Origin of the sequence: Nonomuraea zeae, from assembly GCF_005889725.1 — a bacterium.
Lineage (GTDB): Bacteria > Actinomycetota > Actinomycetes > Streptosporangiales > Streptosporangiaceae > Nonomuraea > Nonomuraea zeae.
The window spans coordinates 1-41,032 of the sequence record NZ_VCKX01000089.1 but is presented as its reverse complement, the minus strand read 5'-3'; the positions used below and the strand labels follow the sequence as shown (position 1 = coordinate 41,032).

39 protein-coding genes and 1 riboswitch are annotated in these 41,032 nt (G+C 71.7%); of the genes, 24 read left to right on the top strand and 15 right to left on the bottom strand.

What is annotated here, in order from left to right; all coding sequences use genetic code 11:
* Nucleotides 1–529: DUF6716 putative glycosyltransferase (locus ETD85_RS27105; RefSeq protein ID WP_338087178.1), on the bottom strand; the 529-nt coding region annotated here is incomplete at its 3' end.
* Nucleotides 526–1,470, bottom strand: a complete 945-nt coding sequence (locus ETD85_RS27100) for a hypothetical protein (RefSeq protein ID WP_138692593.1) — start codon at nucleotides 1,468–1,470, stop codon at nucleotides 526–528. The genes ETD85_RS27100 and ETD85_RS27105, both read right to left, overlap by 4 nt.
* 95 nt (nucleotides 1,471–1,565) lie before the next feature.
* On the opposite strand from ETD85_RS27100, the gene ETD85_RS27095 reads away from it, so the two are divergent.
* The 3 genes from ETD85_RS27095 (at nucleotide 1,566) to ETD85_RS27085 (ending at nucleotide 4,338) form a co-directional block, all read left to right on the top strand.
* Nucleotides 1,566–2,387 carry an aldo/keto reductase gene (locus ETD85_RS27095; protein WP_170246856.1) on the top strand — a complete coding sequence of 274 codons (822 nt, stop codon included), beginning with the start codon at nucleotides 1,566–1,568 and terminating at the stop codon, nucleotides 2,385–2,387.
* A gap of 19 nt (nucleotides 2,388–2,406) precedes the next feature.
* Nucleotides 2,407–3,360 (top strand): Gfo/Idh/MocA family protein, encoded by a 954-nt coding sequence (locus tag ETD85_RS27090; protein WP_170246855.1) that lies wholly within the window; start codon nucleotides 2,407–2,409, stop codon nucleotides 3,358–3,360.
* A 118-nt stretch (nucleotides 3,361–3,478) separates the two neighbouring features.
* A riboswitch (cyclic di-AMP (ydaO/yuaA leader) is annotated at nucleotides 3,479–3,615 on the top strand.
* A 12-nt stretch (nucleotides 3,616–3,627) separates the two neighbouring features.
* On the top strand, nucleotides 3,628–4,338 hold the full coding sequence (locus tag ETD85_RS27085; protein WP_138692591.1) for a CHAP domain-containing protein: 711 nt from the start codon (nucleotides 3,628–3,630) through the stop codon (nucleotides 4,336–4,338).
* A 140-nt stretch (nucleotides 4,339–4,478) separates the two neighbouring features.
* Here the strand turns inward: ETD85_RS27085 and ETD85_RS27080 are convergent, their stop codons facing one another.
* Nucleotides 4,479–5,306 carry an alpha/beta fold hydrolase gene (locus ETD85_RS27080; RefSeq protein ID WP_240779448.1) on the bottom strand — a complete coding sequence of 276 codons (828 nt, stop codon included), beginning with the start codon at nucleotides 5,304–5,306 and terminating at the stop codon, nucleotides 4,479–4,481.
* A 57-nt stretch (nucleotides 5,307–5,363) separates the two neighbouring features.
* Between ETD85_RS27080 and ETD85_RS27075 the strand changes: the two genes are divergently transcribed.
* Nucleotides 5,364–6,239 (top strand): LysR family transcriptional regulator, encoded by an 876-nt coding sequence (locus ETD85_RS27075; RefSeq protein ID WP_138692590.1) that lies wholly within the window; start codon nucleotides 5,364–5,366, stop codon nucleotides 6,237–6,239.
* On the opposite strand, the gene ETD85_RS27070 is transcribed toward ETD85_RS27075, so the two are convergent.
* A complete protein-coding gene (locus ETD85_RS27070; protein WP_240779447.1) occupies nucleotides 6,229–7,743 on the bottom strand; it encodes an MDR family MFS transporter in 1,515 nt (504 codons plus the stop codon). The two genes, ETD85_RS27075 and ETD85_RS27070, sit on opposite strands and share 11 nt — an antisense overlap.
* Before the next feature lie 2 nt (nucleotides 7,744–7,745).
* The gene (locus ETD85_RS27065; protein ID WP_138692589.1) at nucleotides 7,746–8,354 is read right to left on the bottom strand and encodes an NADPH-dependent FMN reductase; all 609 of its coding nucleotides are present in this window, start codon (nucleotides 8,352–8,354) and stop codon (nucleotides 7,746–7,748) included.
* A gap of 95 nt (nucleotides 8,355–8,449) precedes the next feature.
* Between ETD85_RS27065 and ETD85_RS27060 the strand changes: the two genes are divergently transcribed.
* The 3 genes from ETD85_RS27060 to ETD85_RS27050 all read left to right on the top strand — a co-directional run bounded on the left by ETD85_RS27060 (nucleotide 8,450) and on the right by ETD85_RS27050 (nucleotide 11,072).
* The gene (locus tag ETD85_RS27060) at nucleotides 8,450–9,175 is read left to right on the top strand and encodes a TetR/AcrR family transcriptional regulator (RefSeq protein ID WP_138692588.1); all 726 of its coding nucleotides are present in this window, start codon (nucleotides 8,450–8,452) and stop codon (nucleotides 9,173–9,175) included.
* A gap of 92 nt (nucleotides 9,176–9,267) precedes the next feature.
* A complete protein-coding gene (locus ETD85_RS27055) occupies nucleotides 9,268–9,708 on the top strand; it encodes a YciI family protein (protein WP_138692587.1) in 441 nt (146 codons plus the stop codon).
* A gap of 125 nt (nucleotides 9,709–9,833) precedes the next feature.
* A complete protein-coding gene (locus tag ETD85_RS27050) occupies nucleotides 9,834–11,072 on the top strand; it encodes an RNA polymerase sigma factor (RefSeq protein WP_206058609.1) in 1,239 nt (412 codons plus the stop codon).
* A 137-nt stretch (nucleotides 11,073–11,209) separates the two neighbouring features.
* On the opposite strand, the gene ETD85_RS27045 is transcribed toward ETD85_RS27050, so the two are convergent.
* A complete protein-coding gene (locus ETD85_RS27045) occupies nucleotides 11,210–12,505 on the bottom strand; it encodes a UDP-glucose dehydrogenase family protein (protein WP_138692585.1) in 1,296 nt (431 codons plus the stop codon).
* A gap of 738 nt (nucleotides 12,506–13,243) precedes the next feature.
* Between ETD85_RS27045 and ETD85_RS27040 the strand changes: the two genes are divergently transcribed.
* From ETD85_RS27040 to ETD85_RS27010, 7 genes are all read left to right on the top strand, one after another.
* Nucleotides 13,244–14,584 carry an ABC transporter substrate-binding protein gene (locus ETD85_RS27040; RefSeq protein ID WP_138692584.1) on the top strand — a complete coding sequence of 447 codons (1,341 nt, stop codon included), beginning with the start codon at nucleotides 13,244–13,246 and terminating at the stop codon, nucleotides 14,582–14,584.
* Between the two features lie 57 nt (nucleotides 14,585–14,641).
* Nucleotides 14,642–15,598 carry a carbohydrate ABC transporter permease gene (locus ETD85_RS27035; protein WP_138692583.1) on the top strand — a complete coding sequence of 319 codons (957 nt, stop codon included), beginning with the start codon at nucleotides 14,642–14,644 and terminating at the stop codon, nucleotides 15,596–15,598.
* Nucleotides 15,595–16,425, top strand: coding sequence for a carbohydrate ABC transporter permease (locus ETD85_RS27030; protein ID WP_138692582.1), 831 nt, complete (start codon nucleotides 15,595–15,597; stop codon nucleotides 16,423–16,425). The genes ETD85_RS27035 and ETD85_RS27030 overlap by 4 nt, the downstream gene beginning before the upstream one ends.
* Nucleotides 16,422–17,831, top strand: a complete 1,410-nt coding sequence (locus ETD85_RS27025; RefSeq protein WP_138692581.1) for a GH1 family beta-glucosidase — start codon at nucleotides 16,422–16,424, stop codon at nucleotides 17,829–17,831. The genes ETD85_RS27030 and ETD85_RS27025 overlap by 4 nt, the downstream gene beginning before the upstream one ends.
* Nucleotides 17,812–18,810: a LacI family DNA-binding transcriptional regulator gene (locus tag ETD85_RS27020; protein WP_138692580.1), complete on the top strand. Its 999-nt coding sequence runs from the start codon at nucleotides 17,812–17,814 to the stop codon at nucleotides 18,808–18,810. The genes ETD85_RS27025 and ETD85_RS27020 overlap by 20 nt, the downstream gene beginning before the upstream one ends.
* A gap of 92 nt (nucleotides 18,811–18,902) precedes the next feature.
* Nucleotides 18,903–19,745, top strand: a complete 843-nt coding sequence (locus tag ETD85_RS27015) for an aldose 1-epimerase family protein (protein ID WP_138692579.1) — start codon at nucleotides 18,903–18,905, stop codon at nucleotides 19,743–19,745.
* A gap of 17 nt (nucleotides 19,746–19,762) precedes the next feature.
* Nucleotides 19,763–20,785: a phosphotransferase family protein gene (locus ETD85_RS27010; RefSeq protein WP_138692578.1), complete on the top strand. Its 1,023-nt coding sequence runs from the start codon at nucleotides 19,763–19,765 to the stop codon at nucleotides 20,783–20,785.
* Here ETD85_RS27010 and ETD85_RS27005 read toward each other — a convergent pair.
* Nucleotides 20,702–22,981 (bottom strand): M64 family metallopeptidase, encoded by a 2,280-nt coding sequence (locus ETD85_RS27005; protein WP_138692577.1) that lies wholly within the window; start codon nucleotides 22,979–22,981, stop codon nucleotides 20,702–20,704. The genes ETD85_RS27010 and ETD85_RS27005 overlap by 84 nt on opposite strands.
* 113 nt (nucleotides 22,982–23,094) lie before the next feature.
* Complete coding sequence (locus tag ETD85_RS27000) at nucleotides 23,095–24,189, bottom strand: anti-sigma factor (protein ID WP_138692576.1); 1,095 nt, start codon at nucleotides 24,187–24,189, stop codon at nucleotides 23,095–23,097.
* Nucleotides 24,190–24,310: 121 nt separating this feature from the next.
* Here ETD85_RS27000 and ETD85_RS26995 point away from each other — a divergent pair, with 121 nt between their 5' ends.
* From ETD85_RS26995 to ETD85_RS26985, 3 genes are all read left to right on the top strand, one after another.
* The gene (locus ETD85_RS26995) at nucleotides 24,311–25,507 is read left to right on the top strand and encodes an FAD-dependent oxidoreductase (RefSeq protein WP_170246854.1); all 1,197 of its coding nucleotides are present in this window, start codon (nucleotides 24,311–24,313) and stop codon (nucleotides 25,505–25,507) included.
* Nucleotides 25,508–25,598: 91 nt separating this feature from the next.
* Nucleotides 25,599–26,936 carry a class II 3-deoxy-7-phosphoheptulonate synthase gene (locus ETD85_RS26990; RefSeq protein ID WP_206058604.1) on the top strand — a complete coding sequence of 446 codons (1,338 nt, stop codon included), beginning with the start codon at nucleotides 25,599–25,601 and terminating at the stop codon, nucleotides 26,934–26,936.
* A gap of 213 nt (nucleotides 26,937–27,149) precedes the next feature.
* Nucleotides 27,150–27,917 (top strand): SAM-dependent methyltransferase, encoded by a 768-nt coding sequence (locus tag ETD85_RS26985; RefSeq protein WP_240779446.1) that lies wholly within the window; start codon nucleotides 27,150–27,152, stop codon nucleotides 27,915–27,917.
* Nucleotides 27,918–27,920: 3 nt separating this feature from the next.
* Here ETD85_RS26985 and ETD85_RS26980 read toward each other — a convergent pair whose 3' ends face one another.
* Nucleotides 27,921–28,775, bottom strand: coding sequence for a LysR family transcriptional regulator (locus tag ETD85_RS26980; RefSeq protein WP_138692574.1), 855 nt, complete (start codon nucleotides 28,773–28,775; stop codon nucleotides 27,921–27,923).
* 90 nt (nucleotides 28,776–28,865) lie between these two features.
* Between ETD85_RS26980 and ETD85_RS26975 the strand changes: the two genes are divergently transcribed.
* Nucleotides 28,866–30,221, top strand: a complete 1,356-nt coding sequence (locus tag ETD85_RS26975) for an MFS transporter (RefSeq protein ID WP_240779445.1) — start codon at nucleotides 28,866–28,868, stop codon at nucleotides 30,219–30,221.
* On the opposite strand, the gene ETD85_RS26970 is transcribed toward ETD85_RS26975, so the two are convergent.
* Nucleotides 30,199–30,573 (bottom strand): thioredoxin family protein, encoded by a 375-nt coding sequence (locus ETD85_RS26970; protein ID WP_138692573.1) that lies wholly within the window; start codon nucleotides 30,571–30,573, stop codon nucleotides 30,199–30,201. The genes ETD85_RS26975 and ETD85_RS26970 overlap by 23 nt on opposite strands.
* A 130-nt stretch (nucleotides 30,574–30,703) precedes the next feature.
* Nucleotides 30,704–32,413: an ExeM/NucH family extracellular endonuclease gene (locus ETD85_RS26965; protein ID WP_138692572.1), complete on the bottom strand. Its 1,710-nt coding sequence runs from the start codon at nucleotides 32,411–32,413 to the stop codon at nucleotides 30,704–30,706.
* A 105-nt stretch (nucleotides 32,414–32,518) separates the two neighbouring features.
* Between ETD85_RS26965 and ETD85_RS26960 the strand changes: the two genes are divergently transcribed.
* Nucleotides 32,519–33,886, top strand: coding sequence for a pentapeptide repeat-containing protein (locus tag ETD85_RS26960; protein ID WP_138692571.1), 1,368 nt, complete (start codon nucleotides 32,519–32,521; stop codon nucleotides 33,884–33,886).
* A gap of 16 nt (nucleotides 33,887–33,902) precedes the next feature.
* Here the strand turns inward: ETD85_RS26960 and ETD85_RS26955 are convergent, their stop codons facing one another.
* The 3 genes from ETD85_RS26955 to ETD85_RS26945 are packed head-to-tail and all read right to left on the bottom strand — an operon-like array spanning nucleotide 33,903 to nucleotide 35,051.
* Nucleotides 33,903–34,358, bottom strand: coding sequence for an SRPBCC family protein (locus ETD85_RS26955; protein ID WP_138692570.1), 456 nt, complete (start codon nucleotides 34,356–34,358; stop codon nucleotides 33,903–33,905).
* Nucleotide 34,359: 1 nt separating this feature from the next.
* Nucleotides 34,360–34,701, bottom strand: a complete 342-nt coding sequence (locus tag ETD85_RS26950; protein ID WP_138692569.1) for an ArsR/SmtB family transcription factor — start codon at nucleotides 34,699–34,701, stop codon at nucleotides 34,360–34,362.
* Complete coding sequence (locus ETD85_RS26945; protein ID WP_138692568.1) at nucleotides 34,698–35,051, bottom strand: VOC family protein; 354 nt, start codon at nucleotides 35,049–35,051, stop codon at nucleotides 34,698–34,700. The genes ETD85_RS26950 and ETD85_RS26945 overlap by 4 nt, the downstream gene beginning before the upstream one ends.
* 106 nt (nucleotides 35,052–35,157) lie before the next feature.
* Between ETD85_RS26945 and ETD85_RS26940 the strand changes: the two genes are divergently transcribed.
* A complete protein-coding gene (locus ETD85_RS26940) occupies nucleotides 35,158–35,835 on the top strand; it encodes a permease prefix domain 1-containing protein (RefSeq protein WP_138692567.1) in 678 nt (225 codons plus the stop codon).
* Here ETD85_RS26940 and ETD85_RS26935 read toward each other — a convergent pair.
* Nucleotides 35,798–36,157, bottom strand: coding sequence for a helix-turn-helix transcriptional regulator (locus ETD85_RS26935; RefSeq protein ID WP_138692566.1), 360 nt, complete (start codon nucleotides 36,155–36,157; stop codon nucleotides 35,798–35,800). The two genes, ETD85_RS26940 and ETD85_RS26935, sit on opposite strands and share 38 nt — an antisense overlap.
* An 86-nt stretch (nucleotides 36,158–36,243) precedes the next feature.
* Between ETD85_RS26935 and ETD85_RS26930 the strand changes: the two genes are divergently transcribed.
* From ETD85_RS26930 to ETD85_RS26915, 4 genes are all read left to right on the top strand, one after another.
* Nucleotides 36,244–37,410: a cytochrome ubiquinol oxidase subunit I gene (locus tag ETD85_RS26930; RefSeq protein WP_138692565.1), complete on the top strand. Its 1,167-nt coding sequence runs from the start codon at nucleotides 36,244–36,246 to the stop codon at nucleotides 37,408–37,410.
* Nucleotides 37,411–37,422: 12 nt separating this feature from the next.
* Nucleotides 37,423–38,187 (top strand): cytochrome d ubiquinol oxidase subunit II, encoded by a 765-nt coding sequence (locus ETD85_RS26925; protein ID WP_138692564.1) that lies wholly within the window; start codon nucleotides 37,423–37,425, stop codon nucleotides 38,185–38,187.
* Between the two features lie 6 nt (nucleotides 38,188–38,193).
* Nucleotides 38,194–40,107, top strand: coding sequence for a thiol reductant ABC exporter subunit CydD (gene cydD / locus ETD85_RS26920; RefSeq protein ID WP_240779444.1), 1,914 nt, complete (start codon nucleotides 38,194–38,196; stop codon nucleotides 40,105–40,107).
* Nucleotides 40,104–41,032, top strand: a 929-nt coding sequence (locus ETD85_RS26915; protein WP_240779443.1) for an ABC transporter transmembrane domain-containing protein, incomplete at its 3' end; no start/stop codon positions are given. The genes cydD and ETD85_RS26915, both read left to right, overlap by 4 nt.

Genomic DNA, 41,032 nt, shown 5'->3' with positions numbered 1-41,032 from the left:
CCGCCCCTCCCCCGCCGAGCCGGTCGGCGATCTCGGCGAACTCGGCCGCCTCCCGCTCGCTGTGCACCACGAACAGGTCGCAGCCGCTGCGGAACAGCCACGCCTTCTCCGTCGCGGGCACCGAGATGCCCGGCAGCCCGCTGACGAACACCGGCCGCGGCCGCAGCCCGGCGAGCACCTCTGACACCAGCACGTCCACCACGGGACCCGTGCAGGCCACGAGGATCACGTCGGGCCGCGTCCGCTCGGCCAGCCGCCGCACGGAGCGCGCCGACAGCACCGCCGGGGGTGCCTCCAGCCCGCTCGCACCGCCTCCGCCGAGCACGCCGCCGCTGACACGGCCGTGCGCGCTGCCGCTCGCGCCGCCGTGCACGCTGCCGTTCACGGCGGCGGCGATCTGCTCCGGCGAGGGCACGATCGGCGTGCGCACCACGACCAGCTCCGTCACGCAGCCCGCGGGCAGGTCGCCGAGCAGGCAGGCCGCCCATTTCAGATACGAGTCGGAGTCGGCGACCGCCAGCACTCTCACCCAGACACTCCAGTCAAATGTGATCGCAGGGCGGGGGCCGCCCTGCTGGTCCACCAGTCATCGGGAACGTCGACGGGCTCGACGGCGACACCGCGCGGGCTGAGCAGCACCCGCAGCGAGGTGATCGCGGTCGAGGGGAGGCTGAGCACGCGCTGGCCGGCGTCCAGGCCGCGCAGCGTCAGCTCGGCGGGGGCGCCGGCGTCGTGGACGGTGATCCCGGGGCGCTCCCGGATCAGCGCGACGTCCACGGGGTCCTCGCGGCGGTGCGGGTAGTAGGCCAGCGGCTCCCGCGACGCCAGCTCGGTCAGCCAGCGCAGGTAGCGGTCGCGGTGCACGAGGCCGTTGCGGACGAGCGAGGTGCCGAGGACGACCGTGCGCTCCGCGGGTCCCTCCGCGTTCGGCGGCTGGGCCCGCAGCCAGGCGAAGTCGTGGCGTACGAGGTCGACGCCCGCCGCGCGGACGGCCTCGGCCAGCTTGTCGCCGACGGGCAGCGCGGTGAAGACCGACACCTCGCTCATGCGCAGGCGCAGCGCGGCGGCCAGGCCCAGCGCGGAGCGCAGCCGGCCCGGCCGCGCGCGGGCCCGCAGGAGCGGCCGGTACGGCCCTTCGGCCAGCAGTTCGAGCAGCCGGATCGTGGCCAGCCCGTCGTCCACGATCACGACGCGGCCGGGCACGGAGACGAGCCAGCGCACCTGGACCCGGCCCGAGAAGGCGTCGCCGACGGCCTGCACGCGCCTGGGCATGCGCTCACGCGGCTCCGCCAGCTCCAGACCGCCGGGCAGCACGAAAGAGCCCAGCTCCCGCCGCGTCGCCGTCAGGGGCCGCAGCCCCGCGCGCGGTACGACGGCGGTCGCGGGACCGAGGAGCCCGGCATGGTGGGCCTCGATGGCGCACAGCATCTGGAGCGGGGACTCCACCCAGGCCGACGCCTGTTTGACCACTCCTTGCCCTCCCCGGGTGATGGCCTGTTCACGACCGCTTCAAGCTAGCCCGGCCGCCTTAAGCCGCCAGAAACGCTGCGTGAACAATGGAGGGTATGAACTCGCTCATGCTCAACACCGACGGCGTGCAGATCCCGCAACTGGGCTTCGGCGTCTGGCAGGTTCCCGCGGACGGCGCCGAGCAGGCCGTGTCGACCGCGCTTGAGGCCGGATACCGGCATATCGACACCGCCGCCGCCTATGGCAACGAAGAGGGCGTGGGGCGTGCCGTACGCGCCAGCGGGCTGCCGCGCGAGAAGGTGTTCGTCACCACCAAGCTGTGGAACGGCGACCACGGCCGCGCGGCGGAGGCCTTCGACGAGAGCCTCTCCCGGCTGGGGCTGGACTACATCGACCTGTTCCTCATCCATTGGCCGGTGCCGCAGCAGGACAAGTACGTGCAGGCGTGGAAGGCGATGGAAAAGATCTACCGTGACGGCCGGGTGAAGGCCATCGGCACGTCGAACTTCACCGTCCAGAGCCTCACCAGGCTCATGGAGGAGGGGGAGATCGCGCCGTCCATCAACCAGATCGAGCTGCACCCGTACCTGCAGCAGCGGGAGATGCGCGCCTTCCACGAGGCCAACGGCATTCTCACCGAGGCGTGGAGCCCGCTCGGCCAGGGCAAAGGGCTGCTCAGCGACCCGGCGCTGGCGGTGCTGTCGGACAAGTACGGCAAGACGCCCGCGCAGATCGTGCTCCGCTGGCACCTGCAGCTCGGCAACGTCGTGATCCCCAAGTCGGTGACCCCGTCGCGCATCGCCGAGAACATCGACGTGTTCGGCTTCATCCTGGACGCCGAGGACATGGCCGCCATCGGCGCGCTGAACAGGGGGGAGCGCATCGGGCCGGACCCCGACACGTTCAACATGACGTGATACGTCTACGCTCTCCCGCGTGCGGGATTTTGCGTGGGGAATAGCGGCTACGGGCGGTATCGCCCGAACGGTGGGCGCGGCCATTGCGGCGGAGCCCGGCATGCGGGTGGCCGCCGTCGGCTCCCGGAACCTGGGCCGGGCCCAGGCCCTGGCCGCCACGCTGGGCGCGGAATCGGCGTACGACTCCTATGAGCGGCTGTGCGCCGATCCGGCGGTGGACGCCGTCTATGTGGCCACCCCGCACGCCCAGCACCTCCAGGTGGCCGAGGCCGCCATCGCCGCGGGTAAAGCCGTGCTCTGCGAGAAGCCCCTGGCCGCGACCATGGACGACGCCGAGAAGATGGTGCGCCTGGCACGGGAGGCAGGCGTGTTCCTCATGGAAGCCATGTGGACGCGGTTCAACCCGCTCATCCGGCTCATCGCCGCCGATCCGCGCTTCGGCGAGATCCGCTCCGTGCAGGCCTCCTTCGGCTTCGCCGCCCCCTACGACCCGGCACACCGCCTGTGGGCGCCGGAGCTGGGCGGCGGAGCCCTCCTCGACCTGGGGATCTACCCGTTCGGCCTGGCCCAGCTACTGCTCGGCATGCCCTCGGAGCTGCGCGTCACCGGCTCTGTGGCGCCCAGCGGGGTGGACGCGGAGGCTGGCGGCGTCCTGCTCTACCCCGGCGGCGTAAAGGCCCTGGTGGAAGTCTCGTTGCTCGGGAATTACCCGAACGATGCCCGTGTTGTGGGTACCCGGATGCGGGCGGACATCCCGGCGCCGTTCTGGGCGCCGCGGCGGATCCTCCTCACCGGGCCCTCCATGGAGCCGGAAGAGCACGTGCTCGATCCGGCGGACAACGGATACGCCGGTGAGCTCCGCGAAGTCCGCGCCGCGACGGCCGAGGGCAGGACCGAATCCTCGATCATGCCACTTGACGAATCCCTTGCCATGATGGGGCTTCTGGCCGACGCTCGGCGGCAACTTCCCTAGCTGGGCTTTTATCCATTTGTAATCCTCTTGCCGCATGTATTACCTTATGTGGCATCTCGTGGCATACGTCCGGTTTGTCCGGCGATGTCCAAACCATCGCACGACGCATCACAGGAACGTCCTGTGACCGCTGAATCCGCCTTCGGGCGGAACCGGGGACCCAGTCCTTTGGGGTGAATCGGCACTTCGGTGCCGTAGGGCAGCTTCCACGCCCGAACCCGTCAGCTAACCCGGTAAGCGGCATGGAAGCAAGGAGTAACCCCCTCGATGGCGAAGCACCGTTTCACTGCTGCCCCGAAGATCATCGCACGCGCCGTTCTCGGCGCCACCATCGCCGCGTCGGCTCTCGGCGCACACACCCTGACGGCCAACGCCGACACCGCCACCGGCGCCGCCGCGGCCACCGCCGCCCGCCACCCCAACGCCGCCCTCGCCGCCCACAAGGCCGGCGCCAAGAGCGACAGGGTCGAGGAGACCAAGGTCAACGTCACCGCTGACCAGGTCCTCGCCTTCGCCAAGGCCCAGGTCGGCACCTCCGAGAACGCCGCCGGCGGCGGCACCAAGTTCCAGCAGTGGTACGCCGGTTCGCAGCGTGCCGCCGAGACCATCGCCCGTGACGGCGGAAGCCGGGCCGCGTACCTGAACGCCGCCTGGTGCTCGATGTTCGTCTCCTGGGTCGGCGAGCAGACCGGCGCCCGCCCGCAGGTCGGCTGGGACGCCTACACCGTCGCCCACGCCAAGTGGTTCAAGGCCAACCACCGCTTCGGCACCCTGGCCAAGCCCGGCGCCGTCGTCTTCTTCTCCTGGAGCGGCAGCAAGTCCATCAGCGACATCAACCACGTCGGGTTCGTCGTGAAGGACAACCAGGACGGCACCATCTCGACGATCGAAGGCAACACCGGCAACGGCAAGGTCGAAGAGCGCGTCCGTCCGAAGTCCCAGGTCGTGGGCTACGGCTATCCGCAGTACGCCGCCTGATCGGCCACCGGCAGGCTCCTTGCCTTCCATGAACGGCGAGCGCGCGTCCCACCCCGGACGCGCGCTCGCCGCGTTTCCCCCAAGCAGGCGCACTCGCCGCGTTTCCTTCGAAAGCCTCGCCCCCTCAGGCGAGGCCGCGGTCATTCCAGGAAGAAGGCCGCCAGGGCGCCGGCGACCGCGGCGGGGTCGTTCTCCATCGGGATGTGGCCCGCGGCGGGGACGCGGACCAGCGTGGTGGCGGGCATCTCGGCGGCGAAGCGCTCGGCGTGGCGCACCTCCTGGAAGGCGTCGTCCTCCCCCCACACCAGCAGCTTCGGCGTCAGGTCCCCCTTGAGCGCCGGGACGAGATCGAACGTGTAGCGGCTGTCGGCCGCGCCGGCCAGCGCCATCCACGAGCGGCAGACGCGCCGGTCGCGCCAGGGGTCGAGGTAATCGGCCAGCTCGTCCTCCGTGGCCGGGCGGGCCAGCGCCGCGGTGACGGCCGTACGGCGGGCGGCCAGCAGCTCCTCCGTCGTCGTCGCGGCCACCACGGCCGGGTCCCGGTAGCGGGCCACGCCAGGCACCGGCCAGGAGTCGTAGGTGACCGAGTTGACCAGCGCCAGCCGCCGCACGCCCGGCCCGTCACCACCCGCCAGCAGGTGCTGGGCCACCGCGCCGCCGATGTCGTGCCCGGCCACCGACAGCGGCTCGTCCGCACCGCCCGTCAGCGCATCGGCGAACCGCCGCACCCACGCGGCCAGCGCGGGAACGGTGGCCGTCTCCGCGGTCAGCTCACCCTCCGAGCGGCCCAGGCCCGGCAGGTCCACCGCGACCGGCCGCAGCCCCGCCGCCGCCAGGTCGTCGATCACCGGCAGCCAGACCCGGCTCCAGTAGGTGCCGTGCAGCAGCAGCAACAGAGGGCCCCGCTCACCGGCCGTGAGATAGCTCGTGGAAAGCCCGTCGACGTCGATCGTCATCCGTGTAGACATGGCATAACCATCGTGTCCTGATCACCCGGCGTCAAATACCAACTAGGGTATGACGGTATGACATTAGCGCAGCTCAGGGTGCTCGTCGCGGTGGCCGAGCACGGCGGCTTCACCGCCGCCGCCGACCACACCGGCATGTCGCAGCCCGCCGTCAGCCGCGCGATAGCGACGCTGGAGCGCGAGCTGGGGGCGGCGCTGTTCGTACGGCACCGCGACGGCATCGCGCTCACCGAGGCCGGCCGCCGCGCGCTCGACCGGGCCCGCGAGACGCTGCGGCACTTCGACCTCATCCGCCCCGACGTGGCGGCCGCCGCCGGGCAGATCACCGGCGAGCTGCGCCTGGCCAGCCTCCCCAGCGCGACGGGCACGCTCATCGCGCGGCTGCTGCGGTCCTACACCGACCGCTATCCGCAGGTGCGGGTACGCCTGTTCGAGGGCGCCGACGACGACATCCGCGCCTGGCTGCACCGCGGGGCCGCCGAGGTCGGCGTCATCACCCTGCCCGTGAAGGGGCCCGCGCCCGGCCTGTTCACCGTCCCGCTCAGCACCCACGACATGGTGGCCGTGCTCCCATCCGGCCACCCGCTCGCCGGCCAGGAGCTCATCCACCTCGCCGACCTGGCGGGACAGCCGTTCATCCTGACCACCGCGGGCTGCCGGCCGCTGATCATGACGGCGGCCGGCGCGGCCGGGGTGGAGCTCGACGTCGCCTTCGAGGCCGGCGGCCCGGCCGCCATCCTGGAGATGGTGGCCGCGGGCCTGGGCGTCAGCATCGTCCCCACCCTGGGCCTGCCCGCCGACCTCGGCAGCGCCGTCACCCGGCCGCTCGTGCCGAGGACGACCCGCTCGCTGGCGCTGGCCGTCCCGTCGCGGGAGGGCTGCGGCCCGGCGGCCGGCGCCTTCCTGGACCAGGCCGCCGCCTTTACGCTGTAGATTTCTCCGCTGCCGGCCCGGCGGCGTGGACCTCCGTGCGCAAGGGCACCTCCCGGATGAACCAGGCGGCGGCGAAGGCGATCGCCGCCAGGACCGCGGCCCCGATGAGCACGCCCCGCAGCCCGCCGCTGACCGCCTCGCCGACGACGGCGCGGACGGCCGGCGGCAGCGCGGACATCGACTCGGGTGTGAGCCCGCCGCCCCCCGCCAGCCGCCCGGCCTCCTCCGTGCCGAGGCCGGTGGCCAGGCCCGACTCCATGCGGCCGCTGTACAGGGCGCCGAGCAGGGCGATCCCGAGCGAGCCGCCGATGGTGCGCAGCAGCGTGACGGTGCCGCTGGCCGCGCCCAGGTCCCTGGGCTCGGCGCTGTTCAGCGTGAGGAGCATGGTGCTCTGCATGAGCAGCCCGATGCCCGCCCCGGCGACCACCGTGAGCGCCGAGGCGAGCCCCGTGCCCGTGCCGGTGTCCAGCCAGGTCAGCAGCAGCACGCCCGCCACGAGCACGCCGCCGCCGAGTATCGGGTAGACGCGGTAGCGGCCGTTCCTGCTGACGAGGCGGCCGGTCAGGAGCTGCGCCGCGAGCATGCCGAACATCAGCGGCAACAGCAGCATCCCGCCGGCCGTGGGCGACAGCCCCTGGACGAACTGCATGTACTGCGGCAGGTACGCCGTTACGGCCATCATGACCGCGCCCACCAGGAAGCTGACGACCTGCGCGAGCGTGAAGTTGCGGTCCCGGAACAGCCGGGGCGGGATGATCGGCTCCGCGGCCCGCCGCTCGACGCGGACGAAGGCGGCCAGGGCCACGACCGCGACCGCGGCCAGGCCGAGGATCTGCGGCGACGTCCACGCGTACGTGCCGCCGCCCCAGCTCGCCAGCAGCGTCAGCGCCAGGATGCCGGTGGTCAGCAGCACCGCCCCGAGATAGTCGATCCTGGCCTTGACCCGCTCGCCGACCGGCTTGATCCCCAGGCCCACGACGGCCAGCGCGAGCGCGCCGACCGGCACGTTCACGTAGAACGTCCAGCGCCAGCTCAGGTGGTCGGTGAGCAGGCCGCCGAGCAGCGGGCCGCCGACGAACGCGATCGGCATCATGGCGCCGACCATCGACTGCACCTTGCCGCTGTCACGGGGCGGCACGAGCATGCCGATGATCGACAGCGCGCCGACCATCAGCCCGCCCGCCCCGAGACCCTGCACCGCGCGGAACGCGATGAGCTGGCCGATGTCCTGCGACAGCCCGGCGAGCATCGATCCGGCCAGGAAGATCACGATCGAGGACATGAACATGCCCTTGCGGCCGTACAGGTCGCCCAGCTTGCCCCAGATGGGGGTGGTGGCCGCACCGGCGAGCAGGTACGCCGTCACGACCCAGGGCAGCAGGCTCAGCCCGCCCAGCTCGCCGGTGATCGTGGGCAGCGCGGTGCCCACGATGAGCCCGTCCAGCATGGCCAGGAACATGCCGAGCATCAGCCCGAACACCCCGGCGTACAGTGACCTGCTCATGGTCATGCCCCGTAGGGCCGGGCGGCCCTGGCCGAGCGCAGCGCGTGGCCCCACCAGGCGAGCTGGTCGAGCATGGCCTTGGCCGCCGCGTCGCCGCCGGGGTTCGGGGCGGTGCCGTCGGGGCCGATCTGGGCCCACGGCGCCTGCAGCCCCACCGCGTCGCGCACGGTGACGGCGTGCAGCTCGGCGAACACCAGGCGCAACTGCTCGACCGCCCGCAGCCCGGCCGAGAAGCCGCCATATCCCACGAACCCGACCGGCTTGGCGTGCCACTCGCGGCTGTGCCAGTCGATGGCGTTCTTCAGCGACGCGGGGAAGCTGCGGTTGTACTCCGGCGTCACGATGACGAACGCGTCGGCCGCCGCGAGCCTCGGGGACACCGCCGCCAGCTGCGCCACGGCCTCCTCCGAGACGGGCGGCTGCCCGAGGACCGGGAACACGGTCGGCAACGGGGTCTCCACCAGGTCGATGACGTCGGCCGTCATGTCCTGGCGCGCGTCCAGGTGGCCGCGGATCCAGCTCGCCACGGTCGGGCCGAAGCGGCCGTCCCTGATGCTCCCGAGCAGGACGGCGACGCGCAACGGGGTCTCCACGATGGGACCTTCCTTCATGTGTACAACGTATTTTCCGAAGACAACGTACACAGCGATGTGTACGTTGTCTACCGCTGATACCTTGTACACGAGTGCCGCGTAGAAAGGCGATCATGGCTGACCAGAAGGACGAAGCCCCGCTGTGGGAGCGGCTCGAACGTCCCGCCCCCGCGCCCCGGCAGACGCTGTCACCGCAGCGGATCGCCACCGTGGCGGTCGCGGTCGCGGACGCCGAGGGGCTCGACGCCGTCACCATGCGGCGGCTGGCCACCGAGCTGGGCGTCGCCCCGATGGCCGCCTACCGCCACGTGTCGGGCAAGGACGACCTGCTGGAGCTGATGGTCGACCACGTCTATCGCGAGCTGGAGCTGCCCGGCGACACGGCGGGCTGGCGGGAGGCGCTGCGCGCGATCGCCGTGCGCACGCGCGAGCTGATGCTCAGCCATCTCTGGCTGGCCCAGCTCCCGCCGAGCGCGGTGCTCGCGCTGACGCCCAGCCGCACGGCGGTGTCCGAACGCGCGCTGCGGGCGGTGAGCGAGCTGGGGCTGGACGCCGACACGATGATGGCCGTGGCCACCACGGTCAACTCCTACACCCACGGCGTCACCAGCGCCGAGATAGCGATGCGGCAGCTCATGGCCGGCCAGGGGTGGTCCGACGAGCGGCAGGTGTACACGAGCCTGGCCCCCCAGCTCCGCTACCTGCTCGACACCGGCCGCTATCCGACGTTCCGGCGCTACATCTACGAGGGCGCGCGCAAGAACGACCCGGCGTGGCAGTTCGAGACCGGGCTGGACTACGTGCTCGACGGGATCGCCTCGCGGCTTTTCCCCGAATAGATTGCGGCCGACGTGTCGATCCGCCGCCCGGTCGTTCGACGCGTCATCGAGACGGCCGGCACGACCGGCGGGAACGAGAGGGAGACGACTCCATGAAGTTCATGATCGTGGGCAAGGCCAACGCGGAGACCGAGGCGGGGGCGCTGCCCAGCCAGGAGCTCGTCGACAACATGCACGCCTACAACGAGTCGCTGACCAGGGCGGGGGTGCTGCTGGCCGGTGAGGGGCTCTACCCGAGCTCGCACGGGGCCCAGATCGCCTACAGCGGCGGCAAGGCGAGCGTGATCGACGGGCCGTTCGCCGAGGCCAAGGAGCTCATCGCCGGGTTCTGGCTGATCCAGGTCAAGTCGCGGGAGGAGGCCATCGAGTGGGCCCTGCGCGTTCCGGTGCCGCCGGGGCACGACGGGATCGGGCTGGACGTGTGGCGGGTGTTCGACGCGTCGGACGTACCGGACGAGTCCCTGCCGGCGCAGGAGCGCGAGCGCGAGGAGGCGCTGCGCCGCCGGCTCCGCGCCGACGACCCGCCGGCGTGACCCGACCGCAGGGGCCGCAGGGGCCGCAGGGGCCGCGGTAGCCGCAGGGCCGGTGGGTTGCGGTCGCCCGGCCTTGGTCAGGCGGGTTGCGGTCGCCGGGCCGTGGCTGGTCTCATGGGCCGGTGATGGCATCTTCCGACACGCATCGCGCGATCGAAGCGGTATGGCGGATCGAGGCGGCCCGGCTCATCGCCGGGCTCGCCCGGCTGGTGCGCGACGTCGGCCTGGCGGAGGAGCTGGCCCAGGACGCGCTGGTCGCCGCGCTGGAGCAGTGGCCGGAATCCGGCGTCCCGCGCAACCCGGGCGCCTGGCTGATGACCGTGTCGAAGCGCCGCGCCATCGACCTGATCCGCAGGAACGAGCGCCTCGAACGCAACCTGATCGAGCTGGGCCACCGCCTCGGCACGGAGGAGGAGGAGCCGCCGGAGGCCGGGGAGATCGAGGACGACCTGCTGCGGCTGGTGTTCACCGCCTGCCATCCCGCGCTGTCGGTGGAGGGCCGGGTGGCGATGACGCTGCGGGTGCTCGGCGGCCTGTCCACGGACGAGATCGCGCGGGCGTTCCTGGTGCCGGAGCCCACGGTCGCGCAGCGCATCGTGCGCGCCAAGCGCACCCTGGCCGACAAGCGGATCCCGTTCGAGGTGCCGCAGGCGAGCGAGCTGGCCGGGCGGCTGGCCTCCGTGCTCGAGGTCATCTATCTGATCTTCAACGAGGGCTACTCGGCCACCGCCGGAGACGACTGGATGCGGCCCGCCCTGTGCGAGGACGCGCTGCGCCTGGGCCGCGTGCTGGCGGGCCTGATGCCCAAGGAGCCCGAGGTGCACGGCCTGGTCGCGCTCATGGAGATCCAGGCCTCCCGCTCGGCAGCCCGCGTCGGCCCGTCGGGCGAGCCGATCCTGCTCCTGGAGCAGAACAGAGCCCGCTGGGACCGCCTGCTCATCCGGCGCGGGCTGGCCGCCCTCGACCGGGCGGAGGAGCTCGGGGGCGCGCACGGGCCGTACGCGCTGCAGGCCGCCATCGCCGCCTGCCACGCCCGCGCCCTCACCCCCGAGGACACCGACTGGGTACGCATCGCGCACCTGTACGAAGCGCTGGCCAAGCTGTCGCGCTCCCCCGTGGTCGAGCTCAACCGCGCGGTGGCCCTCGCCATGGCCTACGGACCCGCCGTGGGGCTCGGCCTGCTGGACCAGATCGCGGGCGAGCCGTCGCTGAAGGACTACCACCTGCTGCCGAGCGTGCGGGGCGACCTGCTGTTCAAGCTGGGGCGGACCGAGGAGGCGCGGGCCGAGTTCGAGCGGGCGGCCGCGATGACCCGCAACGCCAGGGAGCGCGCCCTCCTGGAGGAACGCGCCGCCGCCTGCTGACCCTCAGCCCCGATGACGCGCCTGACTCGGCGCCCCTCAACCCCGGTGACGCGCCCGACTCGACGATCACCGGCCGGTGAGGCGCCGGTCCGGTGATCCGCGCCCGCCGCCACCCCCGACGACGGCGGGCGGGGCGGTCATGGCCGGCCGACGCTGAGATAGGTGAAGCCGAGGGCCCGCATGCCGGCCGGATCCAGCAGATTGCGCCCGTCGAAGAGCACCGGCCGCCGCATCACCGAAGCGGCCCGCGCCCAGTCGACCTCCTTGAGCTGCGGCCACTCCGTGACCACGATCGCCGCGTCGGCGCCGTCGACCGCCAGCTCGGGGGTCTCGTAGCGGGTGGTGGACGTCCACGGCTCGCTGTCGGCCGGGCGAGCCATCGGGTCCCAGCAGCGGACCTCGGCCCCCTCCGCCAGCAGCCGGGCGGCCAGCACCGTGCTCGGCGCCTCCCGCATGTCGTCCGTGCCCGGCTTGAACGTCAGCCCGAGCAGCGCCACCCGCGTGCCGGCCAGCGTGCCGAGCTCGTCCTTGAGCTTCTGGATGGCCCTGCGCTTCTGCAGGTTGTTGACCTCGATCACGGCCGACAGGAGCTGCAGGTGGTAGCCGGTGTTGTTGGCGAGCTGCCGCAGCGCCTCGGAGTCCTTCGGGAAGCAGGAGCCGCCCCAGCCGATGCCCGGACGCAGGAAGTGGCTGCCCAGCCGGTGGTCCAGGCCGACGGCGCGGGCGACCTCCTCGACGTCGGCGCCGGTCTTCTCGCACAGGGTGGCGATCTCGTTGATGAAGCTGATCTTCGTGGCGAGCAGGGCGTTCGAGGCCAGCTTGACCATCTCGGCGGAGCGCACGTCCATCACGACGATCGGCCCGTCCACGCCCTGGTGCAGCTCCGAGATCAGCCCGGCGGTGGCCTCGTCGGACGCGCCGACCACGATGCGGTCGGGGTGCATGAAGTCGCCGACCGCCGTGCCCTCGGCGGTGAACTCGGGGTTGGAGGCGTATCCGACGTGGGCGAGGCCGGCGGCGTCCAGCGCGGCGCGCACGCGGCTGCCGGTGCCCACCGGCACGGTCGACTTCACCGCGACCGCCCGCAGGTGCGCCGCCCCTTCCAGCGACCGCACCACCGACCAGACCCGCGAGAGGTCCGCGTCGCCGGAGGCGGAGGGCGGGGTGTCCACGCACACGTACGCGATCTCCGCGCCGTCCAGGGCCTCGTCGAGGTCGAGGGTGAACGTCAGGCGCTCCTTGTTGCGCACGATCATGTCGCCCAGCCCCGGCTCGTAGATCGGCACCTCGCCGGAGCGCAGCAGCCTGATCTTCTCCGGGTTGATGTCACGGACCGTCACCTCGTGCCCGAGCTCGGCCAGGCAGGCACCGGTCACCAGCCCGATGTATCCGGCGCCGAACACAGCGACCCGCCGTCGCGGCATGCCAACCATGGACCATCCATTCTCACGCGGCCGGACCCCGAGTCGGCCCGCCGCCTGACGAAGTGTGTGCCGAAGCACGTGAAGGATGCCCACCTTAACCCGCCCTGCCGAGCCCTCTGTCGCGCCAGGTCACCCTTCGGCATCGCCCCAGGCCGGCGCCCTGCTCCCGGACGTCGGGCCCGCCCCCGGAGCCCCGCGTCACGGCCGGCCCGCACCACGCCTCAAGCCGGGCCGCCTCACGCCCCGGCCACGCGTGAGCGCCGGCGCCGCGTCAGGCCCCGCGACCAGATGTCGCCCAACCTACTGCACATCCGATCCCGATCACGTCCAGGGTCTCGGCACGGTTGGGTCACGGGCATCGAGCGCCGGTGATGCGCCCACCCGGGTCACGGCGATGCGCGCACCCTGACCACGGCGATGCGCGCACCCTGACCACGGTGATGCGCCCACCGTGACAGGGGGCGCAACCGGGAGAAAGTGCCCAGCGTGCGGGCGACATGCCCTTGATGCGACACAAAAGATGTCTCTTGTGGTGGGAGCGCTCCCAATCAGGTCTTTGAGAGGTATGTTACGAAAAATCCCGTTCAACTGTGCCAAATCGCACCATTGGTAACGGTTACGTTTCGGTGGATTGACGTGCTCACCCGCTAAGTGCACCCTTTGTGGGAGCGCTCCCAAAGACTCCCACCGCGGCGGAGCGCGTGCCGCGGTGCACCTCCCCAACATTCACCCGAGAAGGGGTCCACCATGATGATCAGCAAGCGTCGCGGCGGTCTTGCCGCGGCCTCGGCCCTGGCCGCGGCGGCGCTGACCGTCGCCTCGTGCGGTTCCGGCGGCACGCCGGAGGCGTCCAGCGCTCCCGCTTCCTCGGCCGCGGCCGAGCCGGTCACGATCCGCGTGCAGACCTTCGGCGGCGGCACGAACTTCGGTTACAAGAACGCCATCACGAAGTGGAACGCGGAGCACAAGGACATTCAGATCAAGGAGGAGCACCTCACCGACCAGTTCGAGCAGCAGTACTGGCCGCAGATGATCCAGTGGCTGCAGGCCGGCAACGGCGCGGGCGACGTGGTCGGCATCGACGAGGGCGGCATGGGCCTGGCCAAGGCGCACCCCGAGTGGTGGGCCGACCTCAAGGAGCAGGGCCTGGAGTCCCGCAAGGCCGACTTCCCCGCGTGGAAGTGGGAGAACGGCGTCACGGCCGACGGCAAGCTGTTCGGCCTCGGCACCGACATCGGCGGCATGAGCCTCTGCTACCGGACCGACTTGTTCAAGAAGGCCGGCCTGCCGACGGACCGGGAGAAGGTCAGCGCACTCTGGCCGACCTGGGACGAGTTCATGAACGTCGGCAAGACGTTCCAGTCGAAGGTGAAGGACACCAAGTTCGCCGACGGCACCAACACCCTCTACCAGGTGGTCCTGTACCAGGAGGCGGCCAAGAACGGCAACGTCACCTACTTCGACAAGGACAACAACCTCATCGTCGACAAGAACCCGGCGGTGAAGGCGGGCTTCGACTTCGCCACGAAGATGAGCCAGCAGGGCCTGACCGCCAAGCTGCGCAACTTCACCGACGAGTGGGCGGCGGGCACCCAGAAGGGCGCGTTCGCCACGGTCGGCTGCCCGTCCTGGATGCTCGGCGTGGTCAGCGGCAACGCGGGCGACGGCGGCAAGGGCAAGTGGGACGTGGCGTCGGTGCCCGGCGGCGGCGGCAACTGGGGCGGCTCCTGGCTGGCCGTGCCCAAGCAGAGCAAGCACCCGAAGGAAGCGGCGATGGTGGCCGACTACCTGACGAGCGCGCAGACCGAGGCGAGCATCTTCACGGACTTCGGCAACATGCCGAGCAACACGAAGTCGCAGGCGGACCCCGCCGTGCAGGGCGCGAAGAACGAGTTCTTCAACAACGCCCCCATCGGTGAGATCTTCGCCAAGTCCGCTTCGAGCCTCCAGCCGGTCTTCCTCGGCGTGAAGCACGCCCAGGTCAAGAACGCCATCGAGTCCGTCATCCAGGGCATGGACGACGGTTCCGTCGCCTACGACAAGGCCTGGCAGCAGCTGGTGGACGACGCGGTGAAGGCCGCGGGCTGACTCCCCCGCCCGGCCCGCCGAGCGCGGGCCGGGCTCGTTGCCGCTGAAAGGTCTGTTATGAGCCTCGACACCCTTCCGCGGGCGGTGCGCAACAACCATCGCCGCGCCCGCCCGCCCGGCCGCCGCTGGCGTTCCAAACTGGACGTCAAGGCGATGCCGTATGCCCTGGTGTCCCCGTACTTCCTGCTGTTCGCCGCCTTCGGTCTCTTCCCGCTGGCCTTCACCCTGTACTACTCGCTCTACGACTACGACCTGGCCGGCACCACCGAGTGGACCGGACTGGGCAACTACGCCGCGCTGCTGGCCGACGAGGACTTCTGGAACGCCGTGACCAACACGGTGGGCATGTTCATCCTCGCCACCGTCCCGCAGATGCTGCTCGCGCTGTTCCTGGCCAACGCGCTGAACAAGCGATTCAAGCTCCGCCTGGCGATCCGGATGAGCGTCCTGCTGCCGCTCGTCACGTCGGTGGTGGCGGTCGCGGTGGTGTTCACGCAGCTCTACGCCCGCGACTGGGGTCTGGTCAACTGGATCCTGAGCTGGTTCGGCGTGGACGCGACGAACTGGCGGGCCGAGCGCATCCCCTCGTGGATCGCCATCGCCACCATGGTCGACTGGCGCTGGACCGGCTACAACGCGATCATCTTCCTGGCCGGCATGCAGACGATCCCGAAGGACCTGTACGAGGCCGCGGCGATCGACGGCGCCTCGCGGCGCAGGCAGTTCTGGCAGATCACGCTGCCGATGCTGCGCCCGACCATGATCTTCGTGGTGCTCAACTCCACGATCGGCGGCCTGACGCTGTTCTCCGAGCCGACCACGTTCTACAACGGCAACGTCGACGGCGGGTCGCAGGGACAGTTCCAGACGGTGGCCATGTTCATCGTCAAGCAGGGCTTCCGCGAGTTCGACTACGGCTACGCCGCCGCGGCCGCCTGGCTGCTGTTCCTGCTGATCCTCATCGGAGCGGCCATCAACTTCCTGTTCGTGCGCAGGATCGGGGGCACGAAATGACCAACTGGTCACCGACCATCATGACCCGGGTCATGCTCGGCCTGGCCGTCCTCGTGTCGGCATTCCCGTTGTACTGGATGCTGGTCATCGCCTCGCGCACCAACGCGGACGCGGTGTCGGTGCCTCCGGCGTTCCTGCCGGGCGGCAATCTGGGCGACAACATCGTCGCGGTGCTGAACAACGAGGACGCGCACTTCCTGCTCGGCCTGACGAACTCGTTCATCGTGGCGAGCGTCGTCACGGTCTCCGTCGTCGTCATCTCGACGCTGGCCGGGTTCGCCTTCGCGAACCTGAACTTCAAGGGCCGCAATGTGCTGCTGGTCCTGGTGCTGCTGACGATGGCGGTGCCGCTGCAGCAGATGGGCGTCGTGCCGCTCTACCGGCTCATGGTGAGCCTGGAGTGGACCGGCACGCTCACGGCGGTCATCCTCCCCTACCTGCTCAACGGGTTCGGGGTGTTCCTGATGACGCAGTACACGCGGCAGGCCGTTCCCATGGAGCTGGTCGAGGCCGCCCGGGTGGACGGCGCCGCCACGCTGCGGATCTGGTGGAACGTCGTGCTGCCCGCCGTACGGCCCGGAATGGCCGTGCTCGGCATCAACACCTTCATGCTCATGTGGAACGACTTCATGTGGCCGCTGATCGTGCTGACCCCGGACAACCCGACCGTGCAGATCGCGATCACCCAGCTCAACGCCAGGTTCTCCACGAACTACACGTTGATCTTCGCAGGGACCGCGTTGTCCATCATTCCGCTCATCGCAGTATTCGTCGCATTCGGCCGCCAGATCGTCGGCGGTCTCATGGAAGGTGCGGTCAAGGCGTGACGACACAAGAGGAACAGACGCGTTCCGGCCTGCGCTTCCCCACTGGCTTCGCGTTCGGCGCCGCGACGTCGGCGTACCAGATCGAAGGAGCCGTCTCCGAGGACGGGCGCGGTGTCTCCATCTGGGACACCTTCACCAAGACCCCCGGCAGGGTGCTCAACGGGCACCACGGCGACGTGGCCATGGACCACTACCACCGCTACCGGGAAGACGTCGCCATCATGGCGGAGCTGGGCCTGACGGCCTACCGCTTCTCCGTCTCCTGGCCCCGTATCCAGCCCACGGGCTCCGGCCAGATCAACCACAAGGGCCTGGACTTCTACAAGCGGCTCGCCGACGAGCTGCGCGGCCACTCCATCGACCCCTGGCTGACCCTCTACCACTGGGACCTGCCTCAGGCGCTGGAGGACCAGGGCGGCTGGCCCAACCGTGACACGGCCTACCGCTTCGCCGAGTACGCGGCGGCCGTCCACGACGCGCTGAAGGACCACGTGCACACCTTCAGCACCGTCAACGAGCCGTGGTGCGCCGCGTTCCTCGGCTACGCCTCGGGCGAGCACGCCCCGGGCCGGCGCGAGCCGCAGAACGCGATCAGGGGCGCGCATCACCTCAACCTGGCGCACGGCCTGGCCGTGCAGGCGATGGACGCCAGACGGGTCGGCGGCTGCGTGAACCTGTACGCGGTCACCCCCGCCACCGACAGCGCGCGGGACCTGGACGCGGCCCGGCGGATCGACGGCCTGCAGAACAGGTTCTTCCTCGACGCGCTGCTGACCGGACGCTATCCGGAGGACGTGCTCAACGACCTGCCGGTGGAGGTGGACTTCATCGAGCCGGGCGACATGAAGACCATCAACGCCCCCATCGACGTGCTGCTCGTCAACTACTACAGCCGCTTCACGGTCTCGGGAGCACCAGGCGGCAAGGCGTCGGCGGCGGCCGCCCCCACGGACTCGGCCTCTCCGTGGGTGGGCAGCGAGCACGTGTCGTTCGTCAACGGCGGCCGGCCCGTCACCGCGATGGGCTGGGAGATCGACGAGAGCGGCCTGGTGGAGATCCTCACCAGGGTGGCGCGGGACTACCCGCCGATCCCGATGGTGGTCTCGGAGAACGGCGCCGCCTTCGACGACGTGCTCGTCGACGGGCGGATCCACGACCGCGAGCGGCAGGCGTACGTCGAGGCGCACCTCGGCGCGTGCAAGGAGGCCATCGAGGCGGGCGTGCCGCTCGAAGGCTATTTCGCCTGGTCACTCATGGACAACTTCGAGTGGGCCTGGGGTTACGGCAAGCGGTTCGGCCTGGTTCATGTCGACTTCGAGACACAGGAACGGCTGCTCAAGGACAGCGCGCTCTGGTACTCGGAGATCATCCGGCAGAATAGGCGCCATGAACCGACCGACTCTTGAGGCAGTCGCTGCTCGGGCCGGTGTAGGCCGGGGCACGGTGTCGAGAGTCATCAACGGCTCGCCGAACGTCAGTGCCAGGGCCCGCGAGGCTGTCGAGCTGGCAATTCGCGAGCTGGGCTACGTGCCCAACCGTGCGGCGCGCGCACTTGTCACGCGCCGCACGGACACGGTCGCGCTGGTGGTGTCGGAGTCGCAGTTCCGCGTCTTCGACGAGCCGTACTTCGCGGGCACCATCCGCGGGATCGGCTCGGCGCTGGCGGAGACCGGCCTGCAGCTCATCCTCGCGATGGCCCGCTCGCCGGAAGAACACGAGCGGCTCGAGCACTACCTGACAGGGCAGCACGTCGACGGCGTGCTGCTGCTGTCGCTGCACGGCGCCGACCCGCTGCCGGGCAGACTTGAGGAGATGGGCGTGCCGACCGTGCTCGGTGGCCGGCCCGTCGGCCTCGACCCCTACAGCTACGTGGACATGGACAACAGGGCGGGCGCCCGGCAGGCGGTCAAGCATCTGCTGGGCCTCGGCCGCACCGGGATCGCGACGATCGCGGGCTCCCAGGACATGGGCGTGGGCGTGGACCGGTTGTCCGGCTACCGCGACGCGCTGCTGCTCTCGGGCCTGCCCGAGCTGGTGGCCTACGGTGACTTCTCGGAGCACAGCGGCGCGGCGGCGATGTCGGAGCTGCTGGCGGCGCATCCCGATCTCGACGCGGTCTTCGCCGCGTCCGACCCGATGGCGCTGGGCGCGATGCGCGTGCTCAAGGCCGCGGGGCGGGCGATCCCCGGCGACGTGGCCGTGATCGGGTTCGACGACTCCAAGGCCGCGCTGCACGCCGACCCGCCGCTGACCACCGTCCACCAGCCCACCGAGGCCATGGGCCGGCAGATGGCACAGCTCCTGGTGGCTCGCATCAACGGCGAGGAGCTGCGCCAGCCCGTCGTGATCCTCGACACCCACCTCGTGCGCAGAGAATCCGCCTGACCTGGCGTTACCTGGCTTTACCATCCCCCGGCAGCCCCGCGGCAGCCGATCCCCCGCACTCGTCCACAGCGGCTTCACGAAAGGACCCTGGCGTGCCCCAGCTCGCCGCAGGCGGCTACGCCGCGCAGATCAGCCGGCGCGGCGCCGCGCTCAGGATGCTCAGGCACGGCCCGCGCGACCTGGTCACCACCTGGCCCGAGGAGGGCCCGGTCCCTTACTACGCGGGCACGATCCTCGCTCCGTGGCCCAACCGGGTGGCCGGGGCCCGCTACACGTTCGACGGGCAGGTCCACGAGCTGCCGGTGAACGAGCCCGATCGCGGCCACGCGCTGCACGGGCTGGTCTCCGGCGTCGACTGGGAGGTCGCCGAGGTGCTGTCGGCCGAGGACGACCACGCCTTCGCCCGGCTCACGCACGCGATCGTCCCGGCCGCCGGCTACCCGTTCTCGCTGGCGCTGCAGGTGGTGCACCGGCTCGACGCCGGCGGGCTGACCACCACGGTCACCGCCCGCAACACCGGCGACCGGGCGGCCCCCTACGGCTGCGGCCCCCACCCGTGGCTGCTCGGCGACGAGCTGCACCTGAGCGCCGCCCAGGTCCTGGAGACCGACGAGCGGCTGCTGCCCGGGACGCTGTCGGCCGTGCCGGGCTCGCGCTTCGACTTCGGCGAGCCGCGTGAGCCGGACGGCACCGTGATCGACAACGCCTTCACCGGGCTGGCCCGCGGCGAGGTCCGGGTGGGCGGGGTGCGCATGACGTGGGATCCCCGGGTGCTGCCGTGGGTGCAGGTCTGCACCAGCCGTCAGCTCGGTTACGAGGGCGTGGCGGTGGAGCCGATGACGTGCCCGCCCGACGCATTCAACTCCGGCACCGACCTGGTCGTCCTGCGGCCGGGCGACGAGCACGTGGCAAGCTGGACGATCAGCGCCGTCTGACACCAGAGAGGGGTCCCGTGGACAGTAGGACGAAGCGCCGCTTATCCGCGGCCGAGCTCGACGCGCTGGCCCGGCGGGCGGTGGGCGCGGGCGTGGTGTCCGCCACCGAGCTGACCGACGGCTACGCCAACGCCGTCTGGCGGCTGCGGCTCGACGACGGGCGCGAGGTGGTGCTGAAGCTGTCGCCGCCGCCCGATCTCGACCAGCTCAGCTACGAGCGCAACCTGCTGCGCATGGAGGCCGCCGCCTACGAGCTGGCGCTCAACGCGGGCGTGCCGATGGCGACGCTGCTGCGCGCCGGGTTCGACGATCCGGTGCTGGGCGGCGACTACCTGCTGCTGAGCGCGCTGGACGGCGTGTCGTGGAACGACGTCAAGCCCGAAGGCGAGGACGCGCTGCGCAGGGAGCTGGGCCGCCTTCTGGCCAGGTTCAACACGGTGACCGGCGAGGTGTTCGGCTACCCGCACGCCGGGATCGTCGGCGCAACCTGGCGGGAGGCGTTCCTGGCGATGGTGGCGGCGCTGCTCGGCGACACCGAGCGCTACCCGACGGCGCTGCCGCGCCCGGCCGGGGAGATCATGGCCGTGTTCGAGGCGGCGGCGCCGGTGCTCGACGAGGTGACGACGCCGCGGCTGGTGCACTTCGACGTGTGGGCGGGCAACGTCTTCCTCGACCTGAGCGGCCCGCCGCGCATCCAGGCCATCATCGACCACGAGCGGGCCTTCTGGGGCGACCCGATCGCGGAGTTCGTCACACCGACGATCTTCGGCGAGCTGACGGAGGACGACCCGCTGCTGGCGGGCTACCGCGAGGTGACGCCGCTGGAGCTGACCCCGGCGGCGCTGGCCAGGCTCGACCTCTACCGCGCCTACCTCTACCTGATCCTGCTGGTGGAGAACGGACCCCGGCAGTACCCCGAGGAGGAGTACGCCAGGGTCCGCGATCTGGCCATCAGCTCACTGGGCGGCGTGCTGGACCGCCTCGTACGCACCTCCCCCGGCCTCGCGGGCTCCGGTGGCGGCGGCGGTGCCGGCGGTTAGCTTCGCGCACTGGCCGGCCCGCGCGCCGGAGATCTTGTTCGGCACGCCGAGGTCCACCGGCGCGGGGGCGTTCCCCGAGCAGGCGAGCGCGCCCTTGACCGTGGTGCCCGACAGGATCGGCGCCGTGTTGCCGCTCAGCAGCACGGCCCCGCGCAGATCGGCGCCCACGACGGTCAGGGAGCGCGCGCCGCTGACGCTGAGCGCGCCGCTGATCCGGGTGCCGAGCAGGTGCACGGCGGCGGCTCCCGCGGCGGTGAGCGTGCCGGTGACCCGGCCGCCGGTGACCACCAGCGAGGCCCCGGCCTGCACCGTGACGGATCCTATGACCTGGGCGTCGACGAGGCAGGTGACGCCATCGGCGGCGGCGAGCGGGCCGCGGTGGACGCCGGTCACGGTACGGGTGCAGGCGGGCGGCGGGGCGATGGTGGTGACGGTGAAGCTCCTGGCCTTGCCGTAGTTGCCCGCGGCGTCGATGGAGCGGTACTCGATCTCGTGGCGCCCGCGCGGCAGCTTGCCGTACACGAGGGAGTCGATGACCGTGCCCTCCTCCGTGAACACCCATGGCAGCTCGGACGAGGTGGGCCAGCCGAAGTAGTTGAACCAGCCGTCGCCGTCCACCCTGGACTCCGAGACCACGTAGCCGTCGCGGTCGTCGTCGCCGGTGAGCCGCATCGAGAACGGGCCGTTGTAGACGTAGGTGCTGCCCGACCTCGCGAGCGGCTCGGACAGCTCGTACCGGGTGGCGGGCGGGGCCGCGTCGACCGTCCAGGTGAGCGTGCTCGCGCCGAGTGCGGCGGTGAGCGTGTGCGCGCCCGGCTTCAGGTCGAGCTCGCCCAGGTCGAGGTCGGCGCCCTCGCCGGCCCGTGCGCCGTCCAGCGTCCAGGTGACCTCGGGCAGGCTCGCGGCCGGATGGGTGGTCTCCACGTACACGACCTCGTCGCGGCCGAGCGGCCGGTCGGTGGGCGTGGAGGAGACGAAGGCGGGCTCGATGCCGTCCGGCGGCGTGGTCAGCGCGGTGTCCACCGTCCAGGTCCGGGTCCTGGTGATGGCCGCCCTGATCGCCGGGTCCCTGACGAAGGCCGTCGGGTCCGTGACCGTGGCCTTGACCGTGTGCGTTCCCGGCGTGAGCGAGAGCGTGCGCAGGTCGAGGGCGGTCCGGTCGCCCGGGAGGTCCTGGCCGTCCACGTTCCAGGTGGTGGTGAGGGAGTGGCCGACCGGGCGCATCGGCTCGACCCAGAGCACCCGGTCCGCGCCGACGGGCGCGTCCACCGGCGTCGAGTCCTGGATGACCATGGTCTTGCCCGTGATGCGCTGGACCATGACCTCGCGGCTGACCTGGTCGAAGTAGTAGCCGAGGGTCTTCATCATCGAGTGCCTGCTCGGCCGCCAGACGCCGGTGGTGTAGTAGAGGCCGCCCTCGTAGCGGCCGATCGGGCCGCCCGACTCGCTGGGCTCACCCAGCCAGCGCCACCACTTCTTCTGCTGCTCGCTGAGCTGCCGCTCGGTCAGCAGGGTGTGGTGGGCGCTCGACGGCTCCGGCCCGGTGTAGGCGCCTCCGGGGACGCCGCGCTGGTAGTAGTCGTACTCGTCCTGCAGGCCGCCGAGCGAGTGGCCGAGCTCGTGCGGGCTGATCAGGGCGGACATGCTGTTGCTGCCGGAGGCGGTGGCGTACGAGCCGCCCGCCCCGCCGTACGTGCCGCTGTTGCCGAGCGCGAGGATCTGCCGGTTGCCGGACGCGGTGCCGGTGACCAGGTCGGCGTAGCGGGTGGCGGCGGCGTTGTCCATGGTGATCAGGCGCTGGACGCTGGCCGGGTTGCACCGGCCCCAGAAGCCCATGCTGAGCGGTGTCGTACGCCTCGGCGCGTCGAGTCCGGGGTCGCAGCTGATGCCGGACTCGCCAGAGACGATGTCGATCCGGTAGACGTTGATGTAGTTCCGGTACGACTTGAACGGCTCGATCGACCACATCACGTTCAGGTGCCGGTCGGCGTCGGCCTTGAACCTGGCCTGCTCGGCCTCGGTGTAGCCGTCGCCCATGATGATCAGATTGAACCGCTTGGCCGGAGCGCCGGTGACCTGCACGGGCACGACGGTGGCCGCGCCGGGCTCGGCGGAGGCGTGAGCGGGGAGCACGGATAACTCGGGGAGCACAAAGGACACGGCGGCGGCCAGAACCAGGGCCACGAATCTACGCATGACATGCACTATCGGCCCGAATCATCCCAGCCGTCCATGCCCAACGGCCAGCCACTCAGGCTCCAGGCCTCCCTGCACTCGTACGGGCACTCATGCGGGCACTCATGCAGCGCTCAAGCTGTGGGCAACTGGGCCAGCATGACGGGTGGCGTGGTGGGCCGGTCCGAGCCGTTGGCCGGCTCGACGGTGAGCGCCACGTGGTCGTCGTCGCCCAGGGTGGTGAGCAGCATGGGCTCGGTCAGGCCGCCGGCGGCGGGTGCGAGCATCCCGGCCGGGCGCGGGCCGTCGGGGCCCATCAGCCACAGCTCGTACGCCTGGGTGGCCGGCAACTCGCGCAGGCCCGACGAGGCGAACAGCATGCGCCCGGCCGAGCGCGAGATCACCACCGTGCCGGTGCCGCCGGAGGTGATCGGCTGGCGCATGGTCTCGGCGTCGGGGGCGGCCAGCACGGCGATCAGGCCCTCGTTCCGCGCGGTGGCGTCGCCCAGGTCGCGGCGGGCGTCGAAGGCGACCACGCCGAGCGCGACCGCGGCCGCCGCGGCCACCGCCGCCAGGCCGGCCAGCGCCTTCGACCGCCCGCGCCGCAGCGGGACGACCTGGCCGCCGCCCTCCACCGGCGCCGGGAGCCCCGCGGCCGGCACGGGGACCGCCTGGACCGGCCTGAGCGCCTCCTGCCATCCGTCCCCGGGCAGCAGGTTCAGCGTGGGGCCATGCCCGTCACCGGGCGGCAGGTTCAGCGTGGGGCCGTGCCCGTCGCCGGGCGGCACGCTCAGCGTGGCCTCGTCGCCGTTCTCCGGCGGCAGGCTGAGCGTCGGCCCGTCCACCGGCACCTCGATCAGCCCCTCTCCCGGCCCCTCGATCGGCCCCTCGACCAGCCCCTCGATCGGCAGGGGCACGGGGCCGCGGGTCGCCGGAGGGCGCCAGATGGTCGGGCTGTCGTCGTGCCCCTGCCCTGGCCCCTGCTCCGGCCCCCGCTGCTCGTCGGGGGGCCGCGAACGGTGTGCGGCGTCGAGCAGCCGCTTGCGCAGCCGCGCGGGCGGCGGCTCGGCCACCGCTTCGGCCAGCCGGGCGGCCGTCTCCCGCAGACGCCGCACCTCGCTCCAGCATCCGGGACACGCGAGCAGGTGCTCCTCGAACAGCACCCACTCGGCGTACGGCAGTGCGTGCACGGCGTAGGCACCGGAGAGGGTGTGGAGTTCGTCGTTCATTTCCACTCCCAAGCGTGAGAGGCGGCTCACGCATGTACTTCGGCCGCTCGGGCACGCCGGATGGCCGTAGAGCCTTGTTCATTTCGCATGACCTTGGCACAATCTCACTAGGTGATGAATTATGAGCTGTGTGATTGCAGGAGGCGGCCCCGCGGGAGCGATGCTGGGGCTGCTGCTGGCCCGGGCGGGAGTCGAGGTCACGCTGCTGGAGAAGCACGGCGACTTCCTCCGTGACTTCCGCGGCGACACGATCCATCCGTCCACGCTGCAGGTGCTCGACGAGCTGGGGCTGGCGCAGGAGTTCCTGAAGCTCCCCCACCGCAAGGCGTACGGGCTCACGCTCGTCTCCGACACCGGCGACACCAGGGTCGCGAGCCTGCGCGGACTGCCCGGCAAGTACAACTACATCGCGTTCGTCCCGCAATGGGACTTCCTCAAGCTCATCACGTCGGCCGCGAGCCGCTACCCCAGCTTCCGGCTGCTGATGAACGCCGAGGCGTACGGCCTGATCCGCGAGGGCGACACCGTACGCGGGCTCCGCTACCGGGACGAGTCGGGCGAGCACGAGATCAGGGCGGACCTGACCGTCGCCGCCGACGGCCGCCACTCGGCCCTGCGCGGTCGAGCCGGCCTGGTGCCGCAGGAGCTCGGCGCGCCGATGGACGTCGTCTGGTTCCGGCTGCCCCGGCTGGAGCAGGATCGCGACGACACGTTCCTGCGGGTGTCCAGCGGCCACATGATGGTCGCGATCAACCGCGAGACCTACTGGCAGCTGGCGTACCTGATCCCCAAGGGCGGGTACGGCGAGCTGACCCGCAAGGGCATCGACGCGCTCAGGGAGCCGGTGGCGCGGCTGCTGCCGTGGATCGCGGACCGCGCGCCGCAGATCAGGAGCTTCGACGACGTCAGCGTGCTCACCGTCGCGATCAACCGGCTGCGCCGCTGGCACCGGCCGGGGTTCCTGTGCATCGGGGACGCCGCGCACGCCATGTCGCCGGTGTTCGGGGTGGGCATCAACCTGGCCGTGCAGGACGCGGTGGCCACCGCCAACCTGCTGGCCGGCCCGCTCAGATCCGGCACGCCGATCCCCGAGGCGGCGCTGCACCGGCTGCAGCGGCGGCGGATGCTGCCCGCCCGGCTCACCCAGGCGGCCCAGCGGGTGGTGCAGACCCTCGTCGTCAGCCGGGCGCTGAACCGGCGGTTCGACGCCTCCAGGCTGCCGCGCGACCTGACGAAGGTGCCGCTGGTCAACCGGCTGGCACCCCGTTTCCTGGGCTTCGGGATCCGGCCCGAGCACGTGCAGGTCAAGGAAATTTGACCGTCCGCGCGCCCGCCCGCGTATAACTCCCTTCTCACAACGTGGACAATGGGGTCGGTAGCGCCGAGCCAGTGGAATACCCTCGTATCTCGTGAGCAGCAATCTGGTGGATCTCGATTCCTGGCGAGCCCTCCCCGCGGCGCAGCAGCCCGACTGGCCCGATCGCGGCGAGCTCGACAAGGTCGTCGCCGAGCTCGGCGGCCTGCCCCCACTGGTCTTCGCCGGCGAGTGCGACCAGCTCAAGGAGCAGCTGGCCGCCGTCGCCCGCGGCGAGGCGTTCGTCCTGCAGGGCGGTGACTGCGCCGAGACCTTCTCCGGCGCCACCGCCGACAACGTGCGCAACAAACTCAAGACCCTGCTGCAGATGGCCATCGTGCTGACCTACGCGGCCAAGGTCCCGGTCGTGAAGATCGGCCGGGTCGCGGGGCAGTTCGCCAAGCCGCGCTCGAAGGGCACGGAGGTCCGCGGCGGCGTCGAGCTGCCCGCCTACCGGGGCGACATGGTCAACGGGTTCGACTTCACCGCCGAGTCCCGCAAGCCGGACCCGTGGCGGCTGCTCAAGGCCTACCACTCCTCGGCCGTGACGCTCAACCTCGCCCGCGCCTTCACCAAGGGCGGCTACGCCGACCTGCGCCAGGTGCACGCCTGGAACCAGGACTTCGTGGCCGAGTCCCCCGCCGGCCGCCGCTACGAGCAGCTCGCCAGGGAGATCGACCAGGGGCTGGCGTTCATGCGGGCCTGCGGCGCCGACCCGGAGGAGTTCCACACGGTCGAGTTCTACTCCTCGCACGAGGCGCTCATCCTCGACTACGACCGGGCGCTCACGCGGATCGACTCCCGTACGGGGCTGCCGTACGACGTGTCGGCGCACATGGTCTGGATCGGCGAGCGCACCCGCCAGCTCGACGGGGCGCACGTCGACTTCTTCCGCCGCATCCGCAACCCGATCGGCGTCAAGCTCGGCCCGACCACCGCGCCCGAGGAGGCGCTGGCCCTGGTCGAGCGGCTCAACCCGGCCAACGAGCCGGGGCGGCTCACGTTCATCACCCGGATGGGCGCCTCCAAGATCCGCGACCACCTTCCTCCGCTGGTCAAGGAGGTCAGCGCGGCCGGGGCCCAGGTGGCCTGGATCTGCGACCCGATGCACGGCAACACGTTCGAGGCGACCGGCGGGCACAAGACCCGGCGCCTGGACGACGTGCTCGACGAGGTGGCCGGGTTCTTCGAGGTGCACCGGGCGCTCGGGACGCATCCCGGGGGCATCCACATCGAGTTCACCGGTGACGACGTGACGGAGTGCGTCGGCGGCGGCCACGAGATCGTCGAGACCGACCTCGGCACGCGCTACGAGACGGCCTGCGACCCGCGCCTCAACCGCAGCCAGTCGCTCGACCTGGCCTTCCGGGTGGCCGAGCTCTACCGCGGCTGACCTGCCTCTCCCCTTCTCCTCCGCACCCCCTCCGGCCGCCCCGTGTGGGCGGCCGGCTCCGTTTGCGGCGTGCGGCAGGGCTGGTACGCGTGACAGGTGAGGCCGATGGTGATCTGCGTCTCATTGGCGGGCCGGTCCGAACCATATTCCAGTGGAAGTGGCCTTTTCACGGCTATGATCACCCCGAAAAGTGCGGAAATTTCGGGAGAAAACGTGGATAGTGCCCCGGAGGGGGTCGACCCTAACATCCCCAACGTCGCGCGTATGTACGACTACTACCTCGACGGCAAGGACAACTTCGCGGCCGATCGGGCCGCGGCCGAGCAGATCCTGAAAACGTTTCCCGACACGAAGCAGGGAGCCCGCGCCAACCGGGCCTTCCTGCGGCGGGCCGTGCGGCACGTGGTCGACTCGGGCGTACGGCAGATCGTGGACCTGGGCGCCGGGCTGCCGACCCAGGGCAACACCCACGAGATCGCCCCTGAGGCGCGCGTGGTCTACGTGGACTACGACTCCGTGGTGTGCGTGCACGGCAGGGCGCTGCTGGCCAGGCAGGACAACGTGGACTTCCTGCAGGCCGACGTGCGCGAGCCGGACGCGCTGCTGGACAAGCTGGGCGACCTGGTCGACTTCGACCAGCCGGTGGCCTTCCTGATGCTGGCGATCCTGCACTTCATCCCGGACGAGCAGGCGTACGAGATCGTGCGCAAGCTCAAGGACAGAAGCGTGCCGGGCAGCCATCTGGTGATCAGCCACGCGGTGGACAGCACGCCGGACACCACGCCGCAGGCCCTGGAGATCTACCGCAAGGCCACCGCCTCGCTCAATATCCGGGACCACGACGGGATCCTGCGCTTCTTCGACGGTTACGAGCTGGCCGAGCCGGGCCTGACGTACCCGAACGGCTGGCGTCCCGACGACCCGGATGCGCCGGGGAACGGGATCACCTTCGGGTACGTGGGCGTCGCCCGCAAGCCCTGAGACTTACCGCAGTGCCTCGAGAAGCTGCCTGACCTGCGCGGACGGCGGCCCTGGAGGCACCGCGGCGTAGGTGGGCGCCTCAGGCCCGGCCAGCGGCACGTACGCCACCCCGCGCACCGGCGGCAGGTCGTCGAAGACCGGGTAGAACAGCGTCCACGACGGCGGCCCGGAGGCCAGGTCCACGAGCGTGTCGTGCAGACCGGTGAACTCCGGCCCGCGCGGCGGGCGCACCCCCGCCTCCGCCAGTGACCCGGTGACCAGGTCATGGAAGGCCGGGTTGTTCTCGCGGGGCGCGAGCCGTACCGGCAGGTCGCCGAGCTGCTCCAGCCGGACCTGCGGCTGGGCGGCGAGCGGATGGCCGGCGGGCAGCGCCACCACCAGCGGGTCGGTCCAGGCGGGGAACAGCTCCAGGCCCGGCGCCGCCTCGACCAGGCGTACCAGGGCGGCGTCCAGCTCGCCCGAGCGGACGGCCGCCAGGCGTTCGGCCGGCTTCTCCATCTTGATGAGGCGCACGCGCAGCGCGGGCGCGAGCCGCTCCAGCATCGCGTAGAGCCGCTGCCCCGGCGCGCGGGAGACCCCGATGCGCAGCGTCGTGGCGTCGGCACTGCCGGTGACGGCGCGCCTGGCCCGGTCGGCGGCGGCCAGCACCGCGCGGGCCTCGGGCAGCAGCCGCTGTCCCGCCTCCGTCAGCCGCACCTGCCGCTTCGACCGGTCGAAGAGCGGCGCGCCCAGCTCCCGCTCCAGCCTGCCCACCTGCTGGCTGACGGCGGGCTGGACGATGTGCAGCCGCTCGGCGGCCCGGCCGAAGCCTCCCTCGTCGGCGACGGCCACGAAATAGGCGAGCTGACGCAGCTCCACGGGCGATCCTCCATCCCATCACGATCGGTGATGTCTGTAGGGGAGAACATCGCCTGGTTCGGCCGTTCTTCCCGGGATGGACTGGCCTCCATGAATGCGAATGCATATATCGGGATAAGGCTGGGCGGGTTGTTCGGCCCGGCGGTGTTCGGCGTGACGGCGGCCGGGGTGGCGCTGCCCGGCGTCGCCGCCGCGTTGCGGGCGGCGCCCGGCGCGGTCGTGTGGGTGCTGACCGCGCACGCCCTGGCGCTCGGGGTGGGGACGGCGCTGTTCGGGCGGCTGTCGGACGCGTGGGGGGCGCGGCGCAGCCTGCTGCTCGGGTCGGCGGTGCTGGCCGCCGGCGCCGCCGTCTGCCTGCTGGCGCCCTCGCTCGGCGGGCTGGTCGCCGGCCGCGCGGTGCTGGCCACCGGCTCCGGCGCGTTGTCGGCGACCGCGCTGAGCCTGGTCGCGGCGACCGCGCCGGAGCGGCGGCCGGGCGTGCTGGCCTGGTACGGGGGCGCGATGGCGGTCTTCTCCGCGGGCGCCACGCTGGCCGGCGGCCTGGTCACGCAGGCTCTGTCGTGGCGGCTCACGCTCGTGCTGCCCGCGCTGGCCCTGCTGGCCGTGCCCTTCTGCCTGCCGCTCGCCCGCCGGCCGGGCTCGGGAGGCCGCGTCGACCTCGTGGGGGCGGGGCTGCTGGCGGGGGCCGCCTCGGCGTTCCTGATCCTCGTGCAGGCGGCCAACCTGGGCCTGGACGCGCCGGTGGCCGTGCTGGTGGGCGTCGTGCTCGTGTCGTCGGGGGCGGGGCTGGTCCTGCGGGTGCGTGCCGTGCCGGACGGGTTCGTCCCCCGCGCGCTGGCCGGTGACCGCGCTTTCCTGGGCGCGTCGGTGGCCGGGATCGGCGTGTACGGCGGGTTGTTCGCGACCATGTGGGTCGCCCCTCAGGTGCTGGCGGGCACGCACGGGTGGAGTGTCCCGGCCATCGGCGCCTGGCTCCTGCCCGGCGCGCTGCTCGGCGTCGTGCTGTCCAGGGTCGCCGGATCGAGGGCGTGGCTGCTGCCCGCGGTGGCCGCGGCGTTCGCCGCCTGCCTGGTGGTCGCCGGGTTGACCGGTGCCGCGGCGGCGCTGGTGACGGCCGCCTCGCTCGGCTTCCCCGCCTTCTCCCTGGCTCAGGTGGTGCTCACGGCACGCATGTCGGCCCGCTTCCCCGTGGAGCGGCGCGGCGGCGCGATGGGCCTGCTCAACCTGGCGTTCTTCGTCGGCGGCGGGCTCGGGCTGGGGCTGGCGGGCGCGCTGTCGCGGGTGGCCGGGCTGACCGGCGCGCTCGTGGCGATCGCCGTCCTGCCGCTGGCGACGGTGCTGACCGCACGAGCCGCCCGCAAGAGCGCGCCGGACAGCGGCCGGGAACACGGGAGCCCCGTCCGGGGGACGGGGCTCGGCGACGTCAGCTCTGCTCGGCGTTCTTGAGCTCCTCGCTGAGCTCGGACCGGATGCCGTCCATGTCGAGCGCCCGCACCTGACGGATCAGGTCTTCGAGCGCCGGGCCGGGGATGGCGCCGGCCTGGGCGAAGACCACGATGCCGTCGCGGATGGCCATCAGCGTGGGGATCGAGGTGATGTCGAAACCCTGCGCGAGCCCTTGCTCGGCATCGGTGTCGATCTTGCCGAAGGTGATGTCGTCGTGCTTGTCCGACGCCTGCTCGAAGATCGGCCCGAACTTCTTGCACGGCGGGCACCACTCTGCCCAGAAGTCGAGCAGGACGATCCCCTTGTCGGCGATGTCGTTGAAGTTCTTCTCGGTTACTTCGATAGTCGCCACAAGTGGCTCCTCGTTCGTCGTTGGAGTCTGTCGTCGCTGCGATGCATCCGTGTCAACCACGTACCCATCACCAGCATTCCATGCTCCGCCGGGGGGGCGCGGCCGCTCGGGACGGCCGCGCCCCGCGGGGTCAGCGGCCGCCCGGCAGGGTCAGGCCGACGACCAAGGGGTCGTGGTCGGAGGAGCGGTCGGCGTCCGGCTGGTAGAGGCCGGGCGGGTTGAACTCGGTGTTGTAGTCGAGGATGCGCGGCTCGTCGGAGTTGATGTGCCAGATGGTCGCGCTGGTCACCCGCTTGAGCAGCTCGCGGCCGACGAGCGCGTGGTCGAGCTCGCCCGCCAGCCCGTCGAACAGGTAGCTGTAGCGCAGCGGCGCGGGCACGAACCTCTTGGTCACGCTGGTCAGGCCGCCCGCCTCCAGCGTGTCGATCGGATCCTCCTCGCCGTAGGCGTTCAGGTCGCCGAGCACGATCGGGCTCGGCAGGTCCTGGTCCTCGATGAGCCCGAGCAGCGCCTGGGCCTGGGCGACGCGGGTGGCGTTCCAGCAGCTCTGCCCGTCGCCCTGGTCGGCGTCGGGGCCGTCGGCGGGGCAGGTGCCTTTGGACTTCAGGTGGTTGACCAGCATCGTGAACGGCTGGCCGCCGCCCTTCCGGCGGAAGGTCTGGATCAGCGGCGGGCGGCTGAACACCGCGTCCTGCGACGCCTTGGCCGGGCCGACGGGGGTCAGCCGGCCCGGCTTGTAGATCAGGCCGACCTGGATGGCGTCGGTGCCGGGGTAGGGGTGCGTGAGCGCGGCGTACGTGCCCGCGCCGACCTCGGCGTTGACGGCGTCCACCAGCGCCTGGAGCGCCGTCTGGCCGTTGTTCTCGACCTCCATGAGGGCGACCGCGTCGGCGTCGAGCCCCTTGAGCGCGGCGACCAGCTTGGCGAGCTGGCGCTGCTGCTCGGCGGCGGTGCTCGCCCCGCGCGAGCCGATCGTGGTGAACCAGTTGAGGGTGTTGAACGAGGCCACCTTCACGTTCCCGAGCACCGGGAACGGCCTCGGCAGGCGGGGGTTGACGTTCTTGTATCCGATCGGCCTGGTGGGCTGCAGCCGGTACGCGCCGAAGCCGTACCCGAGGACGCCCGTCACCCCGAGCGCCACGTCGCCCGTGCGCACGATGGGCGGCAGGACGGGCGGGTTCTCCCGGCCGGAGCCGTCGTCCACGAGCAGCGAGCGGCGTTCGTCCAGCGCCGGGTCCACGCCCGGCCGGTCCGTCGGCTGGAACAGCCGCCCCTGGGACGACAGCACGACCTCGCCGAAGCGGCCCAGGTTGTAGTGCTCGCTGACGGTCAGCACCTGCGGGAACGTGAGCAGCATGTTCTCGACCGGCTCCAGCCCGGCCGAAGGCAGCCGGTACGGCTGCGCCGCCACGCTACCCGTCCCGCACACGTCCACGGCGGTGACCGGTGACAGCTCGGTCCACCCGTTGAACTCCGTCGCCCGGCCGGTCACCAGGACCCGGTCCCCGACGTTGACGTCCTTGACCGACTCCCGGGCGAAGGCGAACAGCCCTTCGGAGGTCGCCGGGTCGGAGTCGGGCCGCGGATCCTGCAGGAAGAACCCGCTGAGCTGGTCGGTCCGCTGGAAGTCGCCGGTGACGACGCCTTCGACCCGCACCGTCCGGCCGGCGAGCGGGGTGGCGTCCCCGCTCCCCTGGACCTGGGCCACACGATGGGAGGCGGGGGTGTCGCAGGGGGCGGCCGGATCGGCCAGAGCCGGGACCTGAGCGGTGGCGAGGAAGGAGATCGGGAGGACCACCCCGATCAGCGCTGCCAGGAATACTCGGGATAAAGCGCTCATGTCCGGCACTTTAGAGCCATTTTAGAGCGCATTTTTCTACATAAATGTGGTTAGAACATTAAATCGTCGAACCTTGACATCCCCCTCCGGGGGTATGACCAGTCCATGGACTGGGTCACCTGCGCGTATTCGGTTGCCTGCACCGGAGTCGCTAGCCGGCCGTCCGGCCTGTGCCTGGCGCACCTGTCACCCGAACAACTCCTGCAAGCTCTTGAGGAGCTGGCCCCCGGCCGCCTGCTCGACCTGCGCGGCACGACCGTCAGCGGCGATCTGCTGACGCGGATCCTGCACGCCACCCGCTCCCGGCCCGGCAGGACCCGGCTGGACCACGTCAGGTTCACCGGCGACGTCAGGCTGTCCGGCGTGACGTTCGCGGGCGACGTGTCGCTCGACGAGGCCAGGTTCGAGCGGCTGGCCTCGTTCTTCGGCGCCCGCTTCGACGGGAACGTGTCGCTGGCCGGGGCCAGGTTCACCCGCGAGCTGTCCTTCCACGGCGTCACCGCGCGCGGGCACGTCTCCTTCGACCGGGCCGTGATGTCGCGCGACGCCCTGTTCAGCCAGGTGGTGCTCGGTCACGGGCTCTCGTGCGAGCGGGCCAGGTTCGACGGGTACGCCACGTTCGACGGCGCCTGTCTCGGCGACGGGGCGACCTTCCGCGGCACCCGCTTCGGCCGCACCCTGTCCTTCCGCAAGGTCAGCGGGTCCGCCGGGTTCGAGGCCGCGCACTTCGCCGCCGACGCCTACCTCTCGGGCACCGGCAGGCTCTCGGTGGCCAGGGCCCGCGCCGACGGGATCCTCGACGTGGCGGCCGCACGCTGCGGCGTGAACCTGCGCGGCGTCGAGGTGTCGGGCGCGACCACGCTGCGGCTGACCGACTCGCAGGCCGACCTGGAGGGCGCGGTGCTGCGCGGCCCCGCCACCGTCACCGGCAGGGGCAGGTCCATGCTGACCTCGCTGCGGCAGGTGGAGGCGGCCAGCCTGAGCCTGTTCGGGCTGGACCTGTCGGTGTGCAGGTTCGCCGGCCTCGCCCACCCCGCGGGGGTCCGGGTCAAGGACTGCACGTTCGCGCTCACGCCGCGCGGTGTCCGGGTGAGCCTGCGCTGGCCGATGCTGCGCTGGTTCTCCCGCCGCCGCGCCCTGGCCGACGAGCACACCATGCGCGGCTGGGGCGACGCCGGGGACACCGGCACCACGCCCGACCGGCTGGCCGCCCTCTACGCCGGCCTGCGCCCCACCGACCGCGCCACCTCCGCCGACTTCGCCTTCGCGGCCATGGAGATGCGCCGCCAGGCCGGTCACCGCTGGTGGCTGTCGGTGTCCTGGCTGCTGTGCGGGTACGGGATGCGCATGGGCCGGGCGGCGGGCTGGTTCGCGCTGGTGGCCGCGCTCACCGCCGCCGCCGTGCTGTGGTCCTCCGCCTCCCACGCCGAACGCCAGGCCGAGCCGCCCGGCCCGGCCATGCTGCACCGTTAGGGCCGTTCCGGCGAGCTCAGTCCGGAAGCTCGTCCACGATGGCGGCGATGGCGCGGAAGTGGGACGAGCGCCATCCGCCGCCCATGATCCGGCGGGAGAGCTGCTGCACCTCGTCGTCGGGGTCGAAGCCCTCGTGGTCGAGGAACAACCGCGTCCCCTTGCCCTCGGCCGCCAGCCTCCAGGTGACCGTCCAGTCGGCCCGCTTGCCGTCGCTCCAGCTGATCTTCATCAGCCGCTCCGGTACGAGCTCCAGCACCTCGCAGTAGACGATCCCGTCGAACCCGACCTGCTTCTTCGGCGTCGTGGTGAAGGTGAACCGGTGCCCCACCTCGGCCTTGAAGTCGTTGGGCATGAGCCAGCGGGCGATCAGCTCCGGATCGGTCAGCGCCCGCCACACCTTCGCGGGCGGGTGCGCGATGAACTGGTCGAGCCTGATCGCGCGCAGGTCCTCGGCCGTCTTGTCGTGGGACATCTCAGGTGGCATCGCCGGATGCACCGTCCTCTTCCATCTCGTCGAGCAGGGTCGTGAGACCGGCGAGCTTCTCCCGCCAGAAACGTTCGTAAGGGGTGAGCCAGTCGCGGATCTCCAGGAGCGGCGCGGCCTCCAGCCGGTAGTGCCGCTCCCGCCCCTTGCGGGTCTCGGCCACCAGCCCGGCGTCCCTGAGCACCTTGAGATGCTCCGACACGCTGGGCCTGCTCATGTCGAACCGCTCGGCCAGCCGGCCCGCGGGCTGGGCGCCCTCGTCGAGCAGCAGCCGCAGCAACTCGCGGCGGGCCGGGCTGGCCAGCGCCGCGAACACGTGGTCGGCGGTCATGCCTGGCTGACCACGTACCCGTTGCCGAAGGGGTCGTGGAACAGCAGCTGGCGGCCCCACGGCTCGTCGCTCGGCCCCTCGAAGGCGGTCTCGTTAGCGCGCAGCCGCGCGGCCAGCGCGTCCAGGTCGGGCGCGGTCACCACCAGGCCGCCGATCGGCGCCATCCCGGGGAACCAGGAGGCGAGCAGCAGCGTGGTCTCGCCGCCCTTGGGCGCGACGGTGAGCCAGCGGCCCATGGGGAACGGATTGTCGGTGCGTACCTCGAAGTCGAGCACGCCGGTGTAGAAGGCGAGCGCCCGCTCCTGGTCGGCCACGGGCACGGTGACGGTGGCGATGGTGGATATCAGCATGTCGGACACTATACGTAGGATTTTTCCTACTTAACAAGTCTCTTCGTCGAAATATCAGGGAGTTCCCTGATGGGACCCCGAGATCCTCCTCCCTAAACTTGTGGCCATGCGCATCGACGACTACGTGGCAGATCTGAACCGCGCGCTCTCCGGCCCGTACGGACCGAAGCGGGACATGGTCGTCGAAGCGCGCCACAGCCTCTCCGACACCGCGGACGCCCTGGAGGCCGACGGGCTGGAGCGGCTGGAGGCGGAGCGGCTGGCGGTGGCGGAGTTCGGCGAGATCGCCGAGGTCGCGCCCGGCTACCAGGCCGAGCTGACCGCCTCGTCGGGGCGCCGGCTGGGCGTCCTGCTGTTCATCAGCGTCCCGCTCACGGTGCTCATGTGGTCGGTGCTCTGGCGTCTCTATCCCGCCACCGAGGAGGTCTGGGCCAGCCAGCCGGCCTGGTTCGGGCCCGTCTCACGGCTGCTCGACGTCGTCCAGCTCGCCACGGGCCTGTACGGCGGGCTCGCGCTGTTCGCGCTCAGCAGGGGCGCGCGGTGGATCCGCCGGCCGCGCCTGGTGGTCAGGTCGATGGGCGTGATCGTGTGGACCGCGCTGCCCGTCACCGCCGGGCTGGGCCTGCTGCTCTCTTACGGCACGCAGTCCCCCAACACCCTGACCGCGCTGCCGGCCCTGCTGGCCAACCTCGTGACCTCGGCGATGTGGGGGATGCAGATCTACTGCGCCACGCGCTGCCTGCGCGTCACGGGCCCGTCGCGGCCCTGTCCGGTACGCCACTGACCCCGTCCGCGCGCAGGACGCCGCCGATCACGCTGGCGAACTCCCGCCAGGCAGACCGCTCGCCCTCCAGCTGGCGGCGGCCCGAGGCGGTCAGCCGGTAGGTGCGGCGCTTGCGCCCGCCCACCGTGGCCCACTCGCTGGACAGGTAACCGACGCGCTCCAGCCGGCGCAGGGCCGGATAGACGGTGCCCGTCGGGACGTTGAGCGCGCCTCCGCTGCGCTCCTGCAGCGCCTCGATGATGGCGTAACCGTGCAGGGGCTCGCCCTCGAGCACCGAGAGCAGCAGCGCGTCCATGTGCCCGCGCAGCGCGTCTGGATTCATGACTCCGATCCTAGACATCGTTGCCTCATGTAGACAGTCTACATGTAGGCTGTCTATATGTAGGTAGGCACAACAACGGAGTCGTGATGGATGTACTCGAACTGGCTCGCACGCAGTTCGCCGTGACGGGGAGCCTGCATTTCCTGTTCGTCGTGCTCACGCTGGGGCTGGCGCCACTGGTGGCGATCATGCACACCCGCTGGGTGCTCTCGGGAGACCCGGCGCACGAGCGGATGACGCGGTTCTGGGGGCAGATCTACGTCATCAACTACGCGCTGGGCATCGTCACCGGGCTGGTGATGGAGTTCCAGTTCGGGCTCTCGTGGAGCGGGCTGTCCCACTACGCGGGTGACGTGTTCGGCGCGCCGCTGGCCATGGAGACGCTGGTGGCCTTCTTCCTGGAGTCCACGTTCCTGGGCCTGTGGATCTTCGGCTGGGGCCGGCTCCCCAAGCGGGCGCACCTGGCCTGCATCTGGCTCGTGACGCTGACGGCGTACGCGAGCGCGTTCTTCATCATGGTGGCGAACTCGTACCTGCAGAACCCGGCCGGATCCGTGCTCAGGAACGGGCGGATGGAGCTGGTGGACTTCGGCGCCCTGCTGACGAACAAGGCGCTGCTGTTCTCCTTCCCGCACGTCATCGGGGCCGGGCTGTTCGCCGGGGGCATGGTGATGGCCGGCGCCAGCGCGTACAAGCTGCGCCGCCGCACCGCCGAGCTGGAGTTCTTCTCCTCGTCGCTGCGGATGGGCGTCGGCGTGGCGGGTCTCGGGATCTTCGTCACGATGATGTCCGGCTACCTGCAGTTCGCCGGCGTGCAGGAGGGCAAGTTCAGCGGCAACACGGGCGCGGCGCTCTCGCTCGCGATCATGATGGAGATCGGGCAGCTCGTCGGACTGTTCGTGCTGCTCGTGATGCTGCCGCTGCTGCGCAGCCTGCCCCGGCGGCGCTGGGCGCACGTGATCCTGATCGGGATGACGCCGCTGCCGTTCCTGCTGTCGATCGCGGGCTGGGGCGCGCGGGAAATCGGCCGGCAGCCCTGGATGATCTGGGAACGGCTCAGCGTGGCCGATGCCCTCTCCCCCGGGCTCACGCCGGGCATGATCACGGCCTCGTGCGTCGGCTTCGTGGCCGTGCTGGGGCTGCTGGCGGTGGTCGACTACGTGCTCATCGCCAAGGCGATCAAGCGCGGGCCGAGCGGCCCGGCCCTCGGCGCCACCGTGGACGAGCCCCGGTCCCCCGCCCTGAGCTACTGAGGAGTTGTCGAGATGGAAGTGATCTGGTTCGTCTTCTTCGCGGTGCTGCTCGCCGGATATTTCGCCCTGGAGGGGTTCGATCTGGGGGTGGGGCTGCTGCTGCCGTTACTCGGCAGGACGCGCGAGGGGCGCGATCGCCTGGTGGCCGCCGTCGCGCCGTACGTGCTGGCCAACGAGGTCTGGCTGGTGGCCGTGGCCGGGACGTTGTTCGGGGTCTATCCGCTGCTGGAGGGCGAGGTGCTGTTCGGCCTGTACCCCCTGGTGGTGGCCATGCTGCTGAGCTGGATCCTGCGGGACGCCGGGCTGTGGTTCCGCCGCAGGCTGGACGGCTTCAGGTGGCGGGGCTTCTGGGACGCGATGATCGCGTTCGGGTCGCTGGGGCTGTCGTTCTGCTGGGGGATGGCGCTGTACGCGGCGGCCACCGGGTTCGAGCATCCGCCGGTGCACCCGCTCGGGGTGCTGCTGGGCATGGTGGTGACGCTGTTGTTCGCCTTCCACGGGTGGACGTTCCTGGCGTGGCGGACGCCCGGCGTGTTCGGGGCGTCCAGGTCGGGGCGGTCCCTGGTGATCTCAGGTGTAGTGGCCGCGCTGCCCGCCGTGGGGGTGCTCGCAGGCGCGATGCCGTACCTGCTGGCGCACAGCGCGCCGCCCGCCACGCTGAATGTGCTCAGTGTCATGGTGCTGCCCGTCGCACCCATCATGCTGGGCGCGCAAGTATGGGTATGGCGCACTTTCCGGCCAGGGAAGGACGCCGTCCTGCTCCCGTCGTTCTTCTGAGGGCACGTGCATAAGGATCTCCTGCGGCTCATGCGGGCCGAGCGGTCGGTGCGCCGTCACCTGACCGTGACCATGGTCGTGGCGGTGCTGGCGGGGCTCCTGGTGCTGGTGCAGGCCGAGCTGCTGGCCGGGGTGCTGTCCGGCAGGTTCACCGCCGCCGCGCTCGCGGGGCTGGCGGGGGTCGTGGGCGTGCGGGCGCTGCTGGCGTGGACCCAGGGCGTGTTCGCCGGGCGCACCGCGACCGGCGTGAAGTCGGCGCTGCGCCACCGGCTGCTCGGCCGCCTGCGCGACCTCGGGCCCGGGCGGCTGGCCGCGCACCGCTCCGGCGAGCTGGTCACGCTCACCGGGCGCGGCCTGGACGGGCTCGACGCCTACCTGACCGGCTACCTGCCGTCGATCGCCGTGGCCGCGGTGGTGCCGGTGGCCGTGCTGGTCCGGCTGTTCGCCGCTGACCTGTCGAGCGCGGTGATCGTGCTGGTCACGCTGCCGCTGATCCCGGTCTTCGGCGCGCTCGTCGGCATGACCACCAAGGCCGTGACCGAGCGGCAGTTCCTGGCGCTGTCGCGGCTCGGGGGGCACTTCCTGGACGTGGTGCGCGGGCTGCCGACGCTGCGGGCGTTCGGGCGGGCCCGCTATCAGGCGTCGGTCATCCGGCAGGTGGCCGACGCGCACCGGAGCGCCACGATGCGGACGCTGCGGGTGGCGTTCCTGTCGTCGCTGGTGCTGGAGCTGTGCGCGTCGCTGTCGCTGGCGCTGGTGGCGGTGCCGATCGGGTTGCGGCTGCTCGGGGGGTCGCTGGATCTGACGACGGCGCTGCTGGTGCTGCTGCTGGCGCCGGAGGCGTATCTGCCGCTGCGGGCCATGGGGACGCGGTTCCACGCCTCCATGGAGGGGGTGGCCGCCGCGGACGCGGCCTTCGCCGTCCTGGACGGGGCCGGCGAGGACGAGCGTGATGACGTACGCCCCTACCAGGCGTCCGCTGGGGCGCCGTCGGGTGGGGCGCCGTCGGGTGGGGCGCCGGAGATCCGGCTGGAAGATGTGACCGTGCGTTACCCCGGCCGGGACGGGGCCGCGCTGGAGAGCGTCTCCCTCACCATCGGCCCGCGCGAGCGGGTCGCCCTGGTGGGTGAGAGCGGCGGCGGCAAGAGCACGCTGCTGCACCTGGTGCTGGGGTTCATCCGCCCGTCCGAGGGCCGGGTCCTCATCGACGGCGTGGACCTGCGCGAGCTGGACCTGGGGGGCTGGCGGGCGCGGCTGGCGTTCGTGGCCCAGCGCCCGCACCTGTTCGCCACGTCGGTGGCGGACAACATCCGGCTCGGTGCTCCCTCCGCCTCCCTGGAGGACGTCCGCCGGGCCGCCGCGGCCGCGCACGCCGGCTTCGTGGCCGACCTGCCCGAGGGATACGACACCGTCGTGGGCGAGCGCGGCACCAACCTGTCCGCCGGGCAGCGGCAGCGGATCGCCCTGGCCCGCGCCTTCTGCCGTCCCGACGCCTCGGTGCTGCTGCTCGACGAGCCCACGGCGCGGCTCGACGGGCGCAGCGAGGCCGCCGTGGTCGCGGCCACCGCCGACCTGGCCGAGGGGCGCACGGCCGTCATCGTCGCGCACCGGCCCGCCATGATCGACCTCGCCGACCGCGTCATCCGGATCCACGAGGGCCGCATCGTCTCCGACACCACCCGCCCGGCCTCCGCCGGCCCACCGGCGCACGACGCCCCGGCGCACGGCCCCCGAACGGACGGCCCTCAGGTGGACGCCGCCCAGCCGGACAGGCACCAAGCGGGCAGTGCCCAGGTGGACGCCGCCCAGCCGGACGGCCACGAAGCGGGCAGTGCGCAGGTGGACGGCGCTCAGGTGAGGGACGGGCGGTCGGAGCGGGGACACGTGGGGGCGGCGCTGCGGGACGGGAGCGAGCGATGAACCGGCGCATGGGGATGCGGCTCGTCTGGGCCGTGCTGGCGGGAGCCGCGGCCGACCTGGCCGGGCTGGGCCTGATCGCCGCCGCCGCCTGGCTGATCACCCGGGCGGCCGAGCAGCCGCCCCTCGCCGCGTTGAGCGTGGCGATCGTGGCGACCAGGGCGTTCGCCACGGGCAAGGGCGTCTTCCGCTACGCCGAGCGCCTCACCGGCCACGACGTGGCGCTGCGGGCCCAGGCGGGCACCAGGGAGCGCCTCTACGACGCCCTGATCCCGCCCCAGCAGCCCCGCCACGGCGGTGCCGACCTGTTGAGCCGCATGGTCGACGACACCGAGGCCGTACAGGACCTGCTGGTGCGCTGCCTGCTCCCGGCCGCCGCGGCGGCGATCGCCGGGCTGGCCGCCGTCGTGATCGGGCTGACCGTCCTGCCGGTGACCGCGCTGGTGCTGGCCGCCGGGCTCGTCCTGGCCGGTGTGCTGCTGCCCGCCGGTACGGCCGCCGCGGCCCGCCGCTGGTCGGCCAGGATCGCCCCCGCGCGGGCGGCCCTCGCGGCCCGGGTGGCCGACCTCGTGCACGGCTCCGCCGATCTGGCGGCGTACGGGGCCGACGACGAGGCGCTGGCCAAGGCGCTGGCCGCCGACGAGGCCCTGGCGACGCTCGAACGCCGCCAGGCCCGCGTCCACGCCGCCGCCCTGGCGGGTGGCACGCTGGTGCAGGGGCTGACGGTGGCGGTGGTCGTCCTGCTCGCCCAGTCGGCGGGGGCCTCCTCCGTCGGCACGGCTGTGCTCGCCCTGACCGCCCTGGTGGCCTTCGAGCCCGTACTTCCCCTGGCGGCGGCCGGAGAGCGCCTGGCGGGCATCACAGCCGCGCTCAGGCGGCTGCGTGAGGTCCGTTCCGCCACCCCCGCGACCACGGACCCGGCCACCCC

Bases quoted from the DNA above. Each gene is read 5' to 3' on its own strand.
- ETD85_RS26930 (WP_138692565.1), top strand. From the start codon at position 36,244: ATGGATGTACTCGAACTGGCTCGCACGCAGTTCGCCGTGACGGGGAGC.
- ETD85_RS27035 (WP_138692583.1), top strand. From the start codon at position 14,642: ATGAGCCTCGACACCCTTCCGCGGGCGGTGCGCAACAACCATCGCCGC.
- ETD85_RS26940 (WP_138692567.1), top strand. From the start codon at position 35,158: ATGCGCATCGACGACTACGTGGCAGATCTGAACCGCGCGCTCTCCGGC.
- ETD85_RS27040 (WP_138692584.1), top strand. From the start codon at position 13,244: ATGATGATCAGCAAGCGTCGCGGCGGTCTTGCCGCGGCCTCGGCCCTG.
- ETD85_RS26975 (WP_240779445.1), top strand. From the start codon at position 28,866: ATGAATGCGAATGCATATATCGGGATAAGGCTGGGCGGGTTGTTCGGC.
- ETD85_RS27065 (WP_138692589.1), bottom strand. From the start codon at position 8,354: ATGAAGGAAGGTCCCATCGTGGAGACCCCGTTGCGCGTCGCCGTCCTG.
- ETD85_RS27045 (WP_138692585.1), bottom strand. From the start codon at position 12,505: ATGGTTGGCATGCCGCGACGGCGGGTCGCTGTGTTCGGCGCCGGATAC.
- ETD85_RS26935 (WP_138692566.1), bottom strand. From the start codon at position 36,157: ATGAATCCAGACGCGCTGCGCGGGCACATGGACGCGCTGCTGCTCTCG.
- ETD85_RS27095 (WP_170246856.1), top strand. From the start codon at position 1,566: ATGAACTCGCTCATGCTCAACACCGACGGCGTGCAGATCCCGCAACTG.
- ETD85_RS27075 (WP_138692590.1), top strand. From the start codon at position 5,364: ATGACATTAGCGCAGCTCAGGGTGCTCGTCGCGGTGGCCGAGCACGGC.
- ETD85_RS27005 (WP_138692577.1), bottom strand. From the start codon at position 22,981: ATGCGTAGATTCGTGGCCCTGGTTCTGGCCGCCGCCGTGTCCTTTGTG.
- ETD85_RS27050 (WP_206058609.1), top strand. From the start codon at position 9,834: ATGGCATCTTCCGACACGCATCGCGCGATCGAAGCGGTATGGCGGATC.
- ETD85_RS26955 (WP_138692570.1), bottom strand. From the start codon at position 34,358: ATGTCCCACGACAAGACGGCCGAGGACCTGCGCGCGATCAGGCTCGAC.
- ETD85_RS27070 (WP_240779447.1), bottom strand. From the start codon at position 7,743: ATGAGCAGGTCACTGTACGCCGGGGTGTTCGGGCTGATGCTCGGCATG.
- ETD85_RS27030 (WP_138692582.1), top strand. From the start codon at position 15,595: ATGACCAACTGGTCACCGACCATCATGACCCGGGTCATGCTCGGCCTG.
- ETD85_RS26995 (WP_170246854.1), top strand. From the start codon at position 24,311: ATGAGCTGTGTGATTGCAGGAGGCGGCCCCGCGGGAGCGATGCTGGGG.
- ETD85_RS26925 (WP_138692564.1), top strand. From the start codon at position 37,423: ATGGAAGTGATCTGGTTCGTCTTCTTCGCGGTGCTGCTCGCCGGATAT.
- ETD85_RS26945 (WP_138692568.1), bottom strand. From the start codon at position 35,051: ATGCTGATATCCACCATCGCCACCGTCACCGTGCCCGTGGCCGACCAG.
- ETD85_RS27055 (WP_138692587.1), top strand. From the start codon at position 9,268: ATGAAGTTCATGATCGTGGGCAAGGCCAACGCGGAGACCGAGGCGGGG.
- ETD85_RS27060 (WP_138692588.1), top strand. From the start codon at position 8,450: ATGGCTGACCAGAAGGACGAAGCCCCGCTGTGGGAGCGGCTCGAACGT.
- ETD85_RS26965 (WP_138692572.1), bottom strand. From the start codon at position 32,413: ATGAGCGCTTTATCCCGAGTATTCCTGGCAGCGCTGATCGGGGTGGTC.
- ETD85_RS27085 (WP_138692591.1), top strand. From the start codon at position 3,628: ATGGCGAAGCACCGTTTCACTGCTGCCCCGAAGATCATCGCACGCGCC.
- ETD85_RS27080 (WP_240779448.1), bottom strand. From the start codon at position 5,306: ATGTCTACACGGATGACGATCGACGTCGACGGGCTTTCCACGAGCTAT.
- ETD85_RS27000 (WP_138692576.1), bottom strand. From the start codon at position 24,189: ATGAACGACGAACTCCACACCCTCTCCGGTGCCTACGCCGTGCACGCA.
- ETD85_RS26950 (WP_138692569.1), bottom strand. From the start codon at position 34,701: ATGACCGCCGACCACGTGTTCGCGGCGCTGGCCAGCCCGGCCCGCCGC.
- ETD85_RS26960 (WP_138692571.1), top strand. From the start codon at position 32,519: ATGGACTGGGTCACCTGCGCGTATTCGGTTGCCTGCACCGGAGTCGCT.
- ETD85_RS27020 (WP_138692580.1), top strand. From the start codon at position 17,812: ATGAACCGACCGACTCTTGAGGCAGTCGCTGCTCGGGCCGGTGTAGGC.